Raw genomic sequence first — 57,671 nt, forward strand, 5'->3', positions numbered from 1 at the left:
ATGGAATTACTGATGCTGCATCAAAAACTCATTCTCATACCAAAAGTCAAATTACTGACTTTCCTACCTCTTTACCGGCCAATGGCGGCAATGCAGACACTGTAGATAAAGTACATGTAAATGATTCGGGTTCCGGTAACGTCCTTTGGACAGCTTCTCGAATACAAGAAGAGCTTCAGTCAAATCTTCCTACTGGTGTTGTTCACTGGAGCGGAACTGTGACTGCTGGTAAGGAAATAGAAATTGTAATTCCACATACGGATGATTTCAAGACATGCTCTGTTGAGATTTTGGCTCAAAGAAATAGCATATGGGAAAAAGCAATTCATGGTATTGATTATAACTACGCAATTGTAGATGCAACACATATTTCTGTTATCTTTCTGCTTGCAGGAACATTCATTGCCAATTATGCGTTCTGCGCGCAAGGGCATGTACAGTTAATCGAAGTCAGCAATAGCGAACCCGCATCACTTAAGAGTGGAGATTTCTGGTACGAGGTTCTGTCGTAAGAGGGGTGGGTTGATATTGGCAAATAAATTTAAGCGGTTCAATAAAACAAACGAAGAAATCATTGTAAAAAGCGAGAATGTCGAAGGCCTCTCTTCTCTTCTGTCCAATAAAGTGTCTGTCGTAACCGGCAAACAATTATCTACAAATGATTTTACCAACACAGACAAGTCGAATGTTTCCGCTAACACATCTGCACGCCATACACATTCCAATAAAGGCATAATCGATGAAATCACTCAAGCTTTTATTAACAACTGGACTGCAGCATACACTCATATATCTGACACAGTAAAACACATCACGGCAGCGGAACGAACAAAGTGGAATGGAGCTGCTACAAGTCAACACACACATTCAAATAAAAGTGTATTAGATGGAATAACGTCCACGTTGGTATCCAATTGGAATTCTGCATATACACATATTTCTGACGCTATTAAGCATATAACGGCAACCGAACGAACAAACTGGAATAGCGCAAAAAGTAAGGCGGACGCGGCACTTCCTGCTTCCAGCTATACCGCTGCAGATATATTGAAAAAGTTACTGACAGTAGATGGTTCTGGCTCAAAACTTGATGCAGATTTGCTTGATGGCAAGGAAGCAACAAATTTCGCGTCATCAACGCATACACATACGGTATCCTCTATTGGTGCGGCTAATGCAAAACATAATCATTCTACTCTCGATATTGTGCGCGGTGGCAACGAAAATTGGGCTGGCAATATTGGTTCGACCGATAGAGGAATGATCAATACGGCACGTAGTCCTAAAAGTGCCTTTCTTCCTGCAAACTGCATCACTGTAGAATATTCGTCCGATGCCGGAAAAACGTGGGAAGATTACGGCCTGAGCGAAACGCAGAAACGCGATTTATTCTCAATGACATCCAACTATAGTGTTAAGTTGTCAAAAAGTTCACCGGTTTCCACAAACGACTGCGTACGGATCACGATTGAACCTCTGGACCGATACGCAAGTTTTGATCAGCTGTACATTTGGTTTTCGACCGGGTCACATACTTGTGCGCTCGACTTGGAACGATCCACAATTGGCGCAAAAGACACTTTTTCGTTTATTCGTAAGGATGTGCCTCTCGGTGGATGGTCAGGGCCTAATGTGATCAACTTCCCTTACGGAACATTTGGCGGCAACCACAGTCAGACTAGCAACGCCTACAAGTACCGGATGACATTCAAAACCACGAAACTCGGTAGCAGCACCACGCAATCTCCGTGGATTAGCGACATTCGATTTTATGGCGATAGCGCATGGGGAATTCCCAATGATATGGTGAAAGGCGACTATCCATTCTCCTGGGACCGGGATATGAATGTGAATTTCTCGAAGCAGCTGAAAGAACAAGGAAAGCGCGTTTATTCAGACAATAACAAACCAACACCTGCCGCCATCGGCGCGGCAACTGCTGAGCAAGGCATAAAGGCTGATGCGGCATTGCCAAAAAGCGGCGGTACAATGACTGGATTTATTACGCTTCATGCAGCACCTACAGCTAACATGCATCCGGCTACTAAAAAATACGTGGACGATAAAATGATAGCTGCTGGTAACGGTGATATGACGAAGGCCGTATATGATGCAAATGGTGATGGAGTCGTAGATAAAGCTGAGACTGTTCCATGGTCGGGCGTGACGGGAAAACCCAACACGTTCCCGCCGTCCACGCACAAACACACAAAGAGTGAAATCACGGATTTCCCAGTATCGCTTAAGAACCCCGCAGCACTGGCAATCAGCTTGAACGGTACGAGCCAAGGTACATACGATGGAAGTGTGGCCAAATCTGTAAACATTACACCCGCAGGTATTGGTGCCTTGGGCAGAACAGAGAAAGCAGCCGATTCGTCAAAACTTGCGGGACTTACGCCTGTTGTAGACAACCCCGGTCCGAGCAACCGGAATACGTGGTATTTTCCTTTTACCGGAACCAATAACAAAGATGGTACGCGGAAATATTACGCTGCGCTGTATGCTGACCATGCAACAACATCTGGACGTGCAAACAATCTTTCCATGGGGCTAAACGGTTCTGATTTATGGGTGTACTACAGTTGAGGGGGCGAATGACGTGAGTTATCGCCAAAATGATATACTTATCCCCGAGTCGAGCTATATCCGGTTTAACGATGTGCAGTTAAAAAAGTATTATTTCAACGATGTGCTTGTATGGCAGCGGCAACAGAAAATATACCCCGGAATACCAGTGGCAAAGACGCAGAACCTTGGATATTCACCATATTTCACTGTGACAAACCTAGGCTATCATATTAAGGTAGACGCATTCGGCGGTACTGAACGCGGATGGGGCCGCGTGATGCTCGGTCCATTCAGTTCTATAGGATATTCAAAACTGTTCTTTGCAAACCTGCACGCGTACATCACCAATGCTTTTTCAAAAATAGCGGTGTCTCTTGGCGACATCAATGGGAATTGGGTTCAACGTCTTATCGCTTATGATACAGGGGAATCACTTGGCGGATATGATAGAACATTCGTATCCTCAAATTTGTTTACGATCAACTCGGCCAATGGGAATTATTATCTGATATTAGAAGTGGATTCTGGAGCTACTTCGCGCGGTTTAAATGCAACTATCGAAATGAACGGCTGCTATCTGATTTGAAATATATAATTATCTTGAGGGTGGTGATAAAAATAAAACCCATATTAAAACCACAAAATGCGTTTGATGCCACCAAAGAGCACGAGTTCGAATTCTCTTATCCTTCAATTATTTCAAAAAGCAAACTGATTGTATACACCAATTCTAATGAAAAAACCGTTTATGAGCAAACACAAACCTCTTCAAAGAAAGCATATGTGTTGCCTGCTAAAACACTTTCAAATGGTACATATTACAGCGCTAAAATTTATGTGTATGACGCGTCAGGAAAAATAAGCGAAGAGAGCAACCATATTGACTTTTATTGTTATAGTGCCCCCATATTGTCAATTAATATAACACCTAACCAAGTGATTGCATATGCATCTTATCTATTACAACTGTCATATTTGCAACGCGAAAAAGAACTGCTAAATACATATTCTATTCTCATTAAAGATAACAACGCGAATGACAAAACGGTTTTTGATTCTGGCGCAAGATACGCCATGCAAGGGTTAGATGTTATGGTGACAGGGCTTGAATCTGGGCATTCTTACACCGCCTATGTGTATTTCGATACGGTGAATGGACTACATGCTGAGATTGAACCGGTGACTTTTTCAGTTGAATATTCTTCTCCATACCTTTCTGCATTGCTTTTGGGCCAGAATAATAAATGCGAAGGCACTGTTTCAATTACTTTTAATATTCACTCAATCATTGGCGAAACCGAAAATGGAGACGCTATCTATATTAACGGCGAAAAGATTGATCTTCGAAACGATAAAGTTGTGTTTTCCGAAGGAGTTAACTTAGCAGGCGACTACACCATTCAAATTGATTGCAGCGATTTAAACGGATGCACTACAATTATGGAAATGAAAAATTCAAACGGCGACCGTGTAACGGTTGAATATATGGAGGATACTTTTTCAAACATAGGGGTAAAAAAAGCCTACTTAGAATTAAAGGCCTATCATTCCGGAGTATGCTATGATAAATTAAGCAATTTTATCGATCCGCCCTCAAGTTCTCAAATGGTACATATCTGGATTCGAAAATTCAACAATTTATACGACTTAAAGCTTCAGTGAGGGTGGTTATATGCTATTTTTAAGTACAGCCTTTTTAGGTGAGGCACAAACAGCGGCTCCCACTCCGACAAGCGTCGCTCTCATCAACAATATATCGCTTGGTAACGGCATATTTGACAGATTGAAAATCACAAATGACACTTCATTTGCATATACAATATCTATTTCTGACATTTGGGATATGAATACGGTGTTGGACGCAAAATTCAATGGAAACACCCTTGCTGGCAATGTTGATTTCACGGCAGACAACGTTGATATGCTTCGCCTAAAAAAACGTCTAAAAGGTACAACTGACTGGGCAACCGTTTTTGAAAAAGCGATTCATAAAGCTGCCGATTTTTATGACATCTACATTGACCGATTCGCCGGAAACATGAGATCATACGAGTACGCTGTCGTCCCAGTGTATGGAGATATAGAGGGCAATTTAAGCTTGATAGAAGTGCAAAGTGAATTCAAGGGATATTTCATTGCTGATGCAGAGACTATTTATGGTACCGAGTACAATGTTGCAACGGGGAATGTTTCTAAAAATCAAAATGCACAAGTTGTAAACACACTTGATTCCAAATATCCATATGTGATATCAAATAGCCAAAATAATTACTATGCGTCTACTTTCGCTGCATTCTTTTTTGTTCCGTCAATGGATTGGTATGACAATACTGATAGGCGTAATCAAATTCTAGAGTGGCTGCAAAATCGGAAGGCAAAAATTCTTAAATATGAAGACGGCCGGGTTTGGATGATTCGAGTTACAGGTTCCCCCTCTCTCTCCCCGTCTGGGCATCGCGAAGTACCATCAATCAATTTTGACTGGGTAGAAATTGGAGATTGCAACAGCACGAATGATTTGGTGAGTAATGGATTGGTAAACGTCGGTTTGGAGGTGTGAGCATGCACTTTCAAACCAAGCGTGATCTTTCAATCTTACATCAGCATACTAAAAATATGTATGTAATGGCGCAGATTCTTAATTATGATATGCAAATTGTTGATTCATTTCAAGGTTCAATTACCGAATACTCTTATAGCGAAGACTGCGACTCTGATACAAGAAGAACAATCTCTCTTTCTGTTGTAATCAAAGACAAAACTTTTGACGTCGATGCGAACGCAAAAATTTGGCTTGATAAACTTATTCGTGTATATGTAGGATATGAAGATATGCGCACGTCAGAAATCGCATATTACCCCAAAGGAGTTTATACGATTTGTGATAATAGTTTCAGCTGGGATTCAAGTACTTCTTCCCTTCAGATTTCATGTGTTGACCAATCAGCTTGCTGCGATGGAACACGTAATGGCTATGTGCGTGGCCTGACAACAAAGATTGAAGAAGGAAGTAGTATTCGAGGCGCACTGATATCTCTTATCACCCAAGAGGCTGGATTTAAAAAGTATCGTATAGACACATACCACAGAAGCGTTCCTGATGGGTACGAGGAAACCATTGCAGAATTTGATGAAATCCCATATGACATGGAATTTGACGTAAACACCAGTATCTGGGAAAAAGTTGTTGAAATACGTGATTTGTATCCCGGTTGGGAAGCCTTTTTCGATGTAGATGGAACATTTGTGTTTCAAGGTATCCCCACGTGCGAATTTGACGAACCTGTAATTACTGCAGAGCAATTGGCCCCGCTTGTTCAAGGAGAGCCTTGTACCATTACTTTCACTGAAGTTGCAAACGTCACCGACCTTTATGGACAAAATATTGAACCAGATCATTATAGCGACAAATGCACGGTCTCTGGAGATACATACAAGATGACTATTGAAGACGAGAACTTTGATGGCAACAATCTTGTCCTCAACACCAAGTTTCAAGTGTCAGTCAGCGCGACCTCAGTGAAAGGGCAAAAAATGTCTTTTAACAATGGTCCATCCTATCCAATTGTATACGAAGGCAATATTCCAATAAGCGCTGGCGATATGCGGCCTGAAACGCAATATATTGTGAAGTATAAAAAAGGACGCTTCTATTTTTATGGGGAGTGCCAAGTACACGCGATTTGCAAAGAAGTTGCTTTTACGCCAACCGCAGAACAAATTGCTGAAGATAAAGTCTATGAAAGTTGCAACAACATAAAATATCGTGTGATTCCTGATAGTCCGTTTGCAATAAAGGAAATGTGGAAAGACGAAATTCGACGACCACTGGCTGGCGGAGAATATGAAAATATATTTTCTAATGATTTAGCTTCTCAACGAGCTGACTATGAAACATGGAAAACAACACGCCTCATGAGCCGATTAGAACTTCCAATCATCGAAATCCCATGGCTTTCAACAAATCAGCTTATTGAATACACTTCAAAGCGCACAGGTGAAACAAAAAAATATATTGTAAAGCAAATAAGCACTTCAAATGGACTGTCAACGCTGAGCTGCATTGAGTTTTATCCGTTATATCCGTTTATCGTCCAATAGTGCAACAAGCCAAAGCGCCTTTTAAATGGCGCTTTTTATTTTACAGGGAGGTGGCCGCAATCAGCGCAACATATCCAAATTTAAATGGTACTTCCTTTCCAGAAAACATTGATTCGTTCCCTAAAAAAACTGAGCCTGGGATTGAAGATCTCACCAAAATTGAACAATATCACGCCAAGTATGCTGCGCATGACCTGGCAGGAGCTAATGCAATTCTCTCTACTTATCCTGAGCTTAAAACAATGCTCATCAATGCTGAGACACTCAATCAGTATCGTGATGCCATCATTGCGATTGAAACATACTACAAATATCAGTATGAAACATATCTCGCAAATACCACTAAGCAGATCATAATTAATCAAAATCAGCCATCAGGTCAGTTAAAAGACGATATATGGCTTGAGGTCATCTCGTAGGGAGGGATTTCAATGGCGAAAAAAATTGTTCGAGCACATCAGAAACTTGCCGATGGCTCATATGATACTTTACATTATGAAACAGAAAAAGCTGCAATCGTTGACTTTGAACATACTCATGACGACAGGTACTATACCGAAGCAGAGATGAACACAAAACTGAATGCAAAAGAACCCGCATTCACAAAAAACAATGCATTCAATAAAAACTTCGGCACAGCGGCGGGCACTGTATGCCAAGGCAACGACAGCCGCCTGTCCAATGCGCGGCGGGCAAGCAACATCACAATGAGCCTGTCCGGCACTACGCTGACAATCAACTATTCGTGAGGCGGTGCAAACATGCCTTTGATTTTTAATGGTAATTCAATACCCGGCAACGGGGCCGTCATAGAGAACGGTGTGTCGTTGTCGAGCCTTAAAGCCAATAATGTAGAAGTTTGGAAACGTCAAAAAACGGTCTATCCAGGAATACCAGTTGCTAAAACACAAAATCTTGGGTATGCCGCATATTTTACCGTTACAAATAGTGGATCAGATATTAAAGTTGACGCATTCGGAGGAACTGAACGCGGATATGGCCGTGTAATGCTCGGCGGATTCAATTCATGGGGATATTCAAAAATATACTTTTCGAACCTCAGTATATCACTGGCCAACTCTTTCTCTCATGCCAAAGTAGCGCTTAGTGATATTAACGGGAATGTAGTACAGCAGCTTATTTACCGCGAAACAGGAGAGGCTGGCGGCGTCTATGTAACTTACGCAGCCAGTGACATATTCACAATCAATGCGGAAAACGGAAACTATTATTTGATGCTCGAAGTGGCTTCCGGCGCTACGAGTGGTGGTTTACATGCGACCATTCAAATGAACGGATGCTATTTGATTTAAAATGGAGGACCACATATGCTTAAAATTACATTGAAGAATGGAAAAGAATATACAGCTCTTGATTCTACGGCAGTTTACCCCAGCGGCAATCCGAGCACACGGAGTCGGATGGAGATTCACTTGCCAGAAGACGCCATGCCCGTAGATACGTTCGCCGCAATATTTGCAGACGAAAATGCAACGTCTGAAATCCGCATGACACGTACGGTAGATGAGGACAACCCTGAAAAAGGCCAGAAAGCTGGAGACATCATTTATGACACGCTCTACAAGCAGTATTGTATCGTTACGAGTGTTGGGAAGAAACGGATCACGAATACCAATTTTTCCAGTGGACAAGTATCTGATGCCATGCATTTGGTGGTAGAGCTTGAGCAACGCACTTATATTGAGCAACAGCTTGCCGCACTTGGCCTGTAAGGGAGGGTCGCCTTATGGCACAAAAAGTATTGTTTCCTGGTACACATATGCGTATTACTCAGGACGAATACGGTGTAACTTCGCATAAGGGAAGCTTGGCTCGTGACGATGGCGGAGAAAGCACAGCATTCGACAGCCCAGTGCTTGCACCGTTTGATGGATATTTTACCCGTGTGCGCACCGACAGCAGCCACGAAACGTATTTCGTCAGCGATGAACCGGTAGAGTGTGCGAACGGCTATGTGGGTATCATTACCTTTTTATTTATGCATGACAATCTTAACCGATTTGCTGCCGGAGCACATGTCAAACAGGGAACCATTATTGGATATGAAGGTGGGTTTGGCAACGGCCGAAAGGACCGGTTCGCACACCACACGCACCGTGAGTGGAGCCAAGGCAAAAATACAACTCAGTATAAAAATAGCCGAGGCACATATGTAATTGCAAATCAGATGCATGAATATGATGTGTGTTTCCTTCGCCCCGACACAATGGTTTATACCAGAAGTGGCTTTGTACGCGCCGACAACCTAACCATCGTCAAAGACAACGTAGGACACGCATTTAAGATTGATAAGGAGGCTGAAAACGATATGAAATTCCTAAAAGTTCTTTCCGACAAGTGCGAAGTGTTCTCTCGTGCTGATGTGAATGCCGTAGATACCACCTACAATGGTGGACGTCTAAAGGTAGGCGAACACTACCCCATTCAAGCAGATGTAGGTAGCGATGGCACCTATGCATGGGTGCGAATTCAGGCGGGAGCCGAAAAACGGTATGCTGTGGTGCTACCTGATCGCAGCGAAATTGTGGAACTATCTGCCGGGGATGCCATTACGGCATGTATGGCACAGGCAGACAGCGGAGGCACAGCAGAATTGGAAGCGGAATTGGCGCAGGCTACTGCCGAAAGAGATGCGGCTATCAGTCTTGCCAGCAAAGAGACCACACGTGCAGATGCAGCGAACAAAAAGATCTCTGATATTAAAACATATGTTGCGAGTGTATAACTCGGTTACTTAACTTTATATAACTCAACAAAGGAAGGTTGATTTTATGGATATTTCTATTTTTGGTATTGGTTCCGTGGCTGCGATTACAGTTCTGTGCTATTTGGTTGGCTCTGGTGCAAAAACCACGCCGCTTGATAATAAATATATTCCTGTCATCTGTGGTTGCACTGGCCTCGTGCTGGGCCTTGTAGCCATGTACGCTGGCATGCCTGAATTTCCTGCAACAGATCCTATCACGGCGGCAGCTGTCGGCGCGGTGTCTGGTCTTGCGGCGACTGGCATCAACCAGGCCGTGAAACAACTTGGCAAAAACTGAATCATATATTTCTGCCAAAACATATATTGTACTGTAAACAAAACAGGGCGAGAAAGACGTTTGAGTCTTCCTTGCCCTATTTTTTACGAATTTTAAGCAATATATCAAGAGATATCATAGAAAAAAGTTTTTAGAATTTGCGCATTGGCTTCAAAATCGACCCCGATCATTTTGCGTCCGTCCACCCCTACGCTGTTCCAGCATGTTTCGTAGGTAGGAATCGTCATTTGTTCCATCTTAGAGCCTTCACTCAGAAATGCAGGTACCTCAAGCATCAAACGTGTAATTTCAGCTTTTGTCAAATTCGTTTGAACCATGGGCAAAATTGCATCAGCTAATGCATTTAGAGTGAAGATATCTGAATTTTTCACCTGATTAATTGCCGCCTGAATCACCGTGCGCTGACGTTCAATGCGTTTCCAGTCGCTATCGATTTTACGAATACGGGCGTAGGTCAGCGCAGTCGCGCCGTTTAAATGTTGTTGTCCCGCTGAGACACGTTGGATTTCTTTCGAAGAATCCTGCCTGGCAGCGTTATTTATATATTCCGCTTCTGCTGGAGTTAATTCAATATCAATTCCACCAATTGCAGAAATTCCTTCTTTAAATGCATTAAAATTAACACGAATATACCGATTCACATCCAGCTTAAAGCAATCGCGCACCGTCTGCATTGTAAGGGCGGCACCGCCATATCGGAAGGTGTGTGTGATCCAATCATCATTACGTCCCGGTACCGGTACGCCGATTCCTCGTTCAATGCTAATCAGCTTAATCGTATGCTCCTTCGTATTCAGACTCATCACCATGATTGAATCCGCACGTGCGTTCTCATTAAATTCATCCGTTCGTTCATCCGTACCGAGCAACAGAATATTCACAACATTATCGTCGTGATAAATGTCACCTTCCAAAATTTCTATTCCACCGGAAGCATCCACATCTTCCGGTGCATCCGGAAGGTCGGCAATGTCCAACTCATCATTATCTATGGCATAACTTGTGCTGGTGTCTATTTCTTTACTGCCATCATCATATTGAATCAAATCAAGCTTTGAATTATAATACGCCCATCCCAATAAAGTCATTATTGTTAAAAGTAGAATTATTGAAATGGTAATGATAATGCCAATCGGTTTTTTTCTGTTTTTCAAAGTATAGTCTCCCTTTTGTTATAAACGGAATATCAAGCGCACGTTGTCTTTTGCTCACCACGGAGAGGTAGCATATTTGAGCAGCACAGCCATGTGGCTGAACACATGGCCTAATTTTTAATCGCGGCGGAACAGGTCGCGGGTGTAGACCTTTTCCTTCACATCGTCCAAGCAGCTGTCGTAGCGGTTGGCAATGATGGCCTGACTGCGTTTCTTGAATTCTTCAAGGTCATTGACAACTTCACTGCCAAAGAACGTCGTACCATTCTCCAGAGTCGGTTCGTAAATGATAACAGTTGCGCCCTTGGCCTTGATGCGTTTCATGACGCCCTGAATAGAGGACTGGCGGAAGTTATCAGAGTTCGACTTCATGGTCAGGCGGAAGACACCAACCACAACATTGCGTTCCTTGCTTGGATCGTAGTCCTCATTTGCTTCGTATGCACCGGCGATTTCTAGCACACGATCTGCTATGTAATCCTTGCGAGTACGGTTAGACTCGACGATTGCCTGAATCAAGTTTTCCGGGACATCAGCATAGTTGGCAAGGAGCTGCTTGGTGTCTTTGGGCAGGCAATAGCCGCCGTAACCAAAGGACGGATTGTTGTAATGGCTTCCGATTCGTGGGTCAAGGCAGACACCCTCAATGATCTGCTGGGTGTTCAGCCCTTTCATTTCTGCGTAGGTATCCAGTTCATTGAAGTAGCTGACACGCAAAGCCAGATAGGTATTGGCAAACAGCTTGACAGCCTCAGCCTCGGTAAAGCCCATAATTAAGGTATCAATCTTCTCCTTGATTGCGCCTTCCTGCAGTAAGCCGGCAAAGGTATTCGCAGCTTTCACCAGACGAGCATTCTCCACATCAGTTCCGACAATGATGCGGCTCGGATAAAGGTTGTCATACAGTGCCTTGGATTCACGCAGGAACTCTGGGCTAAAGATGATGTTGTCACAATGGTACTTCTCGCGGATGCTTGCCGTAAAGCCCACAGGGATTGTGGACTTGATGACCATGATGGCGTCAGGGTTGTACTGCATGACCAGCTTGATGACTGCTTCAACTGCCGAAGTATCGAAGAAGTTCTTCTTGCTGTCATAGTTGGTCGGAGCAGCAATGACAACGAAGTCAGCATCCTTGTAGGCCGCTTCTGCGTCCAGCGTAGCCGTCAGGTTTAAACTCTTTTCAGCGAGATACTTTTCGATGTACTCGTCCTGAATCGGCGACTTCTTGTGGTTGATGAGGTCAACCTTTTCTGGGATAATGTCCACTGCCATAACCTCATGGTGCTGTGACAGCAACGTGGCAATGGACAAACCGACATAGCCGGTACCCGCAACTGCAATTTTCACTCTTTTTCTCCCCCTTACTCCATATAAAACTCTTTGTACCACTCGGCAAACTTCCGCAGACCCTCGCGCAACGGGGTGTGGGGCTTAAACCCGAAGTCACGTTCCAGCGGCTCTGTATCTGCATAGGTCACAGGCACATCACCTGGCTGCATGGGAACCAGCTCCTTGTGAGCCTCAAAGTCATAATCAGCAGGCAGAACACCGGCACGAACCAGTTCCTCCGACAGAATCCATACAAAATCCAGCAGATTCTCCGGATTGCTATTGCCGATGTTGTAAACTGCATACGGCGGAATCGGCAAACCATCCTCACCATTTTTCTTTTCCGGTGCTTTCTTCATCACACGGACAACACCTTCCACGATATCATCCACATAAGTAAAGTCGCGCTTGCAGTTACCGTAGTTGAAGATTTTAATAGTCTCACCATTCACCAACTTATTGGTAAAACCAAAGTATGCCATATCCGGACGACCAGCAGGACCGTAAACCGTAAAGAACCGCAGACCAGTAGAGGGAATGTTATAAAGCTTGCTATAGGCGTGTGCCATAAGCTCATTGGATTTTTTAGTGGCGGCATAGAGCGACACCGGGTTATCGACCTTATCGTCCGTGGAGTACGGCACCTTCTTGTTGCTGCCATAGACGGAGGAACTGGAGGCATATACCAGATGTTCTACAGGATAATGGCGGCAAGCTTCCAGAATGTTATAGAAGCCAATCATGTTGCTCTCGATGTAAGCATCCGGGTTGGTGATGGAGTAACGCACACCAGCCTGAGCACCCAGATTGACCACAACATCCGGGTGATGCTTCTCAAAAATGCTGTTGATAAGTGCTTTGTCCGCAAGGTTTCCCTTGATAAATGTATAGTTCTCGAACTTTTGAAGCTCCGCAAGACGAGCTTCCTTGATGCGGACATCATAGTAATCGTTCATGTTATCCAGACCGATGACATTGGTATCCGGCTCGGTAGTCAGGATACGCTTGGCAAGGTTGGAACCAATGAAACCGGATGAACCGGTGATAAATACTGTTTTAGCCAACTTCTTCACCCTTACTCTTTTCTCCACACCATCTTATTGACCACGTTTACATAACCCTGAATGATGCGAACCACCTTCATGGACACAGTCTCGTCCACATAGTCAGGACAGGGCTTGCCCAGAACGCCCTTCTGCTTCATCTCGATGGCCATATCAGTAGCGTTGAGAAGTTCCCGGGTGGTAATGCCAGCGAGAATGAAGTCACCAGCTTCCAGTGCCTCGGGGCGTTCCGTACTGGTGCGGATACACACGGCAGCGATGGGATGACCGACGGACAGATAGAAGCTGCTCTCTTCGGGCAGAGTGCCGGAGTCAGAAACGATTGCCAGAGCGTTCATTTGCAGCTTGTTATAATCGTTGAAGCCCAGCGGCTCGTTGACACGTACACGAGGGTCGAGTTTGAAGTCGCTCTTTTCCAGATGGTGCTTGCTGCGGGGATGGCAGGAATACAAGATGGGCATATCGTACTTTTCTGCCAAAGCGTTGATGGCGGTGAACAGGCTCAAGAAATTCTTTTCGGAGTCGATGTTCTCTTCCCGGTGGGCAGACAGCAGAATGTACCTGTCCTTCTCCAGTCCCAGACGCTCCAGCACATCGCTTTTCTGGATTTTCTCCAGATTCATGTGCAGCACTTCTGCCATGGGAGAACCAGTCTGGTAGGTGCGCTCCTTGGGCAGACCAGTATCCGCCAGATACTTCCGGGCAAACTCGGAATAGCACATATTCACGTCAGAAATCACATCCACGATGCGGCGATTGGTCTCCTCGGGCAGGCACTCGTCCTTGCAGCGGTTGCCTGCCTCCATGTGAAACAGCGGGATGTGCAGCCGCTTTGCAGAGATGGCAGACAGACAGGAGTTAGTATCGCCTAGCACCAGATAACCCTCCGGCTGCAATTCGCTGAGCAGCTCATAGCTGCGACCCAGAATGTTGCCGCAGGTCACGCCCAGATTCTCGCCCACCACGGGAACAAGAATGTCCGGGCCATACTCCCCGAAGGTATTTTTCAGCTCAAAATCCTCCCAGAAAACGGTAGAAAGATTTCTGTCCCAGTTCTGGTTGTAGTAGACCACGCAGCAGTCAAAATATTCCCGGCAGCGCTTGATGACAGCAGCCAGACGAATAATTTCCGGACGGGTACCGCAGCCAATCATGACCTTGGTGCGCCCATCGTTTTTCCATTTAAAATTGTGTTCCATAAAAATCTCCTATCGACAACCAGTATTCTTCTCTTACACCGGCTCGAAGAAGGTGTCCGGGTGGTTCGGATTGAAGACTTCGTTGCAGGTCATCACCGTCACCAGGTTCTCCGTTTCCGACAGGTTGATGATATCATGGGTCCAGCCGGGAATCATGTGAACAGCCTCGATTTTATCCCCAGAAACCTCAAACTCCACCGTTTCGCCGGTGTTGATATTCCGTTCCTGAATCAGTCCGTGACCGGCAACCACGATGAACAGCTCCCACTTGGAGTTGTGCCAGTGCTGCCCCTTGGTGATGCCCGGGCGGCTGATGTTGATGCTCACCTGCCCGCAGTCGGCAGTATGCACCAGCTCGGTGAAAGAGCCACGGTCGTCCACGTTCATCTTCAAAGCGTATTTAAACTTGTCCGTGGGCAGATAGGTTAGGTACAGGGAGTACAGCTTCTTGGCAAAGGAGCCGTCAGGCATTTTCGGCATCATGAGGGTCGTGGGCTGTGCCTTGAATTCCTGCAGCAGATCCACAATTTCCCCCAAGGTGACCTTATGGGTCACGGGGACACAGCAGTAACGACCGTCTGCATTCAGAATGGTTTCCACACCGTCAAATTCACAGTGCTGTTCCTTGCCTTCCAGCAGGTCAAACATTCCCTCCACCAAATCGTCAATGTACAGCAGCTCCAATTCCGTGCTGCGGTCGTTGACGGTGAACGGCTCGTCGTTGGCAACTGCCCAGCAGAAGGTGGAGACGGCACTATTGTACTTGGGGCGGCTGTGTCCCATCAGGTTCACAAAGCGGTAGACGGCAACCTTTGCGCCGGTTTCCTTGGCGTAGTCGAAGAACAGCTCCTCACCCGCCTTTTTGCTGCGACCATACTCGCTGTTGCCGAAACGACCAGCCAGGGTGGCCTGGATGGAGGAGGACAGCATGATGGTGGCCTTATTGTTGTGCTTTTTCAGACAGTTCAGCAGATCGGATGCAAAGCCGAAGTTGCCCTTCATGAAGTCTTCCGGGTTTTCCGGACGATTCACACCAGCCAGATTGAACACAAAATCCGCTTTTTGGCAGTACTTATCCAACTGCTCAGCGGTAGAATCCAGGTCATATTCGTAGATTTCTTCAATATGCAATGCCGGGCGGGTCTTGTTCTTGCCGTCCCGGATGTTTTTCAGGTTGTTGCACAGGGCGGTTCCAACCATACCCTTGGCACCAGTTACCAAGATGTTCACTTGCGCTCTGCCTCCCACTCCGCCAGCGCGTTTCGCACGTAGTCGGTGGTCATAATCTTCTTCACCGTATCCTCTATATCCAGACGATTGGTATTATGACTTGTGTATGATTCATCTGCCATAGTATGTACTTCGCCCTTGACCACAAACTTATCGTAATTTAGGTCACGGTCGTCCGCGGCAACACGGAAATATTTGCCCATGTCTTCACTACGCAAACGTTCCTCACGGGTCATTAAAGTCTCAAACAACTTCTCGCCGTGGCGGGTGCCAATAATATGAGTGCCAGTGTCACCAAACAATTGCTGCACAGCCTTAGCTAAATCTCCGATGGTGGAAGCATCCGCCTTCTGAATAAACAAATCTCCCGGATTGGCGTGCTGGAAAGCAAACATAACCAGTTCCACAGCCTCGTCCAAATTCATCAGAAAACGAGTCATGTTGGGATCTGTAATGGTGATAGGGTTGCCTGACTTAATCTGGTCGATGAACAGCGGAATGACGCTGCCGCGGCTGCACATGACGTTGCCGTAACGGGTGCAGCAAATGGTCGTACCGCCGCGCTCGGCGGCCACACGGGCATTGGCATAGATAACATGCTCCATCATAGCCTTTGAAATGCCCATGGCATTGATGGGGTAAGCGGCTTTGTCGGTTGACAGGCATACTACACGTTTAACGCCTGCATCGATGGCAGCGTGAAGCACATTATCCGTGCCAATGATATTGGTCTGAACCGCCTGCATGGGGAAGAACTCACAGGAAGGAACCTGCTTCAAAGCGGCGGCGTGGAAGATGTAGTCCACACCGGGCATTGCGTCACGGATAGACTGGGGATTGCGGACATCACCAATGTAGAACTTCACCTTCTTGGCAGTTTCAGGATGCTTGGCCTGAAGCTCGTGGCGCATATCATCCTGTTTTTTTTCGTCACGGGAGAAGATGCGAATCTCCTTGAGGTCAGAGTCAAGGAAGTGTTTTAGAACGGTAGAGCCAAAAGAACCAGTACCACCAGTAATCATAAGGGTTGCGTTATCAAATGTAGACATATTATTTCCCTCCTACATATTCGTTTTATCATACAGTAGATTTACGTTTATCCGTTTACAAATATCCGAATCCACTGTTTCATCAATTTTTCTATCAAACAGATTACTTGTCGCCATTCCGTTATTAGCTATTCTTTTCTAAAAATGATGCTCCACTGCCATGCTGAACACAACATCATAAGGATTGCAATTCCTTTCAAATAATCAAGGAATAAATTTTTCTCTCTCGTCTTTTACATTTACTGTTCTATCCTCGCCTTGAAATATTTCCGGCACCACAGCATCTGTGCAATGCAGTATGGAGCCATCGAAACGATGTTTGCCAAAACGATAGCGATATAGCTTCCGGAAATGCGCGAAAATACATACGCAAGCGGAATATTGACCACTGCACCGATGGTCATATAAATCGTTTGCACTCTCAATTCACACAACCCATTTGAATAATTCGCAAGTATTGTTCGTAGGCTCATAACAGTTCCCGACAAAGCGAAAATCACCGCAATCCCATAATTAACTGGAATTGTTTTGTCTCCAAGCCAGAAATTAAATATCCACTGCAGGGGAATAATTACTGCAAACTCTGCTGCTCCAAGCAAGAAAGCAATTTTCATATATTTGCTGTAGCTCGCCCGAATCCACTTCCAGTCGTTTTCGGCCTTAGCCTTTGTAATCGTAGACCACAGCGACGTTGTAACCAGCATCACCATGGTCATCGGCAGATTGAAAATTTTGTTATACACCTGATATTCCACGACTGCGGAATTGCCAACAAACAATGTAATGAGATAATTGTTGGTATTATCAACGACCATTGCGATGACTTGAAGCCATAAGAAAGCAGTTCCGACCTTCAGTACAGACATTGCATAATCTTTCCTGAAAAAAGCAACGGAAGGACGAGTTTCTGGAATCTTGCAAATAAAAACCCAGAATGTTGCAACGATAAGCGGCAGATTGACTGCCATGAGATAAGCAGACGCCAGCGATACCAAACTATTGTTTTTGCCCAACGCATTGGAAAGAAGTACAAATCCCAGCATCATAACGTTGGTTGAGAGATTTAGCAACCCTGGAACAAACGCTTCTTGCAAGGCATACAAAATCGATGTAACAAGCCGCAAAACGAATTGGAGGATAATAGATGCCAGAAGAATCTGTACCACTTTTGTCATTGTGCCTGCATCCACCAAATCAAGTTGAATATTAAAAACCTTATTCCAACTCACAAAGTTTCCTGCAACCACTACAACCAGAAGAATAATCACGCCGATTCCGGAAAGAAATAGGTATGATGATGAAATGTATTTTCTAGCCTTGCCCCAGTCTTTCTCATTGATCGCATAGACCAGGTGGTTTCTCAGGCCATTGCCTATACCCATATCGCAGTTCAAGATCCATGCGAGTACAGAAAGCAGTGTGAACCAAACACCAAGCACTTCGTCATTATTGAAGAAGTGCATATAAGCCGGGGTCGTAAACAGTGCAATAAATAGCGACCCACCTTTTACCACTGCAGCCATCAAGGTGTTACGAAGAACAATTCCTGTATTGTCTTTCGATTTAAGTTTCTCAATCAGGTTCATTATTAATTATCTCCATCAACCGTTTTAGATTTTTTTCGCAATCTTTATCCAGCTGATTCAGAATCTGCCTGCTGTTATAGTCTTCTTTCATCGGGATATCCATAATTGCGTTTGCAATTTCCTGCGGCAACTGTTTGTCATAGTAATAGAGGATTCCACCGACCGCCGAATTCTCTACCGCTGGGATTCTCACCGACAAAACCCGCAGGCCATTTGCAAGATACACCAACACCTTCGAGGGAAAAGATGTTTCGGTATACTTTGCATCCGGGATCTGTGTACAAAGACCTATCTGGCAGCTTTGCAGGAAACGAATATACTCCTCCCCGGACTTCAGCCCATCGTATGTGAGGGTGCACTTTGCCTTTTTCTGTACAACTGCAATCCGCTCTAGTAGCTGCTTTTTCTGTTCCTCTGTTCCAAATCCAAGGATATGGACATGATAATTTTCCGGCAAAAACTCAGCAGCAGCAGCAGCAGCAGCTCCTCCCTTGGTCGGATCAAAAGTTCCCGCATAGACGCAGTGAATCTTATCATCGGCAAAGCCCGCATCTCGTTCAAACTCAGAATGATAGGTTCCGTTTACAACAATATACGGCCGTTCTGCCGGAATCTCCTTGGAAAGAGCTTCTGTTGCCAAAATATATCCATCTGCCGCTGTGATAACCTTTCGTTCCCATGCAGCTTTTTGGGGGCCACAATTTACAACGTCCTGATAGATTTCTTCCAACTCTAGAACAAATTTGAACCTTTTTTCCCTTTTATACTTATAAAAAATGTCAGCAGTTTGCAAAGAATGATATGCAATCACTGTGTCACTGGGATTCAACCCTGAGAGAAACTGTTTTAATTGTTGCCGACGGTAATAGAAATGAATTTTTCCCGCAACCCTATTTGGCTTTGCAAATTCTTTCCATACGACGAATTGTCCGTTTTTCGATATATTAAATTCTATCGTTCCGTGCGAGCCGTCTTTTGTATCTGATTCCGCCAGGCATATCACTGTATATTCGTTCCCAACATTGTCTAGTTTCTCAATAAGATATGCAGACTTCTGTTGTCCCGCTGGACTAATTTTCAGCTTCAAATCAGTCATAGATTTCGGCTGATAATATGTTAGATAATACAATGCCATTACGCTGTATTCCTTTCGCAATGTTCAAATAGCAAAACCCAGAACAATGGTAAAGACCAAAGGCCCTCTGTTAAATGGAGAATTACCAATAAAATAGCAATACCTATTCTTTCACTCCGAGTATCTGTGTTGAAAAGCCTTTTTGCTATGCCACACAAAGATGTAATATAGTAGAGTCCCATCATCCAACCAAATGTATATGTGATTTGTATCAGTCCCGCCGAATCATCCTTGTATAACCCCATTGACATTCTCAGCGAATTTCTTGTCCAAGTTTCCCCTAAACCAAACGGACCTGCTTTCAGTGCCAAAAGACCACCTGTCAAGATATCTGCTCTCCTCATTTGGGCAGATACATTATTCTCATTTCCAATTTTATTTGTAATCACAGTCGATGTGCTCAGAAAAACCAATCCAATAAGCAATATAAGGATACCGATCATCACTTTCGTATTCATGTTCCTGATTTCAAGCAATCGTAAAATTCTCCCATTGAAAAGCATAAATGCAAGAACAAGAAGCACATATCCTGTAGTAGACTGTGTAGTCAACAATGTGATTATGAATAATGCAAAGATGGTCTTTCTGTGTTTTGTACATTTTGCATCAACATCAAAGAGCATAAAGAGAACTGCAATCCATATATATCCTTGAAATGCTCCCGGTTCCCAAAATGGACCAGAATTTCGCAAGCTGATTGTTCCATTCATTCCCCATGTGTAAAACGGAGAATATCCATACTGTGTTTTCCAATCATATCCGCTTTGACACAGCATATATGCCAGCGATTCATTTGTATTTGCGATAAGTATGCATGGCAGTGAGATAAGGCAATACACGGCAATAATCCGAATATAGTGCTTCGCAAATAGCTGCGGTTCGACCAAAATAGCCGTCATTGCTCCGCAGAGCATCATGACAATATATCCTAACACCGCATTTATGCTGCTTGAACTCATTTCGCTGAAATATAAGATGATACTTATTAAAAAAAGAGCAAGTGGCACCAGCAACTTTGTCATTATATTTTTAAAACGTATAACCGGAATGCGAACCAAGAACAATGCAGCTAAAATACATCCACAGTATACCAGCCATGTTATGCGTTGATTAACGATTCCAAAAAAGACCGTTCTTGACATCCACACTGTTAGTAGCGTCAATAAGAATGAAACCACCTCTTGATGATTTATTCTAATAATCATTTTATTCAAATTCCGGTCCTCCGCTTTTTGGCTAAATAAAGTTGGCTGATACACTCCATGTATTTGCCACACAAATCATGATATGCAAAATTATTTTCTGCAAATTGGCGACAGACACTTGATTTTTTCGGTTTCCCCAGATGTTCTTGCACAGCACTCAAATATTCTGGTATCTCCATATTCCCTACTACTTTTCCGCAGCCTTGTCCAACCAGTTCCGTACATGCAGTCGTATTGTATACAATTACGGGCGTACCGCAGCTCATAGCCTCCGCTGTTGTTTTTCCAAATGTTTCCTGAACAGAAGGGTTTAAAAAAACATCCGCCATGGAGTAATACTCCGAGAGCTTTACCGGATCTCTGACCAACCCTGCACAAATCATATTTTCAGGAATTTCAGTATCCTCTGGCATTTTTCCTATCATGACAACCTTCGAATCTGGTATGCTCTTAGCAGCCAAAAGCATTTCCTGCAGCCCCTTCCGCTCGCTCCATGCAGATGCAACACCCAGTAGCACCTTCTCATTTTCTGTAACCCCAAGCTGCTTTCGTAAATTCACTGTATTTCTCGGCCTAAAGGTTTCAAGATCAATCCAGTTGTAGATTCGTTGGATTATAGCTGCGTCCTTGAGAATTGACTTTTTGGCTTCTCCTGTAATCCAGTCCGACACACCGACCACGCCAAGACGGGGAATTGCTTCAAACCACTTTTTCTTGTCCCGTAAACATTTGTGAGCCGTGTCAAAAAGCCAGCTCTTGTTCCACTGGTGTATTTGTGGACACTTTCCGCATTCCTTTTTCCACTTATCGCATCCCACCGATGTATAATGGCAGCAATGTCCTGTATAATACCAGCAATCGTGCAGAACTACGACAGTCGCAATATGCTTACTGGCTAAAAATGCAAACAAACTTGGAAAGTTCATGCAATTACTATGCAGCACATGAAGCATTACAATATCCGGCTTGAGTTCATCCATCTCAGAAATGAGCTTTTGGGTCGAAAAATACGAAAAGTATCCCTGCATACCCGTAAGCCTGGATAAGAACGCATGACTCTGCTTATCTCGCTGAGAGGAAAAAAAGTGAATTCTCTTATCAGGTTCCGAATGATCATTAACAGCGGTCACATAGACGTGTGAGTCCAATCCTTTTTTTAGAAAAAAATCATGAAGCTCCTTCACATTTCGCCCAGTACTATCTGCGTTTCCATATGTCACATTGATTTGGACAACTCTCATTCAAACCACCATTATCCTTTTGAATCCTTACTTTCAATTCCGAACTTCAGCCTATAATATGTTTGCCGAATCATCGGTCTGATTATTCCATAAGCCTGATTTCCTTTCGCTTTTAACCGAACAGTAAGCGGCAGTTGCCCCCGTTCCATCAGCTTCGTTTCAACATATTTCGCACTATGAATCAAATCAGTTCGGTATAACTTCAGCAGTAATGCCTGCGCAACGCTGTACAATCCTTTTTCGCACAGCTTATCGCAATAAGCCGGAATTGTTCTGTCGCTCTCTTCCCTGAATCTTTCCCGATGCGTATTCGTCTGCTGCTTTCCATGCAGCCGGCTGCGGGCATAAATCGTTCTATCTACCAGCAGGGAATAGCCGTTGAGGAAAATCCTCTTCCACATATCTGCATCCTGTGTAAAACGCAGGGTAGTATCAAAGCCTCCGCATTCAAGAAATGCTGTCTTGGGAATCAAAAGTGAAATTCCGCTCAGCGATTTTTTATTCATCAGTAAAAGTGCTTGCTCGTTGTTGTAAACGCCGGATTTAGGCGTTCCCCACGGTTTATCAAGAACCCTGCTATCCTCGTCAATAAACTCTGTATCACACAGGGCAATCATTCTGTCATTTTTGAATGCCCGCAACGCATCTACCTGTTTTTCGATTTTCTCATCTCGGTATTCATCATCATGGCTGAGCCACGAAAAATATTCGCCCGTCATCGCTTCAATGCCGAGATTTAATGCAGACGAAACGCCCCCATTTTCCTTCTCGATATATCTGATCTTATCTCCGTAAGATTTTGCTATCCCAGCCGTTTTGCCGCCATCGTTTGAGCCGTCATTGACCACGATGATTTCAACGTTTTGATACGTTTGGTTCAAAGCACTCTGAATAGCTTTATCCAAATAGTCCGACCCATTATAGACCGGAATAACGATTGATACTTTAGGCAATTCTTCCACTTTTTTCATTACTTTTCTGCTCCTTTATTTTTCAGCGCAATGTCTTTTACGTCACAACTCATAAAATATTATGAAGCAGCTGTTATGCCTTCGTGTTCTGCGGAAGCTGAAAGAAATCACCAAGCTGGAAATCAAATTCGTCAGGATTAAATAGTGTATATCCACTACCTGAAAAGAACGTAATTTCTCCAAAGGTAATGACTCCGTTCTGATCAAATAAGTCAATTCGAGCATGGGGGAATTTTGCCGAAAGTTTTTCCGCAATTTCACACATTTCCTCAAAATTTTCCGGCTTTTTGGCTTCAGTTTCCATTTTTTCATCATAACTGATATAGGCATCCAACTTACGAAAATCCCGATCATAAATTCCAACTTTTAATCCATTTTCGCGATTTCCCATCACATACAAGCAGGCTACCCTTCCGCCAAAGCAAAAGAGCTTATAATCAATCAACCCGCCCGTTTCGGGGTTCGATGAAATAAACTTTTCTGCAATAATGCGATGGGGCATACCATCGTATACCCACTCCCTGCCCGGATGTTTTACACTTGTTGACTCCGCAACCCACTGTGCCATCTGCTGCTTTACTTGTTCAATATTCAACTTGCTTTTATCCGGCACTAAGATAACCGAGTTTCCACCCCCCCCGAGTGTATCTTTCAGAACAAATGAGTCCGGAAGGTTGAGAAAGTCAATCTCGTCTGGACTGTTATACACGCCATAGCATTCATTCAGGATGGAACCGAGGCCGCAATCTTCTACATATTTACGAACCTCATATTTATCCACGCATTGCTTCATAACCGGGTCGCGGTAGTACATCTTGTACCATTGCAGTTTTTCTGTGTAACGCTGTGGATTCTTCAAGTTCAGTTTCCTGCCGGTCTTAATCTTGTATTGCAAGCTCAGCATCCACTTATCAGGAACAAAGCTCATAGCCTGCATGATTTTGATTCTTACAGCCCTGCTTTTAATGATTTTCTTATAATCCATTATTTTGTCCCTCGTATAGCTTCAATTTCTTCCCAATAAGCCTCTACAACTAGCTTACGATCAAACTCTCTCCGAATCTTCTCGCTGCCACGCTGTCCCATGATCTTACGTTCTTCACTGCTCATCCGCAAAATTTTCTCAGTTGCCTCGATGGCTGCCTTTTCATCATTAACTGGAACAAGGAATCCAGTAACTCCATCGTCCAATGTTTCACGGCATCCCGCACGATCAGCGGCAATAACCGGGCGGCCAGATGCTGCAGCCTCCAGCAGCACGTTGCTCATTCCCTCCGGATAATAGGAAGGATATAGGAAACAGGAGCACTCCCTATAAAAAGGCGTCATGTCTTTCTGTTCGCCATGATAAACGACACACTTTTCATTGTTCAGAATGCTCTTATAATTCTCATCATCACAGGCACCGCACACATCAAAAATTGTGTTCTCATTTGCGAACTTATGTGCTGCCGCAAGGAATAGGTCGATTCCCTTTTCCTTCATCATACGAGCTGCAAATAAAAAATGTACCTTTCCGTCTTCAGGCCACGGCAATACAGGATGCTTTGCGAGGTCGACACCTGAACCAGGCAAAATCCGTGTTCTGCTTCCCGCCTTCAACATGTTGTGTTTCTCAAAAAATACTCGATTATCAGTGTTCTGGAAAAACACACACGCTCCACCTGCTACGCCCATTTTGTATAACTGAATCGTTAGCTTCTGGAGTTTGCCCGGATTCTCAACCGGAGTACCCAATCCAGTCACATTCGGTAGGTATGGAATCTTTAAATGCTGACAGGCCATGCCACCATATACGTTGGGCTTAATGTTGTAGGTGAGAACAACATCGGGCTTTTCATTTCTCAAAATCTTCTTATATGTGTACATCAGTTGCAGATCAGAGAAAGGATTTGTTCCATGGCGACCAGTTTCAACACCGACCAACTTGGCTCCCATTGCCTTTAGCTTATCCTGGTGTTCCAGGAGTTGGCCAACAACCACAACTTCAAACCCTTCACTAACCAGTTTCTCAATAATCGCACCACGCAAGTTAAATGCGTAGGTCGTGTCGTTAATCAGCATAACCGCCTTTTTCATGCAGCAAATCCTCTCTCCACATCAAAACAGCCCAGACTCAATCTCAAGGAGTCTGAGCCGTTCCTTTTTCTAAAGCTCTTATACTATCGTGCGCATCACAGCTGCTTGCATATCGGGCCTCTGCGTCCGTTTCTCACAATCTTTTTTCCTGCATTTCAACTACAACCTATTCGTATATTCCTGATACCCTATTCAAAAATCATTCATTTCTTCAGGGAAAATCCGGCCAAAAACCAACGATATGTCAGCGCTTCTCCCCGCTCATCGCAGTTGTCTGTCCCTCGGAGACACCCTCCGTACTTTCAGGCATAAACAGGATCTTAACCGTCGCAAAAACGATCTTAAAATCCTCAATGATACTCGGATGAGCTATGTACATCAAATCCATCTGCAATTTGTCATACGGCGTAGTATTGTACTTTCCATAAACCTGTGCATAACCTGTCAATCCTGCTTTGGCCTGCAGGCGCAATGCAAATTCCGGCAACTCCTTTTCATACTCCATGGCGATTTCCGGCCGCTCCGGACGCGGGCCAACAATAGACATATCACCAGATAAAATACATATAAGCTGCGGCAGCTCATCAATGCGGCATTTTCGGATAATGCGCCCGATCGGTGTAATGCGGTCATCATTCTCTCCGGTGGAGAGGCGCGCCACACCATCCTTCTCCGCATCTACGCGCATGCTTCGGAACTTTAATACGTCAAACAGCTTTCCATCTTTCGTGAGACGGCGCTGTCTGTAAAACACAGGGCCTCCATCAACCGCTTTAATTGCAATTGCTGTTATAACAAAAACAGGAGAGGAAACAATAAGCGCAATCGTTGAAAAGGCAATATCTAACGCGCGCTTTATAAATAAGTACTCCGGAGATGCAGCATATCGCTGTAAACGCAGCATCGGCAAATGAAACATATGGAAAGGATGCGCGCCTGACATAAGTGTGTCGCCTACACGAGGGATTACAAAGGCATTGATATCATTTGCAACGCAGTACTTGATAATGAGATTCCGTTCATGGCTGTGAATACCACTTAAAAACACCGTGCTCATATTGGCTAACATATCTATGTTTTCCAGACATTCGTCTACACTCACGGCATACTGAACATCGTATTTATTTTTCAATCCATGCTCTTCAATTAACCGGCTTATTCCTCTGCGCTCATCATAAATGATTGCCGTAGGCTGTGGTTCGAACGTCCGAAAGTACCATCGTCTTGCTCCGCGTGCCCATAGCACTGAAAGAAGAAGCTGCCCGGCAATTGCCAAAATGCCTGGGAGCAGATTGGGGAAGCCTTTGGACAGCAAACAAATGATGACATACATGACTCCGTCAGACAGCATTGCCGAAAGTATTTGTGAATACATGATTTCAGCGACAGAGTATATCGATATAAGAAAAGCGTCATATATGCGTCCAAAAGTGATGTAAAAAACAAGGAAAAGCAAAATCACAAGCCAATTCCCCTTCGAATAAAAGGGTGACACCACATGATCTGCATAATAAAAAAACCAACAAACTGCAAATGGTATTGTTATTAAAACAATATTTATCGATTTTACAATTCTGAGCAGAATATCGTGTTTAAACTTATTCATTGGAATCCCTCTCGTGCACCAATATCAACCCTGCTTACTCGATTGTGCGGTGAGCTCCCAATCACTCACAATCTCACTTCATTTCCCCGGAAATAAAAACATTCACTCCACTTTTCACAAAAAAATTAATGTTTTTACACAAAATAAAAGTATTATATCCATCTAATAATTATAAAAAATGGTTCCCAACAGATACACATCCTGTCATTAGAACCATTTTGAGATGGGGACAGGCTGCTCTACATCAGGAGCATCCCCGTTAAAAAAGAGATTGGGCATTGCATTCAAGCTTCCCGCACACTGCATTGTCAAACTTTCTTGTGATCAAACGCATTGCTTTCGTTAGCTGAGGGGGGCGCTTATCAGGAGAATGCGTATCTGAAGCGATCACATGGACCACTCCATGCTTAATCAACCTGTACACAAAATTTCGTTGCATTGTATCTCCCACAATGGAATCAGCATTTACTTGTAAATAGGCGCCCGCCTCGATCCAATCCAATGCAATATTCGGGTTTTTCTGCACATATGGATATCGCTCAATATGCGCAATCAGCGGTATCACGCCACCAAGAGTCAACTGATAAATAACATTTGTATCCCACTGGGGTCGAAGCGTCCTCGGCATCTCAAGAAGCATTACTTTCGTTTTCTGAAAGCATAAAGGCAGAAAATCCAAATCAAGAATTGTTGGCGAAATTCTCACTTCAGCACCGAACTTTAAACGCACAGGCAATTCAGAGCAAAATACATAATCAGCTAGGTATCTTGCAGAACGGTATCTTTTATCAATAAAATCCTCTAAATTCTGGCTGTCGGGATTAAAATGTGGCGTACACACAATGTCGGTGATTCCGGCATCGTTCTGCATTCGTAATAGTTCCATAGAAACTTTGGCGTTTTTAGCACCATCGTCTATTGCAGGTAAAATGTGGCAATGTAAATCCGTCATCGGTCAGCGTTCTCATATGAATAGTTGTAGCTGTAATAGTAACCGTTTTTCTTTTCGGTCGATTTTGTATCAAACCCGTTCAATACCGCACCCAGGATATTAGCATTTACCGCATCGAGATTCTTTTTTGCAAGCCCGACCTCATCAAAGGTTGCATAGTTTTGCCGCACTACCAAAATAACACCGTCGGCATATTGACTTAAAACCGCTGCATCCGTTACCACGGAAACGGGCGGTGTATCGAAAATGATGTATTCATAATGCTTATCGAGTTCATCAATCAGGTTCTTCATTCGAGGAGACCCCAGCAATTCTACCGGGTTCGGTGGAATCGCATCCGCGACCATTACATGCAGGCCGAGGCCCTTCACGTTGATGATAGATTCTGCCAACGAGCCATCCGCAAGAGCACTGATTATCCCCTTGTAGGCAGAATTATCTATTTTCAAATACCGATGGATAACCGGCTTGCGTAAATCGCAATCGATCACAAGGACACGGCTCCCCGTCTCGGCCAGAGACACAGCCAAATTTAACGCAACACTGCTCTTTCCTTCACCTGGGATCGCGCTGGTAAAGATAAGCTTTTTGCAAGCCTTACCCATGGCCATGAAATTAAGGTTTGTTCGCAGGCTCTTGTATGCTTCCTGATACTGGAAAGGAGCATTCTTATTCATCAAAACAAATTCTCGCCTTGTTGATTTTGATTTTTTTGCCATCATCTCTCCCCCTTCATATCAATCTGCGGAATTATGCCAAGAACCGTGATTCCCAATTTATTGGTGATGTCCTCATCTGTCATGAACTTGTTGTTCAACAAAAACTTCAGCACAATAATACCTACCGAAAGGACAACACCGAGAATACCGGCCAGCGCTGTATTTTTCATTTTGCTGGGTGAAACTGGAATCTCATTCGCTTTCGCCTGAGAAATTATCTCCACACTGCCGGCTTTCACCGTTTGGATAATAATTTCCGGTGCTTGCTCAACGATATCTGCTACAATCGCTCGCGCCCTCTCGGGATCTGTATCCTTTACGGTGATTTTCATTACCTGTGTGGAATTCACCGATTCAATGCGCACTCTTTCTACCAAATCGTTGTACGACATGTTAAGGTTCAGATTTGAAATCGTTTTGTCCAGCACCGTATCACTGGTAAGGATAACAGCGTATGTATCTACCAGCTTCGTAGCCGATGTGAGCTGATCATTTGTAATGGGCGCTTGTGCAGCAGCCTGGTCCTCTCTCGAGTTAACAATCAACGTAGCACTGGCTTCATATTGCGGTGTCATTGCAAATGTACTGACAAGATATCCCGCAACGGCAAGCAAAATGGTAACAGCAAGAATGACCAGTAAATTTTTCTTTAATAGCCGCAGTATTTCAAGCAGATCTATGGTCTCGTACTCTTCCTTCAAGCGTTTCCCTCCGTTGTCTGGCATCAACTACATAATTTGCATTATGTCTTTATATCTGCGGCAATCAACGTACGTCTACCGCTAACAACCAAAATAAAGGCACAATGAAAGAGACCTTTCACATAATTCGGTCAAATTATTGTGGTAGGCTTGTTTGCAATGTAAAAAAACGGCATATTCGTTGACTGAATTGAGGGAAGGGCCTATAATGTATAATGTTGCTAATAATAATGTGGCATGTCACGGCAGGTGATACGAGTGACTAAACTACATAATGCAAATTATGTAGTCTTTGAAGCACAGAAGACTTGACCTGCTACTAAAATGGCTCTATAATAAGGAAAGTTACATAAACATAATGCAAATTCTGTAACATTCACCGCTCTTTCCTGAGCGTTTTTTGTTTTTAAATCAAAAGACGCATACGTGCTAACTGACCTAACTGCTCAATTCCTGAAGTTAACGTATAAATTCTTGTTGTATCCACGCTGCTGTGTCCCAAAACATCCGCCAAGCGTACAATATCTTTATGCTGCTTATAGAATGTGCGGGCAAAAAGGTGGCGAAGATTGTGTGGGAACACTTTTTGCGCCGCAACACCGGCAAGCGCACACAACCTTTTCATCGCGGCCCAGATATTGGAACGGTTCATCGGTTTACCCTTATGGGTCACAAATACACTTCCTGTGCGTATATCTTGTTCGCGGCAATATGCTAAAAGGCGTGTACAAAGCGTTTTTGGCAGCAGCACTTTACGTATCTTACCTTTGCAGTGTACTTGCGCTTCCTGCCGCTTCAATGCTGAAAACGTGATATATTCCAGTTCGCTGACACGGATTCCTGTAGAACAAATTGTTTGCAGAATTAGTGCTAGACGCATATTTCCATTGCGTTGTGCAGCACTGACCAAACGAAGATACTCGTCGCGAGTAAGTTCCTTTTCCATCTCACAGAATATTCGACGCTGTTGTTTAAGCAATCGAACCCTGCAATCTGCCGCACCAATATATGATAGGAAACTATTCATTGCTACCAGCATTGAATTGATACTCGTTGCAGCATACCCTTTTTCAATCAAGTATTGCTTATATCGAATTGCGTCTTCTTTTGTTAAGACTTTTTCATCCGGTAGAAACTCATAAAACAAATTGATGTCGTGCCGATACTTCTCAATGGTGGCCGACGCTTTTTCGTCACACTCCAGTTGGTGAAGATAAGCCATAATTGATGCCTTACTTATCATTTTAGTTGACATTGTTTCGCCCTCCATACTTTGTTGTTCTACTAGCATATCATGGTAAAGAAGCGATTGTTTTATACCAGTTTTTAGGGCTATTCCGAAAGTAGTTTATTAGACTAATTTGCTGTTTCTGAGGGCCATTTCAGATAGTCATAACTAACTAATAGCTACAAAGTCTTATTTGATGGGATAAAATGCAAAAAACGGCAAATAATTCCATTTGCCGTTATTTGCATAACTAAGTATAAATATACAGTTCAACGTCAATTTTCTGCATTTTATTGCAAGTTTTTGGATATTTTATGTCAGCGCGTGACCTATATAAGATCGGATCGACCTTCATGTAGAGGTCGCGCCCGTGGAATACGCCGACCTTGCCGGAGATTCGAGCGGCGAGAGCAGCGCAGCGATCCTGCGGCGCGTGCTGGCAGCCCGCGCCGTGCAGGACACCCGCTATAAAGGTACGGGCGTCACCTGCAATGCGCGCCTTCCCAGCGCGATGCTGCGCCGCGTATGCCGCCTTGCGCCGGACGCCGACCGTGTGCTGCGCGGCGCCTTTGAGCGCATGGGCCTTTCCGCCCGCGCTTACGACAGGGTGCTGAAGGTGAGCCGCACCATCGCGGACCTTGCGGGCAGCGAACGCATCGAAGCAGAGCATGTGCGCGAGGCCGTGCAGTACCGGAATCTGGACCGCAAATACTGGTATACGGCGTAAAACATCCGCAGGAGGCAATGTATATGATCGGACTCGCATTTTTTCTCATCGGCGCCGCCATTGCGGCAGGCTTCATTGTGCTGGGCTGGAAAATGGCCTGCAAAGCGCAGGAGCAGGATGAAAAGAAAAACCCAAAATGACCTCAGGCCGTTTTCGAAAGCGGCCTGCCCGGGCCGAGCGTTATAGACATATGAAAAAATCAAAGCGGCGGAACGCATCTCCTCGTTCCGCCGCTTTGATTTTGCTTCATTACTTCTGCTGCTCGGCCACGATCATCACATGCGTAGCGCTCTGATATGCCAGCAGGATCACATCATTCGGGTCGTCCTCGCTCTGGAGCGAGAAACACACCCAGCTCTCATCCAGCGTGGGGCGCGCCGCCTCAATGAGCGCCGCGTCGGCCTGTGTGGTAGAAGCATCCGCCAGCTGCGCGTCGATCACCGCGTCAAAACGCGCCTGCATATCCGCCGCGGGCGTCTCCCATTTGGCCAGGATATCCGCCACGTCTTTTTCATAGGTCAGCTTCGCAAAGCTGTAACCTCTGCCGTCTGCAATATGCTCCGCAGACTCCTTGGAAAAACCCGCGGGCAGCGCGGCGTTCCAGCGCTCTACCATACCGACGCTCAGCGGGTCGTCGCTGGCCTGTACGCCGGTATTGCGGTTCACCAGATAAAAAATCCCCGCCAGCACCAGCAACAGCGCCAGGCATAGGTATGTCATCGTACGGGAGGATGGTTTTTTCATTGGTCTTTTTCACGGCCGCCCGCGGCCGCCCTTCTCCTTTTTTATTCTTTCCGGCCACCGGCCGGCTCATCCATTGCCGCCCATGCCGCCAAAAGTGAAGCGGAAGGTTTCGCCCTTCTCCAGCGCCACATGGTATTCGGCATGGGGTCCGGCGCCCCAGGTGTTGTCGCCCGCAACGCCCAGCTGCCCTTTTGCACAGCGTACCACGGTTTTGACCTTTGGCGGCAGCTCGTACTGGCGGCGGGCGTTCTCCACTTCGTGCGGAGTATACGGCAGCGCACTGAGCATAAAGCCATTCCCGGCAAGGCACAGCCCGAAGCCCGCGGCGTCGGTAACGGCGGCAGCCTGCACGCCTGTGCGCGCGCCGCTCTCCTGCGGGTTGAAATAAGGCTGCAGCGCCGTGTGTGCGTCAAAGCCGAACAGCCCCATGTGTGCGCCGCTGGTAAAATCCGAATACGTCTCGCCCGGTCCCATACCGTAATAGGCAACGTTGCGGTACTCGGCAGGCAGTGTCAGCATCAGGCCGAATTCCGGCACGCTCTCCACGGCCTTTCCTTTCCATTTCAGCGCAGCCTCCACCTTTCCATCCCCTGTGATGGTATAGGTGACATTTGCCCGCGCGCCGCCGGGAAGCGCATACTTTGCGTGGATGCGCACGGACGTCCCGTCCGTCTCTGCCTTTGCCCTGCGCAGTTTTGCATACAGCCCGGCCGTTTTGAAGGGCAGGTGCGCAAGCTCCATACCCGCGGCGGTGTCGTTGTCGGTCGGCGCGCGCCAGAAGTTGAGCGCAATGGGGCGCTGCAGCAGTTCGCGGCCTTTCCAGCGATACGAGATAACGCTGCCCTGAGCGTTCTTCGTAAACAGCAGGCTGAAATCTCTGCCGTGAACGCCGATATTGCAGTCGCCCTCCACCAGCGTGACCGGCAGCGTACAGGGCTTTTCCGGCGCCTTCCGGGAAATATGCCACTGCCCGAAGGCCACACAATGGCCCTTCGCGGCCCAACGGGCATTCTCCCGCAGGCACAGCGACGCATCCACGGTATACTCGCCCGGCGCCTGCGGAACGGCAAAGGGCAGCTCCGCGCGCGCCGTCTCGCCGGGAACAGCCTGCAGGCTGCATTCGCTGCTTTTCACCCGCGCGCCATTCTTCGTCAGCTCCACCAGCAGCACATAGTCCGCCGTATCCGTGAACAGGGATTTGTTTTTCACGGTAACGCCCGTCTCGTCGGGCAGGATATCGAAATCCTGGTAGCAGCCCTTCGCCTGGGCAAGTTTTGGCGTGGGCGTGCGGTCGGCGAACAGCAGGCCGTTTCCCACGAATTCAAAATCCGACGGGCGGTCTCCGAAGTCTCCGCCGCAGGCGAGGCAGCGTTCGCCCAAGCAGTTGTCCGTTTCAATCCCCTGGTCCACCCAGTCCCAGATAAATCCGCCCTGATATTGAGGGATGACGTCTGTCATACGGGTGTAACGGTCCATCGCGCCGCAGGAATTCCCCATGGCATGCATGTATTCGCACATAATAAAGGGCTTTTCCGGATGTTTTTCAAGGAAAGCGGCCACATCAGCGGCCGGGGTATACATCTGGCTCTCCATATCGCTGGTATCAGGGTAACGCCTGTCATGGAACACTCCCTCGTAATGCACCAGCCGGGTGGGGTCCGTTTCGCGGAAAAAGCGGCTCATTTCGTAGATGTCCCTGCCTCCGAAGCTCTCGTTGCCGCAGCTCCAGATGAGCACAGAGGCATGGTTTTTATCCCGTTGGAGCATACTGTTTGCCCGGTCAAGCACAGCGCCCAGCCACTCCGGCCTGTCGCCGGGAAGCGCGCTCTCCGCTCCGTCCGGCCGTTGCCACGTGCCGTGCGTCTCCAGGTTCGTCTCGTCGATCACATAAAGGCCGTACTCGTCGCACAGGTCATACCATTCCGTGCGGTTGGGATAATGGCTGGTGCGCACGGCGTTGATATTGTTCTGCTTCATGGCCCGCACATCGCTCACCATATCCTCCATCGTTACGGCTCGGCCCGTGCGGCAGTTCCACTCATGGCGGTTCACGCCCTTGAACACGATGCGCCTGCCGTTGAGCAGCATCAGGCCGTCCCGCAGCTCAAACCTGCGGAAGCCGGCCTTTCCGCGCACGGTCTCCAGAAGATGGCCGGCCGCGTCGGTAAGCGTTACCTCATAGGTGTAAAGCTCCGGCGCCTCGGCGCTCCACAGACGCGGGCGTTCCACGGGCAGCTCCAACACCGCATGCCCGCCCGTCACAGGGGCCAGCACCGTTTTTCCGTCCAGCGTCAGCGTCGCCTCGCCCACGCACATTCCCTCCAGCTTCAGCTCCGCACGCAGCGTACCCGCAGCAAGATCTTCTGAAAGCTGCGGCTTGACCCACAGGTCCGCCAGATGGGTCTGCGCTTTCGTGAACAGCGCCACACTGCGGAAAATACCGGACATGCGCCAGAAATCCTGGTCCTCCAGCCAGCTTGCGGAGGAAAAGCGGTATACGCGCACTGCCAGGCGGTTTTCGCCGTCCCGGTGCACAGCTGGCGTGAGGTCGAATTCCGCGGGTGTGAAGCTGTCCTCACTGTAACCGATGAACACGCCGTTGCACCATACCGCAAACGCCGTTTCCACGCCGTCGAAGCGCACGCAAACAGGGCCATCCCAGCTTTGGGGCACAGCAAAACCGCGCACATAGCATCCCACAGGATTATACCGCTCCGGCACGGCAGGAGGCTCCAGTCTCTCGTGGCCGTCCCAGGGATATTGGGTATTGACATAATGGGGCGTACCGTACTTCCCGCCGCCCTGAAGCTGGATATAGCCCGGCACCGCGATTTCGTCCCAGCCGGAAACGTCATATCCCTCCCTGTAAAATTCCTGCGGAGAGGCGCCCGGCGTCTGTGCATAAAAAAACTTCCACGCGCCGTCCAGCGTCTGCTCCAGCGGCGCGCCGTCCGCGCCCCGCACCATATAAGATGCATGAGCCGGCAGACGGTTCACTTGAAACACCTGCGGGTCTGTCAGCCATTTCGGGTCGAATTCCATGGGATGCCTCCTTGTGAAATTTCTTATTCCCGGCCGCCGGGGCTCACACGGCGCCAAAAGCGCCGCCCGGCGGTCGCATCGTGTGTTTCACGGCCTGTACTGCTGCGCGGGCCGATATTTTTATTGTACCTTTTTCCCTGTGCTGTGGCAACGCCTGTGCAATGTTTTTTAATGTATTATTGTTGCCCGTCTCTTCTTTGCCTGGCAAAAAGCGCTCCTGTCTCCTGTGCTGTGAAGCTCTCCCGCGCGCCTTTCTTGCATCGGCACTGCGGCTGTGCTATGATAATGAATACCTTATACCCAAACAACTGTCCGAAATGGGAGCGTACTATGACATTACAAAAATTGCGCCGCTGGCTCGGTTTTCCGCTGGAGGACCGATACCGCGTGCACATTGAACAGGATATCGTACAAAGCAGCCTGCGCCCCGGCATTTTCAGCGCACTGCTCATCCTCGCTTTTCAAGCTGTGATGATGGTGCTCTCGCTGCTGCGCAAAGGTGGGCCGTTCGCCTCTCTCCGCCGACAAGGATATTGGTGGCTGTACGTAACACTGTTTTCGGTAACGCTGCTGTTTTTGCTGCTGATCGTATTTCTGATGCGCCGCCGCAGGCCGTGCCTGGACACGTTTTTTTTACCGCTGCAGACATTTTACACCGCTTTTTTGTGTCTGTGGGGGACGTGCGTCACGCTTTTGGACCAATTCGGCGGCAACAGCCTGAGCGTTTTTACTTACGTCACGCTTTCTGCCGCAGCCCTCACCGTGCTGCAGCCCTGGCAGTCCGCGCTTATCTTTACCGGGAATTGCCTGTTTTTAAACCTGCTGTTGCCCTATACGCCTGCCGGACCGGATAATTTTTACAGCAATGCGGTCAACAGTTGCTTCGTCACACTGGGCGCTTTTTTCATCTCTCTTTGGTTTTACCGCAGTAAGGTCTCGTCCCGTTACGCCAAGATCATCATCGAGCAGCAGAACGCCGACATCCGCAGTATGAATGTCCAGCTGGATCAAATGGCGCACACGGACGAACTGACGGGGATGAAAAACCGCCGTTCGCTGGAACGTCTGCCGTTGGACGACCGATGGAACGAAATGCCGCCCGTCTCCGCCATGATGGTGGACATCGATTTTTTCAAGCAGTTCAACGATACATACGGCCATCTTGCAGGTGATGAATGTCTGCAGCGTATTGCGGCGGTCATCCGGCAGTTTATGGAGGGGCGCGAAGGTGTCGCCGTTCGGTTCGGCGGCGAGGAATTTTTCATTTGCTTGTTCTCCTGCAGCCGCGCGCAGGTACTGGAGGCCGGGGAAACGCTGCGCGCGGCGGTGGAACGCTGCGGATATCCCCGCGGCGACCTGCCACAGGGCTGCATCACCGTAAGCATCGGCGCCGCTACCACAGAGGCGGAAAATGCGCCCCGCCTGGAAGATCTGCTGTCCCGCGCGGACAAGGCGCTTTATGAGGCAAAACACGAAGGGCGAAACTGCGTAGCAGCTTATATCTGACTGCACGTGCCACTTTAAAGCCGGGCACACGCCAAGTTGCCTACCAACAGGTCCCTTGGCCCCGTTCCCCGCGCACGGCGGCCTTCGGCGGCCGCTTCGCTCTGCACGCCTCGGCACTGGCCCTGCGGGGCGTCGCGGAGTTATTTTAAATGAAAAAAGGGGGGGCTCCCCCCCTTTTCAAGCTTGTTCCCCGGACTTTTCTTTCACTTCTTTGCCTTTTTCGACAGTCTGAAAGCCGGGCACACACCCGGCTTTTTCTTGTATGTCGAAAACCACTCGCTAGGCGAGTGGTTCAAAAGAAGGCTAATGTCGATAATGGGAAAAGAAAAACTCCCTTTGCTATACTGGAAGTGCGGTCTGCGAACTGCACAAGCAAGCAAAGGGAGGACATTCGAAAATGAACGACGTAAATAGTTTATCGCATAGCAGTTGGAATTGCAAATATCATGTAGTGTTTGCGCCAAAATACAGAAGGAAAGTGTTCTTCGGAGAGAAAAGAAGAGAAATTGGAAGCATTCTGAGGACGCTGTGCAATTGGAAAGGGATCAAGATTATCGAAGCGGAGGTATGCGCGGACCACATCCACATGCTGATCGAGATACCGCCAAAGATAGCAGTAGCAAGTTTCATGGGGTAGGTGAAAGGAAAAAGCAGCCTGATGCTGTACGAGAAGTTCCCGGAGCAAAAATAGAAATACCGGAACCGGGAATTCTGGTGCCGTGGGTACTATGTGGACACGGCAGGGAAAAATGCAAAGAAGATACAGGAGTATATCCAATGTCAGTACGAGCAGGACAAAGCAGGAGAGCAGCTGACCATGCCAAACTTCTAAAGTGCCCGTTTACGGGCGGCAAGTAACGGAACTTTCGCGGCTGGCAGACCGTACTTGCGCGACGTGACGCGCGTGCTAGTATTCTAGGGCTATGCCCGCATATGAAAAAACCCCCGGCTTTGCCGGGGGATATTTATTTTATGCCCTGTGCAACCTGCGGTTGACAAAGTGCAAAGCTCAGTCCATAGCCTGCAACCGCACACAGGGGTATACTGAAAAAGACATCAACCGAAAGGACGTGCTTTCTTTATGCCATTATCCGAAAAAATCGCGGCTTTACGCAAGCGCGCCGGGCTGTCCCAAGAGCAATTGAGCGAAGCGTTGGGTGTTTCACGCCAAGCTGTCAGCAAATGGGAATCAGGCGGCGCGATGCCGGAGCTGGACAAAATCGTACAGCTAAGCCGCGTGCTCGGTGTCTCCACCGACGCGCTCCTGCTAGACGAACTGGACTGTTTTTCATCCATTCCACCGGAATTGACCGGCTCTGCGAGGCCTTTCCCTGTCTCCCAAGGCTCCGGAACCGGGCGGGCCGCCGCATTTGGGCTGATGCTGGCCGGTTTGTTGTGTGCGGTTCTCGGCTGGCGGGAATACCAGGCGCTGCTGCCCGTCTGCATTGGCCTTGTGCTGCAGATCGCCGGATGCGTAGTATATGAGGCTCTTGCGGCGCCCATTCCCGCTGCACGCTGTCGTTTTTACGCTCTGGCCGTCTGGCTTCTGGCGCCTGTGCCCTGTGCGTTTACAGTGGACGCCGCTTTCTTTTTTATCGGTCATATGACAAGTTACAGTTCACTCCTGGCTCTGCCTGCCGTCCTGCTGCTGTGGCTGTGCACGGGCTGCGCCGTCACATTGTTATTGCGGCGGGCCGCGCGGCGCTTCGGCCCGGAATAAGTCTCTCTTTCTTCTTATTTCGCGCGCGCAATTCCGCGCGCGTTTTTTGCTGCCCCTCAGCTTTTGGGACTCCTGTGGCAGTCGGGCTGGAGTTTAGGAAATCAGGTACAGCTCCAGCCTGATGTGTGTTATAATAACCTCAAACCCGCCGCTTGCGCGGCTACGCGCATTTCATGCGCCGATGCGCCGTCGCGCATGGGTTTGAGAACATTGAACCATGCAAAATTTCAGCGGCTTTGCCACTGCAATTTTGTTGTAGCCGCTTCGCGGCGTCCTGTTATAATAACCTCAAACCCGCCGCTTGCGCGGCTACGCGCATTTCATGCGCCGATGCGCCGTCGCGCATGGGTTTGAGAACATTGAACCATGCAAAATTTCAGCGGCTTTGCCACTGCAATTTTGTTGTAGCCGCTTCGCGGCGTCCTGTTATAATAACCTCAAACCCGCCGCTTGCGCGGCCGCGCGCATTTCATGCGCCGATGCGCGGCATATCCCCGCCCGCGTACAAAATTTTTTCGAAAGCAGGTGTCCGAAACGGCTGCAGGAATCAAACAGCAAAGCGATTTTTCGAAAGGCTCGGTGTCGGCCAACATTCTTTCCCTGGCGCTGCCGCTTACAGTGGCGCAGCTCATTAACGTTTTGTATAACGTAGTGGACCGCATCTACATCGGCCACATCCCGGGCGCGTCCTCAGCGGCGCTTACGGGCGTGGGCGTCACCTTCCCCATCCTGTCCATCGTCATTGCGTTTGCCAATCTGTTCGGCACAGGGGGCGCACCGCTTTTCTCCATCGCACGGGGCCGGGGCGACGACGCCCACGCCGCAGATATTATGGGCAACACCTTTACCATGCTGCTGGGCACAGGCCTTGTGCTCACGGCGCTGGTGCTCGCGTTCAAAAAACCGCTGCTGTATCTGTTCGGCGCCAGTGATGCCACTTTCCCCTATGCGGACGGCTACCTCACCATTTATTTGTGCGGCACTGTGTTCGTGATGCTGGGGCTTGGCATGAACAATTTCATCAACGCCCAGGGCTTCGGCAGCATGGGCATGATCACGGTACTGCTGGGCGCTGTGGTGAATATCATTCTGGACCCGGTGTTTATTTTTGCGCTGGGCATGGGCGTACAGGGCGCCGCGCTGGCAACGGTGATCTCACAGTTTCTCTCGGCGCTGTGGGCCGTGGCGTTTCTCTGCGGCAAAAAAGCGCTGCTGCGCCTGCGTCCGTCTTCCATGCGCGTGCGCTGGAAGCTGGTGGGCGAGATCTGCGCCCTGGGCCTTTCGGGCTTCATCATGTCCGCCACCAACAGCGCGGTGCAGGTGGTGTGCAACGCCACGCTGCAGCGCTGGGGCGGCGATGTTTATGTGGGTGTGATGACGGTACTCAACTCGGTGCGGGAGATTACCACAACGCCCGTCATGGGCATTACCAATGCCGCGCAGCCCGTCATCGGCTTCAATTTTGGCGCAGGCGAATACAAACGCGTGCGTTCCGGCATTCAATTCATGAGTGCGGTCTGCGTTGGGTACACAGCCGCCGTATGGCTGTGCCTGTTTTTGTTCCCGCAGGCGTTTATCCGCCTGTTTACTTCAGACCCCGCCTTGCTGGCCGCCGGCGCTCCCTCCATGCACGTTTATTTTTTCGGATTTTTTATGATGGCACTGCAGTTTGCCGGACAGTCCACCAACACGGCGCTTGGACGTGCCAGACAGGCTGTTTTTTTCTCGCTGCTTCGCAAGGCTGTCATCGTCATCCCACTGACGCTGTGGCTGCCGGGAAGGTTTGGTCTGGGTGTCAACGGTGTTTTTCTTGCGGAACCTATCTCTAATTTTCTGGGCGGCGGCGCATGCTTTGTTACGATGCTGCTCACCGTCTGGCCGGACCTCAAGCGCCGGGAACGACTTCACGCCTCCGGCGCCCGCGGCTGACGGATATGCGTATTTCTTCCCGGCATCCGTGGCGCATCCTTCCCGGTATCCGTTCTTTCAATTTTTTCAAAAAACGCTTGACAGTTCATCCGTCATATGTTATTATAGCATCAGTTAGTTAACGCTAACCTCACGCTGTTGAAAATTTGCGGCTTCGGCCGCTTCTTTTCACAGCTCTGGTTAGTTAAAGCTAACCAGAGCTGTGCTCCCGGAGGTGGAATTTTGAGCGACGCATTTCTTTCGTTGTTGTGCACACATTGCGCGCCAACGCTTTCGGGCGTAAAACCTGCCTGCATCTTTACGCTGCATAAGGAAAACATCCCGGGCTGGCAAACGGAGCTTTCTTCGTGCCGCAGCCTGTTTTCCGGCAACGGCCTGCGTCTGCGCGTTTTGTGTGGCTGCCGTCGGCATCTTGTTATCATGGTCTACCGCCCTGCATTGTTGCGGGAAAGCCTGCGCCAGCCGGAACGGCGCGCTTTTTTGCAGGCGTGCGGCTATCCCGTTTCAATGGGGACGGGACGTTTGCTGGATGAGCTTTCGCGGCGGATGCGCAGTGCAAAAGCAGGCGGTTTCCCCCACGAGATCGGCTTGTTCCTGGGTTATCCTTTGGAAGATGTCACCGGGTTCATCGCAGCAGGCGGCGCGGAGTATCGCTGTTCCGGCTGCTGGAAGGTATACGGCGACGTAGAACAGGCACAGCATCTGTTTCGTCGATACGCCGCCTGCCGCAAACGGTATCTGGCTATGGCGTCCAGCGGGCTGACACTTGGCGAAATGCTCGCCGCAGGCTGAACGCCCCGCTTTATCAATTCTAATCACGGAGAGGTGTTTTTATGAGCAAATCCGCAGTGATCTATTGGTCCGGGACGGGCAATACCGAAGCAATGGCGCAGGCCGTTCTGGACGGGTTGAACGGCGCCGGCGAGGACGCCGCGCTCTTTTCGGCAGACAGCGTTCGTGCCGCAGATGCGGCGCAATACGATAAACTGGCGCTGGGCTGTCCTGCAATGGGCGCCGAGGTGCTGGAAGAAAGTGTGTTCGAGCCGTTCTTTACCGAGCTTGAACCTCTGCTCTCCGGCAAAAAAATCGCCCTCTTTGGCTCTTACGGCTGGGGCGACGGACAGTGGATGCGCGATTGGCAGGACCGCTGCGCGGCCGCGGGGGCGGTTTTGTGCGGCGAGGGTCTGACAGTGAACGAGGCGCCCGACGACATCGCTCTGGCGGAATGCACCGCTCTCGGCAAGGCGCTGTCCCTTCTTTAAGGTGGCCCGGCCCGCAAACACCGGGCCATGACATAACGCTGGCACGCGCCCGCTCCCTCTGCCGGGTGTGACGCGCGGCGCGTGCCCCTCCTTTTTGCTTACTCCATTCCATCCTATTCTTCTTTTGTGGTGTTTCTCACAACGCAAAACAGGCCGTCCCGGGGACGGCCTGTTTTGCATGCCTGCTGTTTCCGATAACTTTCTGCTAAATTCCCCGAAAGTGCTGACATGAAGGCATCAAAAATGTTATAATGGCACGAACGGTACCTTATTTATGACTGTGCATGCCTTTTCCCCAGTTGCCGCACTCCCCCGTGCGCCGTCATGGACCGAATTTTATGGCACACTTGTGCCAAAAAGGAGGCTGGCTTATGATGGATACGCCCCGCGAGAACTCCACTCACGACTCCGGTGTTTGGCTTCTGGACAGGATCATGAACCAGATGAACGCAGGCGTTTATATCACCGATGTGGACACGGACGAGATCCTGTTCATGAACAGCGGCATGAAAAAGCAGTTCGGCCTTGTGGAGCCGGAGGGAAAAATCTGCTGGCAGGTGCTTCAAAAAGGGATGAGCGAGCGCTGTCCCTTCTGCCCCGTGCCGCGTCTGCTGCGGGACGGCCCTTCCGCAGCACCGCTCCGCTGGGAGGAACATAATACCAGCAACGGCTGCATCTATGAAAACTTCGACAGCCTGATTCAATGGCACGATGGCCGGCTCGTCCACTTTCAGCATTCGCTGGACGTAACGGAATACCATAAGCTCTCCATTGCGGCAACCACCGACGAACTGACGGGCGCGCTGAACCGACGCGCGGGAAAGGCCGCGCTGGCGGAGATGGCCGCTGCATGCGCCCGAACAGGCGAACCTTTCTCGCTTTGCATGTTTGATGTGAACGACCTGAAAAAGGCCAATGACCATTTCGGGCATGCTGCCGGGGACCAGCTGCTCGTTTCCATTGCAGAGGCAGTGCGCGGCGTGCTGCAGGAAGGCGATGTGCTCTGCCGCCTGAGCGGAGATGAATTTCTGGCGCTGATGCGCGGCGCACCACGAGAGCAGGCGGTACAGCGTATGAATACAGCGCTGGCAGCCCTGCATGGAGTCCAGGCGCTGTCCGAGCAGGCGGACGCGTTTTCCTTCGGCGTTTTAACGCCGGAGCCGAACGGTCCCGCGCGCTCCGTCGCACAGCTATTAAGCGACGTGGATGAAAAGCTCCACGAAAAAAAGCGGCGTCTCCACATCGCCAACGCCCAGTACGCGTTGCTGCATTCCCCACAGCGCAGCCCCGGCGTGGACTTCACCTATGATACGATTTATCTGCTGGACGCTCTGGTGCAGAGTACCGACGACTATGTCTACGTCTGCAACATGAAAACCGGCGTTTTTTGTTATCCCCAGGCCATGGTGGACGAGTTTGACCTGCCCGGCCGCGTCATTGCCAACGCGGCGGCCGTCTGGGGTGCGAAGGTGCATCCCAACGACAAGCAGGCGTTTCTGGAAGCCAACCAGGAAATCACGGACGGCCGTGCCGACAGCCATTGTGTCGAATACCGCGCCTGTAACCGCCACGGCGAATGGGTTTGGATGCGCTGCCGCGGGCACCTGGAGCGCGACGCGGGCGGCGAACCCGTATTGTTTGCGGGTATCATCACCAACTTGGGAAAAAAGAACAAAGTGGACCACCTGACGGGCGTATTTAACAAATTCGAATTTGAGCACGAGGTGCGCCGCCTGCTGGACGCCCAGCCCCGCGAAGGTGTGTGCGTGCTGTTGTTCGGCATCGACGGCCTTAAACGCATCAACGGCCTGTACAATCGGTTGTTTGGGGATGAGGTCATCCGTATCGTCTGCCAAAAACTGCAGACGCTCGCTCCTCCGGGGGGCACAGTTTTTCGGCTGGACGGCGATGAATTCGGGGTCGTCCTGCGCGGCGGCACATTGCGTGCTGTCCAAGGCTATTTCGGTGCTGTGCAGCAGGCCTTCAGCACACAGCAAACCTTTGACGGCAGTAAATTTTTCTGTACGCTGTCTTGCGGATGTGCCTTTGCCCCGCACGACGGCACCACCTATCTGGGCCTGCTGAAGTGCGCCAGCTCTGCGCTGGACCACGCCAAGCGCCACGGGAAGAACCGCATGGAGGTATTTTCGTCCGCCATTCTCGGCCCGGCTGAGCGAGCCATGGAGCTGACGGAGCTTCTGCGGGAAAGCATCGAAAACGGCTGCAATGGTTTTTCTCTGCATTACCAGCCTGTCTTTTCGCCGGACGGGCGCCTTTGCGGCGCAGAGGCACTAAGCCGCTGGCAGTGTGCGCGGTTCGGCAGTGTGCCGCCCGGTGAGTTCATCGCACTGCTGGAAAAGAACGGCATGATCCTTTCCTTCGGCCGCTGGGCCTTTCGGCAGGCGGTGCGCCAGTGCGCGGTTTTTCTGGATGAGTATCCGGCGTTCAGCATGGCTGTCAATCTCTCCTGCCTGCAGCTGGAGGACCCGACCCTGGTGGAATATCTGGCCCAAACGCTGCGCGAAGAGGGCGTGAGCGCGGAGCATATCATCGTGGAACTGACGGAAAGCTATCTCGCGCCGAATCTGGAACGGCTTTCGGGACTTCTGGCACAGATGCGCGGCCTGGGGCTGCGTGTGGCCATGGACGATTTCGGAACGGGTTATTCCTCCCTCAGCGTCCTCAAGCACGCCCCTGTCGACATCGTGAAAATTGACCGGAGCTTTGTACAGGGGCTGTGCGGCAGTGCTTTCGACCACTCTTTCGTACACCTGATGGTGGAGCTTTGCCACAGTGTAGGCATCCGCGTGTGTGTGGAGGGCGTAGAAACTACGGCCGAGCTTGCCGCTTTGCAGCCTTTCGGCGCGGATTATCTTCAGGGGTTTTTGCTGGGACATCCTGAGCCCGCAGCCCGTTTCGCGCCGTTGTTCCTGTAAGTCGTGCAAAGACAGCCGCTGCACTACTGTTTTTGACGCATCTCCGGGCGCTTGGACTCCAAGCGGTGTGCCGTTCTGGCTCATGTGGCCGCATGGATTGCTTTGCTGCGCAAAGCCGCCAGAAAAAGCCGCTTTCCCTCGCGAGGGAAAGCGGCTTTTGATTTACCTTACGGAGCTGCATTATTTTTCCGGTATCCGCGCGGCATATTCCTTAATTTTTTCAAAGCTCTCCGCACTGATGACATGCTCCACACGGCAGGCGTCCTCGGCCGCTGTCTCGGGCGAGACACCCAAACGAATCAGGCAGTCCGTCAACAGGCGGTGACGCTCATACACGCTCTCCGCCGCCGCGCGGCCCGTCTCTGTCAGACGGATGAAGCCGTCCCGGTCCACCGTGATGTATTCCGCACCGCGCAAAAGGCCCATGGCCCGGCTCACACTGGGCTTTGTAAACCCCAGCTTTGCGGCGATGTCAATGCTGCGTACCGCCCCTTTTTCATTCTGGAGCACCAGGATCGCCTCCAGATAATCTTCACGCGATTCAAACGAACGCATTTCTCGTCCCTCCTGTCTGTGCTGTTTTGGGGCATGCGGCCCGTTGAACCAGGCCCTTGTAATAAAAACAGGCTGTAAACTATGTTTTAGTTTACCACATCCGCGCCGCTTTCTCAAGCGCGGCAGAATATGGCGTCGCCCGCGCGGCAAAATACCGCGCGGGCGATGTTCCGTCTGTTTGAATTTCCCGTCAAAGATTAATGAGTCATCCACAGTGTGAAAGCTGCCGCCAATGCAGCGCAGCCAACCAGCAAATACAGCCATTGAACCGGACGGCGCGCATGGGTTTTCTGCCCCGGCACAGCGAACGCCCCTTTCTCTTCACCGCATCGGGTGCGGCTTCATTCCATGGTTCTATTAAACCACAGAAAAAGAACGATCCTGCTGCCGAAAGCCTTACAAAAAACTTACGGTTTTTATCCGGCGCGTCACAGCACACATTCCGGGTTGCCCCGCTGCCGGCTCACCTCGGCAAGCATGGCCAGTGTCACCCTGTCCAACACATCGTTCACCGCGTCATCCATCTGTTCCCACAGCCAGCGCGTGGCGCACTGCTCCGCCCGCGGGCATTCCGGCGCGTCCTGTGCAAGGCACGCTACCGTAGCAAGGTCGCCCTCCGTCAGCCGCAGGATCTGCCCCGCTGTGTATTTCTCGGGGGCATAGGCCAATCGGTAACCGCCTTGTGCGCCGCGCACGCTGCGCACAAAGCCCGCTTTTACAAGCTGTGAGATGATCTGCTCCATATACTTTTCGCTGATCTGCTGACGCGCAGCAATGCTTTTGACCGAACAGTACTCCTCAGGGTCCGCCAGTGCCAGATCCAGCATCAGGCGCAGCGCATAGCGCCCCCGGGTAGAAATTTTCATGGTACACGCATCCCTCTTGTTCCCCGCAAAAGGTGCAGAGATTTTTTCTTTTTATTATAAACGGGGAATTGCGCGGCCGCAAGTCAAAACCGGCAAAATAGATACGCTTTTTACTGCTTTTCTCCACAAAAAGACAAAGCAGGCCGCCCCGCGGGCTCTCTTTTCCAGAAAAGCCCTGCGGAACGGCCTGAAAACGGCGCAGAGCGTACCGGCGCTTTACAGATGATGCGCAAAGCCCTCGGCCAGCTTCTGCAGCTCGCCCTTCGTCGTCACACGCGCGTCCCATTGCAGGATCTGCGCGCGCACCGTTCCGGGCAGCGCGATCCACACATCCCGCAATTCCGGGTCCGCGCGGTAATATTCATCCAAAAGCATGCTCAGCCCTCCGTTCTGCGTCCGCCGTCGTACAGCTTGGCCAGATTTTCAGCAAATACAGCCAGGCTGTCCAGATCCTCCAGCTCCACATCCGCGTGGCGTACGGCATTTTGTACGGGAGCCGGCAGGTTTTGATAAAATACGAGCATTTCCGGCGTGTAATCCTCAAGATTCTGCATTCTTTTCACCTCTTGCGGTTAGGATGCGCGGCGGCCGGGAAAATATTCAAACGGTAAAAAACACCTGCGGCGGCCGGGAAAACCCATTTGGGGGTTGGCACTGGCGCATGGGGCGTGGTATGATAAGGTCAGGAATCAATGTAAATGCCACTGGCGGCGCAGTGCGCCGCTCAAGCGAAAGGATCCTTGTTATGCAATACACATCACTGCCCGACGGGTTCACCATTCAGGAGCTGGACGCCTCCCATCTGGAGCAATTCAACGCACTGCTGCGCTATGCGTTCCAGGTAACGGAAGAGGAGCTGGTCCAGGTGGGCTGGCAGGAGGATGAAATCAAGCAGTCAAAATTCCCCATTCTGGAATCAGCCCATGTACTGGGCTGCTTCGAGGGCAAAACGCTGGCCGCGCAGATCGCCGTATATCCCATGCAGGTAAATGTGGAAGGCTCGCTGCTGGATACCGGGTTCGTCACCGGCGTGGCCACCTATCCGGAATACGCGGGCATCGGCCTGATGAGCACGCTCATCCGCCAGGCGCTCACCGATATGCGCGGGCGCGGACAGAGCATCTCGTTCCTGTGCCCGTACTCCATCCCCTTTTACCGTCACAAGGGCTGGGAGATCGTGTCGGACAAAATGACGTTCCGCATTCGGGACAATCAGCTGCCCAAGCCCCAGCCTGTGCCGGGAAAAGTGCGGCGCATCGCCTGGGACGATCCCTCCCTTGCCGCGGTGCATGACCGCTTTGCCGCCAAAACACACGGCTGTCTTGTGCGCAACGCGCTGGCCTGGGATGAATACTGGCGGTGGGATGTGGACGACGAGGTCGTGGCCATGTACTACGACGCCGCGGACGAGCCGCAGGGTTATCTTGTCTATCTGCTCAAGCGCGAGATCTTCAAGATCAAGGAAATGGTATATCTGAACGATGAGGCCCGGCGCGGCATGTGGGATTATGTCACGGCCCACTATTCCATGGTCACCGAGGTCTCCGGCTGCAACTATACCAACCATTCGCTGGCTTTCACGCTGGAGGACAGCGATATCCGCGAGACCGTGCAGCCCTATGTGATGGCGCGCATCGTAGATTTTGCGGCGTTCATCATGAGCTATAATTTTGCCGAAGCCTCCTCGGGCGATGCCATAACCTTCCTTATCCACGACAAAGTGCTGGACTGGAACGAACAGGAGTTTACCGTGCGGTTCCATGCAGACGGCACACATACGCTTTCGGCGGAACCGTCGCCCTACACCGCGGAAATGAGCATCGGCACGGCCATCTGCATGCTGATGGGTTACAAGCGCCCTGCATACCTGAAAAGCATTGACCGCCTGACGGCGGACGCCAAGACCACGGCGCTGCTGGAACGGCTGATTCCCACGGGCAAGGCATATTTTTCAGATTATATCTGAAGCATTCCACGCAGAGCAATGCAAGACCGGGAGCCTGGAAGGCTCCCGGTCTTGTTTTGTAAATTATTTGCGGTCGTGCAAAGGCACATAGTCCACCCGCGGTTTGACACTCTTGTATGCAGGACGGATGATTTTGCCCGCATTGATGAGCTCCTCGATGCGGTGGGCGCTCCAGCCCGCGATACGGCTGATGGCGAAAATGGGGGTATACAGCTCCAGCGGCAGGTCCAGCATGCTGTAAACGAAACCGCTGTAAAAGTCGATGTTGGCGGAAACGCCCTTATAGATCTTACGCTCTTCTCCGATGACCTTGGGCGCAAGGCGCGCCACTGCTGCATACAGCGCATATTCCTCATGGCGGCCCTTCTCCTCAGACAGCATCTCCACAAAGTGTTTGAACACATTGGCGCGCGGGTCGCTCAGGGAGTATACCGCATGGCCCATGCCGTAGATCAGGCCCGCTCTGTCGAAGGCTTCCCTGTGCAGCAGCGCGCGCAAATAGGCCTCGACGGCCTCTTCGTCCGTCCAATCCCTGACATTCTGTTTCATGTCTTCGAACATCTGAACTACCTTGATGTTCGCACCGCCGTGCTTGGGCCCTTTCAGGCTGGCCAGAGACGCCGCCACGGCAGAATAGGTGTCGGTGCCCGAAGAAGTAACCACATGCATGGTGAAGGTCGAGTTGTTGCCGCCGCCGTGCTCGGCGTGCAGCACCAGCGCCAGATCCAGGATTCGGGCCTCCAGCTCGGTATATTTGCCATCCGCGCGCAGGATGTGCAGCAGGTTTTCAGCGGTGGAAAGCTCGGGCACGGGGTTGTGGATGAACAGGCTTTTGTCCAGCACATAGTGGCTGTACGCCTGATAACCGTATACCGAGAGCATGGGGAACAGCGCAATGAGCTGCAGGCACTGGCGCAGTACATTCTCGGTGCTGTTGTCCGTGGCCCGGGCGTCGTAGCTGTACAGCGTCAGCACACTGCGGGCCAACGTATTCATCATGTCGGCGTTGGGCGCCTTGAGGATGACGTCGCGCACGAAATTCGTGGGCAGCGAGCGGTAGCCCGCCAGCAGCTTCTTAAAATCATCCAGCTGTGCCTCATCCGGCAGCGCGCCAAACAAAAGCAGATAAACGGTTTCCTCAAAGCCGTACCGCTTTTCGCGGATAAATCCCGATACGATCTGCTCCACATCCACGCCGCGGTAAAACAGCTTGCCTTCGCAGGGCACCTTTTCGCCGTCTACCATTTTGCTGGACTGTATTTCACTGATCTCTGTCAGGCCTGTGAGCACGCCGTTGCCGTTCAGGTCGCGCAGGCCGCGGTTGACAGCGTACTTCACATACATTTCCGGCTCGATGACATTGTCCGCAAGGCACAGCTTCGTCAGCGCCTTGATCTCGGGCGTAATGGCCGAGTAATCGATGGATTTGTCGATGGGCATAGTGGTTCCTCCTTTTCCCGTTGTTCCCGCCGCGTTGCGGCGAAAAATTCTTCTAAAATAATGTGAACATGTTCATTATACCATAAAATCAGCAAATAATTGTTAACAATCTGTCACTCGCGGTAAAAAATATCCCGATAAAAAACGTCCCGGCGCCGCGAAAATACGGTGCCGGGACGGCGGGCTTCAATATTCTGTGCCGGAAGCCTCGTTGTTGAATATTTTGATGGCACTGGATGTACCCAGCCTGTCGGCGCCAAGCGCGATGAAGCGTTCCATATCCGCCACGCTTCGGATACCGCCTGCCGCTTTGATCCTGCAGCGGCCCTTCACACACCGCGCAAACAGCGCGATATCGTCGAATGTGGCCCCGCCGGTGGAAAAGCCGGTAGAAGTTTTAATGAAATCCGCTCCCGCTTCACACACCACGCCGCACATCGTTTCCTTTTCCGCATCTGTCAGCAGGCATGTCTCGATGATAACCTTCAGCACCTTGTTCCCCACGGCCTGCTTCAGAGCGCGGATCTCATCCCGCACGTAATCGGTATCCCCCATTTTCAGCCGGCCGATGTTGATGACCATATCGAACTCCTCGCATCCCTCGGCCAACGCCTGCTTTGCCTCAGCCACCTTTGCCGCCGTCGTCGTGGCTCCAAGCGGGAACCCGATGACCGTGCACACAGGCACGCGGCCGCCCAGATATTCCACGGCACGTTCCACCCAGCACGGGTTGATGCAGATGGATGCGGTGCTGTTTTCCAACGCCTCATCGCAGATACGGCGGATGTCCTCCCAGCCTGCGTCCGCTTTCAGCAGCGTGTGGTCTACCTTTGCCAATATCTCCTGTTTTGTCATACAGCTCCTCTTTTCCCGGGCGCGCGGCCCGTCTGTGTCTATTTGTTCCGCCCGCACCGGGCGCTTTTCTTTATTGTACCCGTTTTCCCTGCGGCGCGCAAGAAAACCAAAGGCGGGACAGCCGCAGCCGCCCCGCCCTTTTGCGCTTGAAAGCAATTATTTCACTTCGGTGACGACAACAGCCTTCACGGGGATATCCGTAAGGGCGATCTCGTTGTTGTCCGCATCCACATTCTTGAGGATGTCGGAAGCGATGTTGTTTGTGTTGTTCTGCAGCGCGGCAAACAGCGTGTCATAATCCGCTTTCGCAAAGCTGTCGAACTTGGCGGTGTCCATGGCCAACGCAACACCGTTGTTGGCCGCGTCGTAGACCTTGTTTTCGCCGCCGGGGAAAGAACCGTTGTAATATGCGGCAATCATATCATAAACGGAGGTGCCCAGGCCCTTCATCGCGGAGGTGATAACCGTCTCGGATTCGCCGGACTGGTCCACGTCCACACCGATGACCTTGGTACCGGCCGCTTCCGCAGCCGCCATCACGGAGTTTCCGACAGCGCCGCCCGCTGCAAAAATGACCTCGGTGCCGTTGTTGTACCAGGACGCGGCCTGGTTCTGGGCTTCCGGCGTGGCGTCAAAGCCGCCGGTGTAGTTGTACATCAGCTCAATGCTGCCGTCAGCCATGCCGAGCTCCTGCGCGGCATACTCGGCGCCCTGCACAAAGCCGTAGCCGTATTTTACAACGGCAGGCACGGCCATACCGCCCATATAGCCCAGCTTCGTCATGCCGTCCTTGACGGCCGCATAGCCGGCCAGGAAGCCCACCTGCTCCTCGGCGTAGGTGATACCCACGCAGTTGTCGGCGGTCTTATAGTTGTAGTCCGCATCATGCGGGTTGCCGTCAATGAGGATGAACGTCACGTCCGGATACTGGTCCTGCGCGATGTAAACAGGCTCCTCAAACAGGAAGCCCGGCGTCACGATGACCTTCGCGCCGTTCTTCACAGCCTGGTCGATGGATTCCAGGTACGCGGTGGTGCTCTTTTCCGTGGGCTGATAATACTGGTGGGAGATGCCTTTTTCCTCGGCATACTTCACCAGGCCCTCCCAGGCGCCCTGATTGAAAGATTTGTCGTCGATGGTACCAATGTCGGTGATGAGGGCAAGTTCCGCTTTTTTGCCGCCGGCGGCACAGCCGGCGAACACGGAAAGCGCCAACACGACAGCCAATGCAAGTGCAAGCAGTTTTTTCATGTCAACTCTCCTTTTCGGTCGTCCGTCCCGGACGGGGCGGACAGATGATTCCATTGCCGTGCATAGAACGGCAACAGCTCCTTTTTTACAGCCGCCTCCGGCGGCCGCGGCCCAAAAGCCGCTCTTATGAATTCCCTTGTCCAGTATACAGAATCCCCGTGTGTTTTTCAAGCCCGCCCGGCATGGCGCAGATTACAAATTTTTTACAGCGCCGCTGTGCAAATGCTTCAAAAAGGCCGCAGCATGCTCCTGAAAGCGCGCGGCCGGGCACGGGCCGTCCGGCTGCACCGGGGCGCTGCAGAACGGCCGCTTTTTATCAAAAAACGTCACAGCACCTTTTCCGGGCCAAAGCCCAAAGGCAGCAATTCGCCCAGCGTCATTTCCTGCCAGTCGTTTTCGCTTTTCGCCATGATAACCCGTAAATCCGGCCCGCCAAACTCGTACAGCATCTGCCGGCATACGCCGCAGGGCGATGTGATAAGCACGTCGTCCGGCGCGCCGTCTTTTGCTCCCACCACGGCAACGGCTGCAAATTCATGCACCCCCTCGCTCACAGCCTTAAACAGGGCTGTACGCTCGGCACAGTTGGTCGGGGTGAACGTGGCGCATTCGATGTTGCAGCCTGTATAGACGCTGCCGTTTTTGGCCAGCAGCGCGGCGCCCACCTTGAAATTGGAATAGGGCGTGTAAGCATACTCCCGCGCGGCGAACGCGGCTCGGATGAGCGCTTTCCGGTCGATGTTCTGTTCCATCGTCGTCACTCCAATACACTTCCCAGCGCGATCTCCATCATATTCGTGAAGCTCGTCTGGCGCTGCTCGGCCGTCGTCTCCTCATGGGATACAAAGCTGTCGGAAATTGTGAGCAGGCACGCGGCGTTTTTTTTCGTGGCGGCCGCATTGTGGAACAGCGCAAAGCTCTCCATCTCCACGGCAAGACAGCCCTTTTCGTCCCGCAGCTTTTCCCAATAATCCGGCTCGGCGTCGCGGTAAAACACGTCGCTGGAATGCACCGCGCCCTCAATGAGCGGCATGCCCAGCCGCGCCGCGCTTTTGCGCAGTGCGCCGCACAGCGCCTCGGAGGGATAGGTCACGTCCTTGTCATAGCCGTTCTGCGTTTTGGCATAACTGCTTTCGCTGTATGCGCTGGTGGCCAGCACCACGTCGAACACCTTGGCCTGCGGGCTGTACGAGCCCGCCGAACCGATGCGGATGATGTTTTCCACGCCATATTGGGTGAACAGCTCCCAGGAATAAATGCCGATAGACGGCATGCCCATACCGCTTCCCATCACGGATACCGGCACACCCTTATACGTGCCGGTGTAGCCCAGCATGCCGCGCACCGAGGTAACAAGCCCCGGGCTTTCCAAAAAGGTCTCGGCAATGAATTTTGCGCGCAGCGGGTCTCCGGGCATGAGCACGGTTTTTGCAAAATCGCCCGCGGCGGCCGCATTGTGTGGGGTAGACATAGTTTTTTCTCCTTTACTGTCGGGTGATGCGCGGCCTCATACAAGGTAACGCGCGCGGATGTCCTCAAGCTCTGCCGCGCCGATTTCAAACTCGGCCCGCAGATATTCTTCAAAAGACGGATATTTTTCTTCAATGGCGTCCAGCGCACTTTCAATGCTCTCCCGCCGTACGCCTGTGGCGATTTCCGTCACCTGCTGCGCCTGCGCTGCGGGCAGTCCCGCCCGCTCCAGCATTCCGCGGAACTGGTCCCGCCCCGTGGTGCGGCAGGCATTGGTCAATAGATAATCCTCCACGATATCCTCCCGGGAAACGCCCAGCGCCTTGAGGATGAGCGCCGCCGCCACGCCCGTGCGGTCCTTGCCGGCGGTGCAGTGGAACAAAATGGGCGTTTGCCCGGCGCGGATGGCGCCGAACAGCGCCCGGTACGCCGGGTTGCCAAAGGGCATCCGTGCGTAGCTCTCATGCACGCCTTCTGTCAGCATCCGAATGCCGTCTTCACTGCGAAGCAGCTTTTCCAGGTCGAAATCCACCTCGCTGCCGTCCTCAGCCAGCATGGCGCTGGCCGGAATGTTCACCACGCCGGGGAAATCCGGGTCCGGCGCGAGCGTCCGCTCTTTTTCCGAACGGAAATCGAACACGGTACGCACGCCCAGCGCCTCGAAACGGGCGCGGTCCGCCGGAGTTTTAATATTGGCAAGCGCGGGGCTGCGGTAGAACGCGCCGTATTTGACATGCCTTCCGCCGCAGCCTGTATATCCGCCCAGCTCCCGAAAATTTTCGCACGCTTTAAACGGCAGCGGCGCGCCGGGTCTCTCTTGCTGCATGGGGTTCAGCCTCCTGTGTTTTTATGGCAGACGCATGCCTTGCATCACGCCTGCTCTTTCACGCTGCCGTCCGCGTACGCGGCCAACAGCTTTTTAAGGTCCGCGATCTGGTCCTTCAGCCGCGCGCCCTCGTCCGTATCTTCTACATAGACGCGTTTGCCGCTGGGCTCGAACACGTCCTTGGTAGACAGGATGTCCAAATTGTCCAGAATCGCCTTCTGGGTGCTTTCAAACGGGCCGTGGCTGCGCAGGGAAAGCCCGCGGGATGAAGAAACCAGCGTGTATCCCGCGATGCCCGTGCGCTGATGGTACGCTTTACAGAAGCCGCCGTCTATGACAATGAGCTTTCCGCCCGCCTTCACAGGCTGCTCGCCGCTGGCCGCGCGCACCGGAATGTGTCCGTTCACGATATGACCCGTTTCAAAATCCAGCCCAAACTCCGCAAAAATGCGCCGCGCGGTGCCGCGCGCCACAGCCTCATCCTCGTTTTCGATGTGTGCATAATAAGGGTTTTTCCGTTCGGGAAATTCGCCGTCCACGAACAGATGTTCAAAAGACGCCATGCGGTCCCGCCCGAAAATGGGCGACAGCGGGCCACACCACAGATAGTATAGAAAATCCCGCCCGCGGCGGCGCGCATCGCTGCCCACGGGCGCGAAATAACCCTGGCGCGCCATGCGTTCGCATTTGTCCATCCACGCACGTCCCGAAAACGTCTCCCCGCCGTATTCCACCCGGGCGAACTCCCCGTTTTCATCCAGCGGCACGGCTCCGTGAAACAGCAGATTGTTGTTTTCAATGCGGTACACGCTTCCCTTGGCATACAGAAAGCGAACGTGCCGCGCCAGTTTTTCGCTCTGCATGAAGCTCTGGCACAGCTTATCCAGCACGTCGCGCTCGCCGGGCGTCAGCGCGGCGGGGCGTGCGGGGTCCACCGTGGGAAAATCGCAGTCTTTCATGTGGTATTCCACGCCGTCGATCACGATGGTCTGAGACACGAAATCCACCTGTTCCAGCAGGGCGCGGCCCTGCATGCCGAAATCCGGGTTGCGGCCGATCAGCGCGCATTCCAGCTTGAACAGCATTACGGCGATGGCCTTGTGCATCCGTGCGGTGCGTGCAAGGTCAGCCGGGGTATACTCGCCCTCCTCTACCAGCTTGGGCCAAAAGCCGGAAACGTCCGTGTCCCGGTACACCTCCTCGGCATATTGGGAAAGCGGCCTCAGGCTGATGCCGTAGCCGTCCTCCAGCGTCTCCAGATTGTTGTAGCTGAGCGTCACATGGATGACGCTGGCAACGCACACCGTGCTGCCGGCCGCCGCGCCCATCCACTGCACGTCGTGGTTACCCCACTGTACATCCACGGAATGGTGGCGCATCAGCTCATCCAAAATGATGTCCGGCCTGGGGCCGCGGTCGAAGATATCACCCACGATGTGCAGGCGGTACACGGCCAGCCGCTGGATGAGCTGCGCCAGAGCGGTGATAAAGTCATCCGCACGGCCAATGTCAATGATGGAATCCAGAATACGCCCGTAGTAAAATTCCTTATCGTGGTCCTCAAAGTGGGCGTGCAGCAGCTCGTCCAGGATATATGCAAAATCCCCGGGCAGGCGCTTGCGCACAAAACTGCGGGTGTATTTGGAGGACATCATGCGGCACACGTCGATCAGCCGGTACAGCGTCTTTCGATACCATGCGCCCAGGTCGCTCTGCCGCGGCTTCAGCTGGGCCAGCTTCTGCGCGGGATAATAGATCAGCGTTGCAAACTCCGCGCGCTCGGCGTCGGACATCTCGCCGGCCAGCACACGGTCCACCTTTTCCTTGATCACGCCGGAGGCATTTCCAAGTATATGCGTAAAGGCGTCGGATTCACCGTGCAGATCGCTCATAAAGTGCTCCGTGGGCTTCGGCAGCCGCAGGATGGCCTGAAGGTTGATGATCTCACTGGAGGCCGCAGCCACGGTGGGATACTCCTTTGCAAGCTGCACCAGAAACTTTTCTTCTGCCGTATGAAGCATTTTTTGCATGAACAGCCCCCTTTCCGGGATTTCTTCTTAAGGAATATTGTACCACAAATGCAGAAAATATGGTACACTATCCCTTGAGAAAATCGGGACGGGGGAGGATAAGGCATGGAGACGCCCACCCACTGTACGTTGTGTCCTCGCCGCTGCGGGGCGGACCGCACGCGGACGCATGGCCTTTGCGGCGGCGGCGGTATGGTGAAAATCGCGCGCGCGGCGCTGCATTTCTGGGAGGAGCCCTGCATCTCCGGCACACAGGGCAGCGGCACGGTGTTCTTTTCGGGCTGCCCGCTGCAATGCTGCTACTGCCAGAATCACGGCATCAGCGCCGGAAATTTCGGGCGGGAGATATCCACCCGGCGCCTGGCGGATATTTTTCTGGAGCTTCAGGAGCAAGGCGCACACAACATCAACCTTGTCACGGCGGGGCATTACCTGCCCTGGGTATGCGAGGCACTCGATATGGCCCGGCCCGGGCTGCATATCCCGGTGGTATACAATACCAGCGGCTATGAAACGCCCGAGGCCGTGGCCGCCCTGCGCGGCTATGTGGACATCTGGCTGGCGGACGTCAAATACCGCTCGCCGGAGCTTTCCGCCGAATATTCAAACGCGCCGGACTATTTCGAGGCTGCCCGCACCGCCGTAAAGGCGATGATCGCGCAGGCCGGGCCGCCTGTTCTGGACGGTCAGGGACTGATGCGCAGCGGCGTTATCCTGCGGCATCTGGCACTGCCGGGCGCCGCGGCGGATACCCGCGCCGTGCTTCGCTTTATGGCCAAAGAACTTCCGCCGGGAAGCTTTTTGACGAGCCTGATGAGCCAGTACACGCCGTTCTACAAGGCGAAGGAGCACAAGGCCCTGGGGCGGCGCATTTCGACGTATGAATACCGAAAGGCTGTGGACTATGCGGTAGAGCTTGGCCTGACGGAAGGCTTCATGCAGGAAAAAAGCAGTGCAAAGGAGGAATACACTCCCGCTTTCAATTTGGAAGGCGTGTGAGGGAGCTGGTATGGAGGAAAAGGATTCTCTTGCGGTTTATTACGGAAAAAATTTCTGGACGGCGCCCCAGGGCGCACCGGCGCAGGCCGTGCCCGTGGACTGGCAGTTCACCTGGGCCGGGCATTTGTGCCGCATCCCGGCGCTGTATGTTTCAGACGCCGGGCTTACGCTTGATGTGCTTCTGTTTCTGGACAGCGGCGCGGTGCGCACGTTCTGCAAAAAATATGCGGGGGTGGACGGCGAGCGCCTCACGCCCTTGGAAGAGCGGATGTTGGAGGGAGAACGGCCCATCCCGGAGGCTTCCTTTTCCCCGCGCCTGATCAACGGCCTGCCTGTGGAGCCGTGCGCATCCAGCAGCTTCACCTGGGTTCCCTTTGTGCGGCGCGAACGGCCCGACGCCGCCGTAGACGCCGTGCGCGCCGCTTACGCTTCCCTGTGCCTGCCGGGCGACTGCTATGTGTGCCACCGTGTGCACGCCCCCTGGCCCCGCGGGATGCAGACCGCTGTAAAAAGCCTGTCACTGGAGGTCGCCGCCGGGCCGCGGTGGATGCCCGTCGGCCGCGAATTCGCCGTCAACGAAGTGAGCGCTGCCGCCTGTGCGGTGCCTTTCGCACACCCGGCTACAGGCGCAAAGCACACGCTTTATGTAAATGAACTTGCTTTCCTTCACCGCGGCCCCACACCGCGCCTGCCGCAGTTGGAGGAGGGCTGGCTGCCGGTGATCGCCTACGAGATCGTGCCGCCCCTGCCCGCCGGCGAGGAACCGGAGCTGATGGAAACGGGCCTGCCGCCCATCGAATGCACCGGACCGGTTGGCGTAGCGCTGAGCGACAGCGGCCCCGGCCCGCACGGCACAAAGCCACGCGCAGCCTGCGGCTGGCTGCGCGGCGCGCAGGGCGGCGCGGTACATATGGCGCTGGCAGGCATCCATGCTCAGCGTGGAAGTTCTCTGCGCTATTCCTTCGAGGTGTAAGCATCCTCAGGAAGCCGCCCGGCTTTCCCGCCGGGCACGCTGAGCTTTCTCTCCTTCTTTTCGGAAACAAAAAGCGTCCCGTCTGCATCTTGCCGCAGGCGGGACGCTTTTTATTGTACGCATCCGGGTATTCCGCGCCGGACCGCGCTCATTTCAAAAGCAGCGGCAGAAACGGAAGGACAACGCCGAAAACGAGGAACAGCGCGCCCCCGAAACGGATGCCGAACCTGTATAACTCCGACGGCTCATCGGCGCGGTACGATTTCCACTGCTCGGTCCATTTCCAAACCAGCGCCGGACGAAGCAGGCACAGCAGCCCCAGCGCAATACAAACCGCCGAAAGGATCATACAATATACCATTCTCCACCTCTCTCTCCATTCCGTT

The 57,671-nt window shown here is 50.9% G+C and carries 55 protein-coding genes and 1 pseudogene (1 of these 56 only partly in view); 23 read left to right on the top strand and 33 right to left on the bottom strand.

The genetic code is table 11. The features are described 5' to 3' along the window. The 12 genes in view from TQ39_RS21210 to TQ39_RS07605 are tightly spaced (at most 50 nt apart) and all read left to right on the top strand, a layout consistent with a single transcriptional unit that may run on beyond the window. Positions 1 to 512, top strand: partial view of a hypothetical protein gene (locus TQ39_RS21210; RefSeq protein ID WP_082052163.1) — the 3' portion only. 784 nt of this gene lie to the left of the window's left edge; the window shows 512 of its 1,296 coding nt (coding positions 785–1,296); its start codon lies off the left edge, out of view; its stop codon occupies positions 510 to 512. A 16-nt stretch (positions 513 to 528) separates the two neighbouring features. Next, positions 529 to 2,589 carry a lysophospholipid acyltransferase family protein gene (locus TQ39_RS21430; RefSeq protein WP_207641398.1) on the top strand — a complete coding sequence of 687 codons (2,061 nt, stop codon included), beginning with the start codon at positions 529 to 531 and terminating at the stop codon, positions 2,587 to 2,589. A 13-nt stretch (positions 2,590 to 2,602) separates the two neighbouring features. Further along, entirely contained in the window at positions 2,603 to 3,157 is a 555-nt protein-coding gene (locus TQ39_RS07560) for a hypothetical protein (protein WP_050005102.1), read from the top strand. Beyond that, a complete protein-coding gene (locus tag TQ39_RS07565) occupies positions 3,154 to 4,233 on the top strand; it encodes a hypothetical protein (RefSeq protein WP_050005103.1) in 1,080 nt (359 codons plus the stop codon). The genes TQ39_RS07560 and TQ39_RS07565 overlap by 4 nt, the downstream gene beginning before the upstream one ends. A 10-nt stretch (positions 4,234 to 4,243) precedes the next feature. Next, entirely contained in the window at positions 4,244 to 5,131 is an 888-nt protein-coding gene (locus TQ39_RS07570; RefSeq protein ID WP_050005104.1) for a hypothetical protein, read from the top strand. Between the two features lie 2 nt (positions 5,132 to 5,133). Further along, entirely contained in the window at positions 5,134 to 6,672 is a 1,539-nt protein-coding gene (locus TQ39_RS07575) for a DUF5048 domain-containing protein (RefSeq protein ID WP_050005105.1), read from the top strand. Positions 6,673 to 6,722: 50 nt separating this feature from the next. Further along, positions 6,723 to 7,091: a hypothetical protein gene (locus tag TQ39_RS07580; protein ID WP_055081018.1), complete on the top strand. Its 369-nt coding sequence runs from the start codon at positions 6,723 to 6,725 to the stop codon at positions 7,089 to 7,091. Positions 7,092 to 7,103: 12 nt separating this feature from the next. Further along, entirely contained in the window at positions 7,104 to 7,421 is a 318-nt protein-coding gene (locus TQ39_RS21435) for a hypothetical protein (protein ID WP_050005106.1), read from the top strand. 12 nt (positions 7,422 to 7,433) lie between these two features. Next, complete coding sequence (locus tag TQ39_RS20795) at positions 7,434 to 7,985, top strand: hypothetical protein (protein WP_156146237.1); 552 nt, start codon at positions 7,434 to 7,436, stop codon at positions 7,983 to 7,985. Between the two features lie 15 nt (positions 7,986 to 8,000). Then, a complete protein-coding gene (locus TQ39_RS07595) occupies positions 8,001 to 8,405 on the top strand; it encodes a hypothetical protein (RefSeq protein ID WP_050005108.1) in 405 nt (134 codons plus the stop codon). 14 nt (positions 8,406 to 8,419) lie between these two features. Further along, on the top strand, positions 8,420 to 9,418 hold the full coding sequence (locus TQ39_RS21440; protein ID WP_050005109.1) for a M23 family metallopeptidase: 999 nt from the start codon (positions 8,420 to 8,422) through the stop codon (positions 9,416 to 9,418). A gap of 46 nt (positions 9,419 to 9,464) precedes the next feature. Next, a complete protein-coding gene (locus tag TQ39_RS07605) occupies positions 9,465 to 9,737 on the top strand; it encodes a phage holin family protein (RefSeq protein WP_050005110.1) in 273 nt (90 codons plus the stop codon). Between the two features lie 104 nt (positions 9,738 to 9,841). Here the strand turns inward: TQ39_RS07605 and TQ39_RS07610 are convergent, their stop codons facing one another. The 18 genes from TQ39_RS07610 to TQ39_RS07695 form a co-directional block, all read right to left on the bottom strand. Then, positions 9,842 to 10,891, bottom strand: a complete 1,050-nt coding sequence (locus tag TQ39_RS07610) for an LCP family protein (RefSeq protein ID WP_050005111.1) — start codon at positions 10,889 to 10,891, stop codon at positions 9,842 to 9,844. 117 nt (positions 10,892 to 11,008) lie between these two features. Further along, entirely contained in the window at positions 11,009 to 12,241 is a 1,233-nt protein-coding gene (locus tag TQ39_RS07615; RefSeq protein ID WP_050005112.1) for a nucleotide sugar dehydrogenase, read from the bottom strand. A 14-nt stretch (positions 12,242 to 12,255) separates the two neighbouring features. Further along, on the bottom strand, positions 12,256 to 13,287 hold the full coding sequence (locus TQ39_RS07620) for an NAD-dependent epimerase/dehydratase family protein (RefSeq protein WP_050005153.1): 1,032 nt from the start codon (positions 13,285 to 13,287) through the stop codon (positions 12,256 to 12,258). 11 nt (positions 13,288 to 13,298) lie between these two features. Further along, positions 13,299 to 14,486, bottom strand: coding sequence for a UDP-N-acetyl glucosamine 2-epimerase (locus tag TQ39_RS07625; RefSeq protein ID WP_050005113.1), 1,188 nt, complete (start codon positions 14,484 to 14,486; stop codon positions 13,299 to 13,301). A gap of 33 nt (positions 14,487 to 14,519) precedes the next feature. After that, complete coding sequence (locus tag TQ39_RS07630) at positions 14,520 to 15,716, bottom strand: polysaccharide biosynthesis C-terminal domain-containing protein (RefSeq protein ID WP_050005114.1); 1,197 nt, start codon at positions 15,714 to 15,716, stop codon at positions 14,520 to 14,522. Beyond that, positions 15,713 to 16,765, bottom strand: coding sequence for a polysaccharide biosynthesis protein (locus tag TQ39_RS07635; protein ID WP_050005115.1), 1,053 nt, complete (start codon positions 16,763 to 16,765; stop codon positions 15,713 to 15,715). The genes TQ39_RS07630 and TQ39_RS07635 overlap by 4 nt, the downstream gene beginning before the upstream one ends. A 239-nt stretch (positions 16,766 to 17,004) precedes the next feature. Further along, on the bottom strand, positions 17,005 to 18,351 hold the full coding sequence (locus TQ39_RS07640) for a lipopolysaccharide biosynthesis protein (protein WP_050005116.1): 1,347 nt from the start codon (positions 18,349 to 18,351) through the stop codon (positions 17,005 to 17,007). After that, positions 18,338 to 19,486 carry a glycosyltransferase family protein gene (locus TQ39_RS07645; RefSeq protein WP_050005117.1) on the bottom strand — a complete coding sequence of 383 codons (1,149 nt, stop codon included), beginning with the start codon at positions 19,484 to 19,486 and terminating at the stop codon, positions 18,338 to 18,340. The genes TQ39_RS07640 and TQ39_RS07645 overlap by 14 nt, the downstream gene beginning before the upstream one ends. Further along, the gene (locus TQ39_RS07650; RefSeq protein ID WP_050005118.1) at positions 19,486 to 20,700 is read right to left on the bottom strand and encodes a hypothetical protein; all 1,215 of its coding nucleotides are present in this window, start codon (positions 20,698 to 20,700) and stop codon (positions 19,486 to 19,488) included. Before TQ39_RS07650 ends, TQ39_RS07645 begins: the two co-directional genes overlap by 1 nt. Beyond that, positions 20,697 to 21,932 carry a glycosyltransferase gene (locus TQ39_RS07655; RefSeq protein WP_050005119.1) on the bottom strand — a complete coding sequence of 412 codons (1,236 nt, stop codon included), beginning with the start codon at positions 21,930 to 21,932 and terminating at the stop codon, positions 20,697 to 20,699. Before TQ39_RS07655 ends, TQ39_RS07650 begins: the two co-directional genes overlap by 4 nt. Before the next feature lie 11 nt (positions 21,933 to 21,943). Then, positions 21,944 to 22,903 carry a glycosyltransferase family 2 protein gene (locus tag TQ39_RS07660; protein ID WP_050005120.1) on the bottom strand — a complete coding sequence of 320 codons (960 nt, stop codon included), beginning with the start codon at positions 22,901 to 22,903 and terminating at the stop codon, positions 21,944 to 21,946. A 73-nt stretch (positions 22,904 to 22,976) separates the two neighbouring features. Continuing rightward, positions 22,977 to 23,888, bottom strand: coding sequence for an ATP-grasp fold amidoligase family protein (locus TQ39_RS07665; protein WP_050005121.1), 912 nt, complete (start codon positions 23,886 to 23,888; stop codon positions 22,977 to 22,979). After that, entirely contained in the window at positions 23,888 to 24,982 is a 1,095-nt protein-coding gene (locus TQ39_RS07670) for a glycosyltransferase family 4 protein (protein ID WP_050005122.1), read from the bottom strand. The genes TQ39_RS07665 and TQ39_RS07670 overlap by 1 nt, the downstream gene beginning before the upstream one ends. A 244-nt stretch (positions 24,983 to 25,226) precedes the next feature. Further along, positions 25,227 to 26,588: a sugar transferase gene (locus TQ39_RS07675; RefSeq protein ID WP_050005123.1), complete on the bottom strand. Its 1,362-nt coding sequence runs from the start codon at positions 26,586 to 26,588 to the stop codon at positions 25,227 to 25,229. Positions 26,589 to 26,847: 259 nt separating this feature from the next. Then, entirely contained in the window at positions 26,848 to 27,540 is a 693-nt protein-coding gene (locus TQ39_RS07680; protein ID WP_156146238.1) for a tyrosine-protein phosphatase, read from the bottom strand. Then, positions 27,537 to 28,262: a CpsD/CapB family tyrosine-protein kinase gene (locus TQ39_RS07685; protein WP_050005125.1), complete on the bottom strand. Its 726-nt coding sequence runs from the start codon at positions 28,260 to 28,262 to the stop codon at positions 27,537 to 27,539. Before TQ39_RS07685 ends, TQ39_RS07680 begins: the two co-directional genes overlap by 4 nt. Next, positions 28,259 to 28,960 (bottom strand): YveK family protein, encoded by a 702-nt coding sequence (locus TQ39_RS07690; RefSeq protein WP_050005126.1) that lies wholly within the window; start codon positions 28,958 to 28,960, stop codon positions 28,259 to 28,261. Before TQ39_RS07690 ends, TQ39_RS07685 begins: the two co-directional genes overlap by 4 nt. A 406-nt stretch (positions 28,961 to 29,366) precedes the next feature. Then, entirely contained in the window at positions 29,367 to 30,215 is an 849-nt protein-coding gene (locus TQ39_RS07695; protein WP_009323615.1) for a tyrosine-type recombinase/integrase, read from the bottom strand. 343 nt (positions 30,216 to 30,558) lie between these two features. On the opposite strand from TQ39_RS07695, the gene TQ39_RS07700 reads away from it, so the two are divergent. Further along, the gene (locus TQ39_RS07700; protein ID WP_009323614.1) at positions 30,559 to 30,915 is read left to right on the top strand and encodes a magnesium chelatase subunit ChlI family protein; all 357 of its coding nucleotides are present in this window, start codon (positions 30,559 to 30,561) and stop codon (positions 30,913 to 30,915) included. A gap of 249 nt (positions 30,916 to 31,164) precedes the next feature. Here TQ39_RS07700 and TQ39_RS07705 read toward each other — a convergent pair whose 3' ends face one another. The 3 genes from TQ39_RS07705 to TQ39_RS21215 form a co-directional block, all read right to left on the bottom strand. Then, positions 31,165 to 31,659 (bottom strand): hypothetical protein, encoded by a 495-nt coding sequence (locus tag TQ39_RS07705; protein ID WP_050005127.1) that lies wholly within the window; start codon positions 31,657 to 31,659, stop codon positions 31,165 to 31,167. A gap of 66 nt (positions 31,660 to 31,725) precedes the next feature. Further along, positions 31,726 to 34,701, bottom strand: coding sequence for a beta-galactosidase, LacZ type (lacZ, locus tag TQ39_RS07710; protein WP_050005128.1), 2,976 nt, complete (start codon positions 34,699 to 34,701; stop codon positions 31,726 to 31,728). 43 nt (positions 34,702 to 34,744) lie between these two features. Further along, positions 34,745 to 34,909 carry a hypothetical protein gene (locus tag TQ39_RS21215; RefSeq protein WP_167541527.1) on the bottom strand — a complete coding sequence of 55 codons (165 nt, stop codon included), beginning with the start codon at positions 34,907 to 34,909 and terminating at the stop codon, positions 34,745 to 34,747. 122 nt (positions 34,910 to 35,031) lie between these two features. On the opposite strand from TQ39_RS21215, the gene TQ39_RS07715 reads away from it, so the two are divergent. From TQ39_RS07715 to TQ39_RS07750, 7 genes and pseudogenes are all read left to right on the top strand, one after another. Next, entirely contained in the window at positions 35,032 to 36,207 is a 1,176-nt protein-coding gene (locus TQ39_RS07715; RefSeq protein WP_050005129.1) for a GGDEF domain-containing protein, read from the top strand. Between the two features lie 397 nt (positions 36,208 to 36,604). Continuing rightward, a pseudogene (tnpA, locus tag TQ39_RS07720) lies at positions 36,605 to 37,065 on the top strand (IS200/IS605 family transposase). A 223-nt stretch (positions 37,066 to 37,288) separates the two neighbouring features. Then, the gene (locus tag TQ39_RS07730) at positions 37,289 to 37,927 is read left to right on the top strand and encodes a helix-turn-helix domain-containing protein (protein WP_082052164.1); all 639 of its coding nucleotides are present in this window, start codon (positions 37,289 to 37,291) and stop codon (positions 37,925 to 37,927) included. A 546-nt stretch (positions 37,928 to 38,473) separates the two neighbouring features. Further along, the gene (locus TQ39_RS07735) at positions 38,474 to 39,856 is read left to right on the top strand and encodes an MATE family efflux transporter (protein WP_050005154.1); all 1,383 of its coding nucleotides are present in this window, start codon (positions 38,474 to 38,476) and stop codon (positions 39,854 to 39,856) included. 222 nt (positions 39,857 to 40,078) lie between these two features. Further along, the gene (locus TQ39_RS07740; RefSeq protein WP_050005132.1) at positions 40,079 to 40,648 is read left to right on the top strand and encodes a DUF3793 family protein; all 570 of its coding nucleotides are present in this window, start codon (positions 40,079 to 40,081) and stop codon (positions 40,646 to 40,648) included. Positions 40,649 to 40,689: 41 nt separating this feature from the next. Beyond that, the gene (locus tag TQ39_RS07745; RefSeq protein ID WP_050005133.1) at positions 40,690 to 41,118 is read left to right on the top strand and encodes a flavodoxin; all 429 of its coding nucleotides are present in this window, start codon (positions 40,690 to 40,692) and stop codon (positions 41,116 to 41,118) included. A 371-nt stretch (positions 41,119 to 41,489) separates the two neighbouring features. Beyond that, entirely contained in the window at positions 41,490 to 44,054 is a 2,565-nt protein-coding gene (locus TQ39_RS07750; protein WP_050005134.1) for a bifunctional diguanylate cyclase/phosphodiesterase, read from the top strand. 180 nt (positions 44,055 to 44,234) lie between these two features. Here the strand turns inward: TQ39_RS07750 and TQ39_RS07755 are convergent, their stop codons facing one another. From TQ39_RS07755 to TQ39_RS20805, 4 genes are all read right to left on the bottom strand, one after another. Then, positions 44,235 to 44,609 carry a metal-dependent transcriptional regulator gene (locus TQ39_RS07755; RefSeq protein ID WP_050005135.1) on the bottom strand — a complete coding sequence of 125 codons (375 nt, stop codon included), beginning with the start codon at positions 44,607 to 44,609 and terminating at the stop codon, positions 44,235 to 44,237. Positions 44,610 to 45,037: 428 nt separating this feature from the next. Next, on the bottom strand, positions 45,038 to 45,475 hold the full coding sequence (locus tag TQ39_RS07760; protein ID WP_009323601.1) for an RrF2 family transcriptional regulator: 438 nt from the start codon (positions 45,473 to 45,475) through the stop codon (positions 45,038 to 45,040). A 216-nt stretch (positions 45,476 to 45,691) separates the two neighbouring features. After that, positions 45,692 to 45,850: a hypothetical protein gene (locus TQ39_RS20800; RefSeq protein WP_156146242.1), complete on the bottom strand. Its 159-nt coding sequence runs from the start codon at positions 45,848 to 45,850 to the stop codon at positions 45,692 to 45,694. A 2-nt stretch (positions 45,851 to 45,852) separates the two neighbouring features. After that, entirely contained in the window at positions 45,853 to 46,029 is a 177-nt protein-coding gene (locus TQ39_RS20805) for a hypothetical protein (RefSeq protein WP_009323599.1), read from the bottom strand. Positions 46,030 to 46,220: 191 nt separating this feature from the next. Between TQ39_RS20805 and TQ39_RS07770 the strand changes: the two genes are divergently transcribed. After that, the gene (locus TQ39_RS07770) at positions 46,221 to 47,441 is read left to right on the top strand and encodes a GNAT family N-acetyltransferase (RefSeq protein ID WP_050005137.1); all 1,221 of its coding nucleotides are present in this window, start codon (positions 46,221 to 46,223) and stop codon (positions 47,439 to 47,441) included. A gap of 63 nt (positions 47,442 to 47,504) precedes the next feature. Here the strand turns inward: TQ39_RS07770 and TQ39_RS07775 are convergent, their stop codons facing one another. From TQ39_RS07775 to TQ39_RS07805, 7 genes are all read right to left on the bottom strand, one after another. Then, positions 47,505 to 48,881: a citrate/2-methylcitrate synthase gene (locus TQ39_RS07775; RefSeq protein ID WP_050005138.1), complete on the bottom strand. Its 1,377-nt coding sequence runs from the start codon at positions 48,879 to 48,881 to the stop codon at positions 47,505 to 47,507. 186 nt (positions 48,882 to 49,067) lie between these two features. Then, positions 49,068 to 49,736 carry a deoxyribose-phosphate aldolase gene (gene deoC / locus TQ39_RS07780; protein ID WP_050005155.1) on the bottom strand — a complete coding sequence of 223 codons (669 nt, stop codon included), beginning with the start codon at positions 49,734 to 49,736 and terminating at the stop codon, positions 49,068 to 49,070. A gap of 156 nt (positions 49,737 to 49,892) precedes the next feature. Next, positions 49,893 to 50,987 carry a BMP family lipoprotein gene (locus TQ39_RS07785; RefSeq protein ID WP_009323595.1) on the bottom strand — a complete coding sequence of 365 codons (1,095 nt, stop codon included), beginning with the start codon at positions 50,985 to 50,987 and terminating at the stop codon, positions 49,893 to 49,895. Positions 50,988 to 51,313: 326 nt separating this feature from the next. Beyond that, positions 51,314 to 51,739 (bottom strand): cytidine deaminase, encoded by a 426-nt coding sequence (locus TQ39_RS07790; protein WP_050005139.1) that lies wholly within the window; start codon positions 51,737 to 51,739, stop codon positions 51,314 to 51,316. A gap of 5 nt (positions 51,740 to 51,744) precedes the next feature. Next, complete coding sequence (gene deoD / locus TQ39_RS07795) at positions 51,745 to 52,458, bottom strand: purine-nucleoside phosphorylase (protein ID WP_009323593.1); 714 nt, start codon at positions 52,456 to 52,458, stop codon at positions 51,745 to 51,747. 36 nt (positions 52,459 to 52,494) lie between these two features. After that, the gene (locus tag TQ39_RS07800; RefSeq protein ID WP_050005140.1) at positions 52,495 to 53,283 is read right to left on the bottom strand and encodes a tyrosine-protein phosphatase; all 789 of its coding nucleotides are present in this window, start codon (positions 53,281 to 53,283) and stop codon (positions 52,495 to 52,497) included. A gap of 44 nt (positions 53,284 to 53,327) precedes the next feature. Then, positions 53,328 to 55,313, bottom strand: coding sequence for a fructose-1,6-bisphosphatase (locus tag TQ39_RS07805; protein WP_050005141.1), 1,986 nt, complete (start codon positions 55,311 to 55,313; stop codon positions 53,328 to 53,330). 105 nt (positions 55,314 to 55,418) lie between these two features. On the opposite strand from TQ39_RS07805, the gene TQ39_RS07810 reads away from it, so the two are divergent. Both TQ39_RS07810 and TQ39_RS07815 read left to right on the top strand, forming a co-directional pair. Beyond that, complete coding sequence (locus TQ39_RS07810) at positions 55,419 to 56,312, top strand: radical SAM protein (protein ID WP_050005142.1); 894 nt, start codon at positions 55,419 to 55,421, stop codon at positions 56,310 to 56,312. A gap of 10 nt (positions 56,313 to 56,322) precedes the next feature. Beyond that, positions 56,323 to 57,285, top strand: coding sequence for a hypothetical protein (locus tag TQ39_RS07815; protein WP_050005143.1), 963 nt, complete (start codon positions 56,323 to 56,325; stop codon positions 57,283 to 57,285). 148 nt (positions 57,286 to 57,433) lie between these two features. Here the strand turns inward: TQ39_RS07815 and TQ39_RS07820 are convergent, their stop codons facing one another. Further along, entirely contained in the window at positions 57,434 to 57,646 is a 213-nt protein-coding gene (locus TQ39_RS07820; protein WP_050005144.1) for a DUF6199 family natural product biosynthesis protein, read from the bottom strand. Positions 57,647 to 57,671 lie beyond the last annotated feature (25 nt).

Source organism: Ruthenibacterium lactatiformans (assembly GCF_000949455.1).
In the GTDB taxonomy this organism is placed as follows: Bacteria; Bacillota; Clostridia; order Oscillospirales; family Ruminococcaceae; genus Ruthenibacterium; species Ruthenibacterium lactatiformans.

What these genes read in the sequence shown, in the direction of transcription:
- TQ39_RS07570 (WP_050005104.1), top strand. Translation starts at nt 4,244, where the DNA reads ATGCTATTTTTAAGTACAGCCTTTTTAGGTGAGGCACAAACAGCGGCT.
- TQ39_RS07705 (WP_050005127.1), bottom strand. Translation starts at nt 31,659, where the DNA reads ATGAAAAAACCATCCTCCCGTACGATGACATACCTATGCCTGGCGCTG.
- TQ39_RS07810 (WP_050005142.1), top strand. Translation starts at nt 55,419, where the DNA reads ATGGAGACGCCCACCCACTGTACGTTGTGTCCTCGCCGCTGCGGGGCG.
- TQ39_RS07575 (WP_050005105.1), top strand. Translation starts at nt 5,134, where the DNA reads ATGCACTTTCAAACCAAGCGTGATCTTTCAATCTTACATCAGCATACT.
- TQ39_RS07595 (WP_050005108.1), top strand. Translation starts at nt 8,001, where the DNA reads ATGCTTAAAATTACATTGAAGAATGGAAAAGAATATACAGCTCTTGAT.
- TQ39_RS20795 (WP_156146237.1), top strand. Translation starts at nt 7,434, where the DNA reads ATGCCTTTGATTTTTAATGGTAATTCAATACCCGGCAACGGGGCCGTC.
- TQ39_RS07790 (WP_050005139.1), bottom strand. Translation starts at nt 51,739, where the DNA reads ATGGAACAGAACATCGACCGGAAAGCGCTCATCCGAGCCGCGTTCGCC.
- TQ39_RS20800 (WP_156146242.1), bottom strand. Translation starts at nt 45,850, where the DNA reads ATGCTTTTGGATGAATATTACCGCGCGGACCCGGAATTGCGGGATGTG.
- lacZ (WP_050005128.1), bottom strand. Translation starts at nt 34,701, where the DNA reads ATGGAATTCGACCCGAAATGGCTGACAGACCCGCAGGTGTTTCAAGTG.
- TQ39_RS20805 (WP_009323599.1), bottom strand. Translation starts at nt 46,029, where the DNA reads ATGCAGAATCTTGAGGATTACACGCCGGAAATGCTCGTATTTTATCAA.
- TQ39_RS07635 (WP_050005115.1), bottom strand. Translation starts at nt 16,765, where the DNA reads ATGTCTACATTTGATAACGCAACCCTTATGATTACTGGTGGTACTGGT.
- TQ39_RS07785 (WP_009323595.1), bottom strand. Translation starts at nt 50,987, where the DNA reads ATGAAAAAACTGCTTGCACTTGCATTGGCTGTCGTGTTGGCGCTTTCC.
- TQ39_RS07695 (WP_009323615.1), bottom strand. Translation starts at nt 30,215, where the DNA reads ATGTCAACTAAAATGATAAGTAAGGCATCAATTATGGCTTATCTTCAC.
- deoC (WP_050005155.1), bottom strand. Translation starts at nt 49,736, where the DNA reads ATGACAAAACAGGAGATATTGGCAAAGGTAGACCACACGCTGCTGAAA.
- TQ39_RS07640 (WP_050005116.1), bottom strand. Translation starts at nt 18,351, where the DNA reads ATGAACCTGATTGAGAAACTTAAATCGAAAGACAATACAGGAATTGTT.
- TQ39_RS07685 (WP_050005125.1), bottom strand. Translation starts at nt 28,262, where the DNA reads ATGATGGCAAAAAAATCAAAATCAACAAGGCGAGAATTTGTTTTGATG.
- TQ39_RS07655 (WP_050005119.1), bottom strand. Translation starts at nt 21,932, where the DNA reads ATGAGAGTTGTCCAAATCAATGTGACATATGGAAACGCAGATAGTACT.
- TQ39_RS07800 (WP_050005140.1), bottom strand. Translation starts at nt 53,283, where the DNA reads ATGCAGCAAGAGAGACCCGGCGCGCCGCTGCCGTTTAAAGCGTGCGAA.
- TQ39_RS07605 (WP_050005110.1), top strand. Translation starts at nt 9,465, where the DNA reads ATGGATATTTCTATTTTTGGTATTGGTTCCGTGGCTGCGATTACAGTT.
- TQ39_RS07775 (WP_050005138.1), bottom strand. Translation starts at nt 48,881, where the DNA reads ATGCCCATCGACAAATCCATCGATTACTCGGCCATTACGCCCGAGATC.
- TQ39_RS07815 (WP_050005143.1), top strand. Translation starts at nt 56,323, where the DNA reads ATGGAGGAAAAGGATTCTCTTGCGGTTTATTACGGAAAAAATTTCTGG.
- TQ39_RS07670 (WP_050005122.1), bottom strand. Translation starts at nt 24,982, where the DNA reads ATGAAAAAGGCGGTTATGCTGATTAACGACACGACCTACGCATTTAAC.
- deoD (WP_009323593.1), bottom strand. Translation starts at nt 52,458, where the DNA reads ATGTCTACCCCACACAATGCGGCCGCCGCGGGCGATTTTGCAAAAACC.
- TQ39_RS07675 (WP_050005123.1), bottom strand. Translation starts at nt 26,588, where the DNA reads ATGAATAAGTTTAAACACGATATTCTGCTCAGAATTGTAAAATCGATA.
- TQ39_RS21440 (WP_050005109.1), top strand. Translation starts at nt 8,420, where the DNA reads ATGGCACAAAAAGTATTGTTTCCTGGTACACATATGCGTATTACTCAG.
- TQ39_RS07770 (WP_050005137.1), top strand. Translation starts at nt 46,221, where the DNA reads ATGCAATACACATCACTGCCCGACGGGTTCACCATTCAGGAGCTGGAC.
- TQ39_RS07755 (WP_050005135.1), bottom strand. Translation starts at nt 44,609, where the DNA reads ATGCGTTCGTTTGAATCGCGTGAAGATTATCTGGAGGCGATCCTGGTG.
- TQ39_RS21435 (WP_050005106.1), top strand. Translation starts at nt 7,104, where the DNA reads ATGGCGAAAAAAATTGTTCGAGCACATCAGAAACTTGCCGATGGCTCA.
- TQ39_RS07645 (WP_050005117.1), bottom strand. Translation starts at nt 19,486, where the DNA reads ATGGCATTGTATTATCTAACATATTATCAGCCGAAATCTATGACTGAT.
- TQ39_RS07745 (WP_050005133.1), top strand. Translation starts at nt 40,690, where the DNA reads ATGAGCAAATCCGCAGTGATCTATTGGTCCGGGACGGGCAATACCGAA.
- TQ39_RS07730 (WP_082052164.1), top strand. Translation starts at nt 37,289, where the DNA reads ATGCCATTATCCGAAAAAATCGCGGCTTTACGCAAGCGCGCCGGGCTG.
- TQ39_RS07750 (WP_050005134.1), top strand. Translation starts at nt 41,490, where the DNA reads ATGATGGATACGCCCCGCGAGAACTCCACTCACGACTCCGGTGTTTGG.
- TQ39_RS07820 (WP_050005144.1), bottom strand. Translation starts at nt 57,646, where the DNA reads ATGGTATATTGTATGATCCTTTCGGCGGTTTGTATTGCGCTGGGGCTG.
- TQ39_RS07660 (WP_050005120.1), bottom strand. Translation starts at nt 22,903, where the DNA reads ATGAAAAAAGTGGAAGAATTGCCTAAAGTATCAATCGTTATTCCGGTC.
- TQ39_RS07715 (WP_050005129.1), top strand. Translation starts at nt 35,032, where the DNA reads ATGACATTACAAAAATTGCGCCGCTGGCTCGGTTTTCCGCTGGAGGAC.
- TQ39_RS07625 (WP_050005113.1), bottom strand. Translation starts at nt 14,486, where the DNA reads ATGGAACACAATTTTAAATGGAAAAACGATGGGCGCACCAAGGTCATG.
- TQ39_RS07665 (WP_050005121.1), bottom strand. Translation starts at nt 23,888, where the DNA reads ATGGATTATAAGAAAATCATTAAAAGCAGGGCTGTAAGAATCAAAATC.
- TQ39_RS07805 (WP_050005141.1), bottom strand. Translation starts at nt 55,313, where the DNA reads ATGCAAAAAATGCTTCATACGGCAGAAGAAAAGTTTCTGGTGCAGCTT.
- TQ39_RS07680 (WP_156146238.1), bottom strand. Translation starts at nt 27,540, where the DNA reads ATGACGGATTTACATTGCCACATTTTACCTGCAATAGACGATGGTGCT.
- TQ39_RS07760 (WP_009323601.1), bottom strand. Translation starts at nt 45,475, where the DNA reads ATGAAAATTTCTACCCGGGGGCGCTATGCGCTGCGCCTGATGCTGGAT.